The organism is Streptomyces sp. NPDC058157, from assembly GCF_042884105.1.
In the GTDB taxonomy this organism is placed as follows: Bacteria; Actinomycetota; Actinomycetes; order Streptomycetales; family Streptomycetaceae; genus Streptomyces.
Map to the genome: position 1 here is coordinate 56,440 of NZ_JBHVUQ010000002.1, position 57,159 is coordinate 113,598.

Below are 57,159 nucleotides of genomic sequence, written 5' to 3' on the forward strand. Positions count from 1 at the left end.
AGGATTCCGCCGATCCGAGAATGGCGGGCGCCAGGAACACAGGGGGAGCGCGCGCATATATGCGCGCGCCGGTGGCCCGCGCCGTGGCGCGCGTCCCTCGTGCAGGTGAGTTGCGACCGGTCCGGGGCCGCCGCGTTTTGGCATGCTCGTACCCGCCGACAAGCCCCACCCTTGGTTCAAATCACCAAATACCTTCAATTCCAAGGTCATTGGGGGTGGCGAACCAAGCAGAATCGTGCCTGTCAACCCGTGCATATGCACCTGAACCGCCCACCCCTCCGAGCCCTACTATCGGCTCGCCATGACAGCAGCAGGGAAGCATCACGTGAGCCGGGCCGAGACCACCCGGCGGGTCGGCGGGCGACAGGGCCGCGCCGGCATCAGGGACGTGGCCGCCGCGGCGGGCGTGTCCATCACAACCGTCTCCGACGCGCTCAATGGCAAGGGGCGGCTGCCGGACGCCACCCGCCGCCACGTCCGCGAGGTGGCCGACCGGCTGGGCTACCGGCCCTCCGCCGCCGCCCGAACCCTCCGTACCGGAAAGTCGGGCCTCATCGGCCTGACCGTGACGACGTACGGGGATGAACCTTTCACCTTCACCGAATTCGCCTACTTCGCCGAGATGGCGCGGGCCGCGACCTCCGCCGCCCTCGCCCGCGGCTACGCCCTCGTCATCCTCCCGGCCACCTCCCGGCACGACGTCTGGTCCAACGTGGCCCTCGACGGCACCGTCGTCATCGACCCCTCGGACCACGATCCGGTGGTCAGCGAGCTCGTCCGCCAGGGCCTGCCCGTGGTCTCCGACGGCCGGCCCGCCGGAACCCTCCCCGTGACCGCCTGGGTCGACAACGACCACGAGGCCGCCGTGCTGGGCCTGCTCGACCACCTCGCCGCCGCCGGGGCCCGCCGCATCGGGCTGCTGACCGGCACCACCACGGACACCTACACCCGCCTCTCCACGACCGCCTACCTCAGCTGGTGCGAACGCGTCGGCCAGGACCCGGTGTACGAGTCCTACCCCGCACACGACCCCTGCGCCGGCGCCGTCGCCGCCGACCGGCTCCTGGCCCGGCCCGACCGTCCCGACGCCGTCTACGGCCTCTTCGACCCGAACGGCACCGACCTCCTCGCCGCCGCCCGCCGCTACGGGCTGCGGGTCCCCGAGGACCTGCTCCTGGTCTGCTGCAGCGAGTCCACCGTCTACGCGAACACCGAGCCGCCCATCACCACCCTCTCCCTCAAGCCGCGCCGCATCGGGACGGCCGTCGTCCAGCTGCTGATCGACGCGATCGAGGGGGTCGACACGGGACGTCCCGTCGAACAGGTCGTCCCGACCGAGCTGATCATCCGCACGTCCTCACAGCGCAGAACCCCCCGGACCACCGTCAGCCCACCGCGCTCGCCCTCCCAGGACTGACCACCTGACCGCCAGATCGGCGGGGCCAACGGCCCCGCCGACGATTTCAACAACCCCTATATCGGGCGAAAACGGCAGGAAGGTTTGGTTCCGCCCAGGATTCACCACCCCTGGTGCGTCACAGAGCGCGAGCCGCATTCCTATGATGGGCGCACGACATCACGGACCCTCCGCCCCAGAGGTGCGCAGGGTCCGCAGGTGTACGGCAGCGCGACGGTGGTGGAGGGGTCGATGACTCAGGGGGCCGGTCAGGGACCCGCGATGCGGACGGACACGCTGCGGGACTTCCGGGTGCCCGTCAACGAACCCGCGCCGTACGCCGTGTCCGCCGGCCTGCCCGGGGAGACGCCCGTGTACGGCGAGTACCCCGCGTACTACACCCCGGAGACCGTTCCGCAGCAGCGCACGGGCGAGGCCGCGCATCCGGAGTTCCCCGCCGCCGGGCCCGAGGACGGCCTCGACGGCTACACCCCGACCCAGCGCGACCTGCCCGTCATCGGGCGCGGCGCGATGGGCGGGCCCGGTGACACCGTCCAGGTCCAGTACGTCCCGCAGGAGGCCCCGGGCGCCGGTCCCGGCCCTCTCTACGTCGTGGGCGACGTCCACGGGTACCTCGACGAGCTCATCCACGAGCTCCAGGCGCAGAACCTGATCGACGCCGACTGCCACTGGTCCGCCGGCAACGCCCGGATCTGGTTCCTCGGCGACTTCACCGACCGTGGCCCCGACGGCATCGGCGTCATCGACCTCGTCATGCGCCTGTCCGCGGAGGCCGCCGCGGCCGGGGGCTACTGCAAGGCCCTGATGGGCAATCACGAGCTGCTGCTCATCGGCGCGAAGCGGTTCGGCGACACGCCCGTGAACTCCGGCGCCGGCACGGCCACCTTCCAGGCCGCCTGGCTGCTCAACGGCGGTCAGCGCGCCGACATGGAGCGCCTCGAGGACGTCCACCTGCAGTGGATGTCCCGGCTGGACGCGGCCACACTGGCGGACGGGCACCTGCTGCTGCACTCCGACACCACCGCCTACCTGGACTACGGCGACTCCATCGAGGACGTCAACGACACCATCCACGAACTGCTCAACCGGCACGACGCCGACATCACGTGGGACCTGTTCCGGAAGTTCACCAAGCGCTTCGCCTTCCGCGACGAGGAGATGGGCCCGCAGGCCGTGCGCCAGCTGCTGGGCACCTACGGCGGCAGCCGCGTCGTCCACGGCCACAGCCCCATCCCGTACCTGCTCGGCGAGGTGGGCACCGAGGACGGCGACGAGGCGCACGGGCCGGAGGCCGTTGACGGACCGCACGTGTACGCGGACGGACTGGCCATCGCGATGGACGGCGGCGTGACGATGGCGGGCAAACTGCTGGTCCAACAACTGCCGCTGCGCGACTGAGCGTTCACTGAGCGGGGTATTTCCCGAAAGTCCCTGTCACCCCATGGCCGGGGCGCTCTACCATCGCCCTGTCCGTAGCAGGCTCTCCTCCGTTTCGGGCCGGCGCCCGGTTCTACGCGGGCAAACCGGCTCGTACGGAGCATCGGGGGATGCACATGACCAGCGGTCCGCACCTGCTCACCGAAGACCGACCCGAGTTCGACCGCCTCCTCGACGAGGCACTGCGCACGGCGGACGAACGGCCCGAACTCGCCGCCCTCGGCGAACGGCTGAACGCCGAACAGCTGCGCACGATGGCCCTGAGCGCCATCGCACTCCTGACCGCCGCCGCGGCCGCCGAGTACGCCCACTACGTGAAGGTCCGGGAGGAACTGCGCGACGAGGTCCTGTCGGGCCGCGCGAACACCGACGAATACACCGCCGATGGCGGCGACGGGCAGGGCGACGGCGGGGGCGCGGGCGTGAGCGCCGTGGTGGCCGTCCTCGCCCCGGTACTGGCGGGCACCGCCATGCTGATTTTCCTGCTGGTGGGCTACTGCCTGAAGGCCATCGACCCCGAACCCGCCTTCGCACGGACGATGCTGACGGCCGGCTGGCTGTTCGGCGGGCTCACCGTGGTCGCGCTCGTCTTCGCGGTGGTCTCGCTCCTGGTGGCGGCGCTCCGCAACAGCTCCACGGAAGTGGCCGCGGAGGAGAGCGTGCCGATACCGGACGATCTCGCGCGGGCCCGGGAGGCCTGGCGCAACGCGCTGCTGGAGCGGGGCATCATGCCGTTCCTGCGTGACGCGCTGGCCGACCCCACCGCCGGGACGGGCTACCCCGTGCCCCGGACGCCGGGGGCCGGGCGCATCCCCCAGCTGGGATACACCCGGCCCGACTTCAGCAGCCCGTCCGACGGCGCACCGGGCGCGCGGCCCGGCTACTCCAGCCCGGACTTCACCAGCCCGGACTTCGGCGGTCCGGAGCAGCGTCCGGACTGAGGGGTCGGACGGTCACCTCTGCGGCGCGGCCGCGCGGGCCGGCCTGTCCTCGTGCTCCGGTCGGAGCGTGTTGACCGGGTGGCCCGGGGAGGCCGCGAGGGCCGGCTTGTTCTTGAAGTTCCGCTGCATGAGGGTCGGCGGGTACGACATGTTCTGCGTCCAGGCGTTGGGACACACCAGGGTGCGGTTGCCCATGTTGTTCTGCCTGGAGCAGGTGATCTCCCACAACTGGTTCGTCGTGGTCAGCACCTCGACCGAGACCGAACCGCCCGAGTTCGACTGGTCGGCGACGGAGATGGCGCAGGCGGTGACCGGGAAGTTCGTGGTCGATGTGGTCAGGTTCACCCAGGCGTAGTCGCTGATGGTGGGGCTCAGACGGCGAATGCCGACGAACGCGGTCCCGTTGCTCAGGATCGCCTTGACCTCTTCGGAGTTGTCCGGGTTGTAGGCGTCGACGTCGCTACAGGGGCCGGGTGCGCCGGTCGCACCCGTAGCGCCGGTGGCCCCCGTCGCACCCGTGGCGCCGGTCGCACCGGTGGCACCGGTGGCGCCGGTCGCACCGGTCGCACCGGTCGCGCCCGTAGCGCCCGTAGCGCCCGTTGGCCCAGTAGGTCCGGTGGGGCCCGTAGCGCCGGTGGCCCCCGTCGCACCGGTCGCACCTGTGGCGCCGGTCGCACCCGTCGCGCCAGTCGCACCGGTCGCGCCCGTAGGCCCTGTAGGTCCGGTGGGGCCCGTAGCGCCGGTGGCCCCCGTCGCACCCGTGGCCCCCGTCGCACCTGTGGGGCCGGTGGGCCCGGAAGTCCCAGTAGAACCCGTCGCACCCGTCGCGCCCGTCGCGCCCGTCGCGCCCGTCGCGCCCGTCGCGCCAGTGGCACCCGTGGGCCCGGAAGGCCCGGTAGAACCCGTGGCGCCGGTCGCACCAGTCGCGCCGGTCGCCCCGGTCGCGCCCGTGGCGCCGCTCGCACCGGTCGCGCCCGTGGCACCCGTCGCACCTGTGGCACCCGTCGCGCCCGTGGCACCGGTCGCCCCGGTCGCACCCGTGGCACCCGTCGCGCCCGTGGGACCCGTAGCGCCCGTGGGACCGGTCGGGCCGGTCGGGCCCGTGTCGCCCTTCGGGCCCCGGGGGCCGCGCGGGCCCCGGGGGCCTCGGCACTTGTCGTCGTCCCGGTCGCCGCCGTTGCGGGAAGCGGTGGCCGACCGGCCCTCCGGGCGGCCCTCGTCGTCGCCGTGGTGGTTCGGCTTCTCCTTGCAGTGGTCCTCGCCGCCACCGCCGCCCGCCGCCTGGCGGACCGTGGCCACCGCCGGACCGGCCTGCCGCGTCATGGCGGCCGCCGGGCTGACGACACCGGCCAGGACGAGGGAGAGCGAGGCCAGGGCCCCTCCCGCCAGCCAGGCCCGGCTCCTTGGCAGGGGACCGAGAAGCACGGCCTTGGCCCGGTGCTCACGACTCATAGAGCGCTCCTTCAGCAGAGTGACTCGCACCCGAGCCGTCCGTCGGCTCCGGTCGCGGGTCGAGCCTCCCTCCGGGGGCGCTGATCTCCACGTGACGCCCCCGACGCCACCCCTGCTGTCAGCGCCTCGGCTGAGCTAATGCCGCCAATCGGGCCAACTGGGACTTTCCCGGCGCGCCACCCTCCGACACCGCGGCCCCGCTCCCTAAAGTCCCCGACGATCCAGCCGACCCGGCCGGCCGCGAGACCGTACGGCCCACACCAGCGGACGGGACCCATGAGACCAAAAGTCTGCCTGAACATGATCGTCAAGGACGAAGCCCCCACCATCCGGAAGTGCCTCGATTCGGTACGCCCACTGATCGACACCTGGGTGATCGTGGACACCGGCTCGACCGACGGTACCCAGGACGTCATCCGGGACTGCTTCGGAGACCTCCCGGGCGCCCTCTACGAACGCCCCTGGAAGGGGTTCGACGGCAGCCGCACCGAGGCCATCGAACTCGCCCGCGACCGTGCCGACTACCTGCTGTTCATCGACGCCGACGACACGATGGAGACGGAGCCCGGGTTCCGGATGCCCGAGCTGACCCTCGACGCGTACCGGATCGCCCTGCACGACGGCCCGATCGTCCACTACCGGGCGGCACTCGTCTCCACCCGGCGGCCCTGGCGATACGTCGGCGTGCTCCACGAGTACATCGACTGCGGCGGCGAGTACAGCCTCGGAACGCTCGGGGGCGCCCACATCCTCAGCATCGGCGGAGGCGCCCGGCTCCGCGAGGGCGGCCAGCGGCAGAAGTACCTGCGCGACGCCGCGGTGCTCGAACAGGGGCTGGTCAAAGAGCCCGAGAACGCCCGCTACATGTTCTACCTCGGACAGAGCTGGCGCGACGCGGGCGAGCCGGAGAAGTCCCTCTCCGCCTACGACCGCCGGGCGGCCATGGTCGGCTTCTACGAGGAGACCTACCTCGCGCGGGTCTACGCCGCACGAGCTGCCGCTAGCCTGGGCCGGCCCGCTGCCGAGGTGATGGACCGCTACCTGCGGGCATTCGAGAGCCGCCCCTCGCGCGCCGAGGCGATCGGGGACCTCGCCGGCCTCTGCCGCGTGGAGGAGCGGTGGCCGCTGGCCTACATGTTCGCCAAGCAGGCCGAACGGATCCCCTACCCGAAGGACGTCCTGTTCGTGGAGTACGCCTGGCACGAATGGCGCGCCCTCGACGAACTCGCCATCGCCGCCTACTGGGTCGGCGAGTACCAGGAGTCCCTGGAGTGCTGCGAGCGTCTGCTGAGCGAGGGCAAGCTGCCCGACGAGCACCGCGAGCGCGTCTCCGGAAACCTGGACTTCGCCCGGAAGAAGCTGGGCCCGGCAGTGTTTCACGTGAAACCAACCGTTTCACGTGAAACATCACCGGCATCGGCCTGACCCACGACCCGCCCGATCAGCGGGCGCGTCCCGCGACTCCCCCCATGATGTCGCGGGACGGCCCGTCCGGCCGGGTCAGTCCGCCAGCGGCAGGTAGACGCGGTTGCCCGAGGCGGCGAATTCGGCGGACTTCTCCGCCATGCCGGCCTCGATCTCCTCGGCCTTCAGGTCACCGCCGTGCTCACGACGGATGTCCTGCGAGATCTTCATCGAGCAGAACTTCGGACCGCACATGGAGCAGAAGTGCGCGGTCTTGGCCGGCTCGGCCGGGAGGGTCTCGTCGTGGAACTCACGGGCCGTGTCCGGGTCGAGGGCCAGGTTGAACTGGTCCTCCCAGCGGAACTCGAACCGCGCGTCCGAGAGGGCGTCGTCCCACTCCTGGGCACCGGGGTGGCCCTTGGCCAGGTCCGCCGCGTGCGCCGCGATCTTGTACGTGATGACGCCGGTCTTCACGTCGTCACGGTTGGGCAGGCCCAGGTGCTCCTTGGGCGTCACGTAGCAGAGCATCGCGGTGCCCCACCAGGCGATCATCGCGGCACCGATGCCGGAGGTGATGTGGTCGTACGCGGGCGCGACGTCCGTGGTGAGCGGGCCGAGCGTGTAGAACGGCGCCTCCTCGCAGATCTCCTGCTGGAGGTCGATGTTCTCCTTGATCTTGTGCATCGGGACGTGGCCCGGGCCCTCGATCATCGTCTGGACGTTGTGGCGCTTGGCGATCGTGTTGAGCTCGCCCAGCGTCTTCAGCTCCGCGAACTGGGCCGCGTCGTTGGCGTCCGCGATGGAGCCGGGGCGCAGGCCGTCGCCCAGCGAGTACGTGACGTCGTACGTCGCGAGGATCTCGCAGAGCTCCTCGAAGTTCGTGTAGAGGAAGTTCTCCTTGTGGTGCGCCAGGCACCAGGCGGCCATGATCGAGCCGCCGCGCGAGACGATGCCGGTCTTGCGGCGGGCCGTCAGCGGCACGTACGGCAGCAGCACGCCGGCGTGGACCGTCATGTAGTCGACGCCCTGCTCGGCCTGCTCGATGACCGTGTCCTTGTAGATCTCCCAGGTGAGGTCCTCGGCCCGGCCGTCGACCTTCTCCAGCGCCTGGTAGAGCGGCACGGTGCCGATCGGGACGGGGGAGTTGCGCAGGACCCACTCGCGGGTGGTGTGGATGTTGCGGCCGGTCGAGAGGTCCATGACCGTGTCCGCGCCCCACTTGGTGGCCCAGGTCATCTTGTCGACCTCCTCCTCGATGGAGGAGGTGACGGCCGAGTTGCCGATGTTGGCGTTGACCTTCACCAGGAACCGCTTGCCGATGATCATCGGCTCGATCTCCGGGTGGTTCACGTTGGCCGGGAGCACCGCACGACCTGCGGCGATCTCCTCGCGCACGACCTCCGGGGAGACGTTCTCGCGGATCGCGACGTACTCCATCTCCGGGGTGATCTCGCCCCGCCGGGCGTACGCGAGCTGCGTGACGGCCTGGCCGCCGCGGCCGCGGCGCGGCAGGCGCGGGCGGCCGGGGAAGACCGCGTCGAGGTTCTTGAGGCCCCCGCGAGGCGAGGTGTGCTTGATCCCGTCGTCCTCGGGGCGCACGGGCCGGCCCGCGTACTCCTCGGTGTCACCGCGCCCGATGATCCAGTTCTCGCGCAGCGGCGGCAGGCCCCGGCGGACGTCCGTCTCGATCTGCGGATCGGTGTACGGACCGGACGTGTCGTAGAGCGTGACGTCCTTGCCGTTGGTGAGGTGGACCTGGCGGACCGGCACCCGGATGTCGGGGCGGGAACCCGCCAGGTATCCCTTGTGCCAGCCGGGCTGGCGCTCGGTCTGGCCGTCGGCGTTCTCGCCGGCGGCAGGCGTGCGTGCGTCCTGAATGGTCATGAGACCTGATCTCCCTACGCCGGCATTACCCGGTAACAGGTTCGGCGGTCGACGCAGCCTCCTCCCGTACGCAATCTGCTGCGCGTACGGTGATCAGCGCCCTCTCAGCCCGGTGCTCCGAGCTCCCGCGTTGTGCAAAGTAGCCCCCACGCTAGCGTCATCTGTGGCGTGCTGAACAGTGGGCCCCCTCATCTCTTGCGATGATCGGCCGGTGACGACCTCGCCACCGCCCCCCACCGAGCCCACAGAGCCCCCTGACCACTCCGGTCACGAGCACGCGTCCCACGGGCACGCGGCCGGGGGCCCACCCGGGCATGCGCACGGCCACGGACATTCCCACGGGCACGGTCACGGCCCCGCCGCCCCGGTGTCCAAGCACCTGCGCCGGGTGATCTCCGCCGTACTGATCCCCTTCGCCGCCGCCGTCTTCGTCGGTCTGGTGGTCCTGTGGCCCGGCGGAGCCCCCGCCCACGAGCGCACCGGGGTGGGCTTCGACCGCCAGACGCAGCAGGGCAAGGTGGTCGCGCTCGCCGGCATCGACTGCAAGTCGGTGAACGCCGCGCAGGTCCCCGCTTCCGGCAACCCCACCGCCCCCGGAGGCGCGGCGCAGGCGGCGCCGGGCGGTGCGTGCAAGCGGGCGACCGTCGAGGTGGGCACCGGGCCGGACAAGGGCCGCGTCTTCTTCGAGATCGTCCAGCCCGGCGCGCCGCGGCAGTTGGCGAAGGGCCAGGAGGTGGTGGTCGCCTATGCACCGGATGCGCCGCGCGAGCTCCAGTACTCCGTGATCGACCTGAACCGGAAGTTCCCGATGGCCCTGCTCGCGGGCATCTTCGCGGTCGCGGTGGTGGTCGTCGGCCGGATGCGCGGGCTGTTCGCGCTCATCGCGCTCGTGGTCAGCTTCGGGGTGCTGACCCTGTTCATCCTCCCGGCGATCCTCCAGGGCTCGAACCCCTTGGTCGTCGCGGTCGTCGGGGCCAGCGCGATCATGCTGATCGCCCTCTACATGTGCCACGGCCTGACCGCCCGCACCTCGGTCGCCGTCCTCGGCACGCTGGTCTCGCTGCTGCTGATCGGCCTGCTGGGCTCGCTGTTCATCGACTGGGCGTTCCTGAGCGGGAACACGGACGACAACACCGGGCTGATCCACGGGCTCTACCCGGACATCGACATGAGCGGCTTGCTGCTCGCAGGCGTGATCATCGGATCGCTCGGCGTCCTCGACGACGTGACGGTCACCCAGACCTCGGCCGTCTGGGAACTCCACCAGGCGGACCCGAAGATGGGCCCGCGCGCCCTGTACCGGGCGGCCATCCGGATCGGGCGCGACCACATCGCGTCCGTGGTCAACACGCTCGTACTGGCCTACGCGGGTGCGGCGTTGCCCCTGCTGCTGCTGTTCTCCATCGCGAACAGCAGCATGGGAACCGTGGCCAACAGCGAGCTGGTGGCGGAGGAGATCGTACGCACCCTGGTGGGTTCGATCGGGCTCGTCGCCTCCGTCCCCGTGACCACGGCGCTGGCCGCGCTCGTGGTGTCCGCGGACCGGCCCGGCCCCGCCGCGGCCGCTCCCGTACCGGGCGCGCCGCCGGCCCGCGGAGGCCGGGGGCGGCGGCGCAAGCGCTGAGGGCCGGCGAGCGGACCCCGCGGGCGGGTACTTCAGCCCGCGTTCTGTTCGTTCTGCTGCTGCGCCTCGGCGAGGATCCTGCCGAGCTCCTCGTCGAGGGTCTCCTCGAAGTCGCCGAGGCTGCGCTCCTGACCGAGGGGAACGATCCGGTCGGTCCGGTCGAGGAAGGCCACGAGCGGAGCCGCGCCGGCCCGGAACAGGGCCCGGTCGCCGCCCACCTGGAGGCGGATGTGGACGTCCGAGAGCTCGCCCGGTTCGGTGGGGGCGATGTGCACGTCGCCGTCACCGCACGGCCTGTTGATCCCGTCGAGTAGCAGCTCCCGGCCGAACGCCCAGGTCACGGGGGCGTCTCCGGGAAGGTGGAAGGTCAGGCGTACGGCGTAGGGGTCCTTGGCGTCGTACCGGAGTTCCACCGGGATCCGGAACGCGAGCTCCTCGGAAACGAGGAAGCTCATCATGACCTCTGCCTGTACCGACTCGCGCATTGCCTACCCCGCTGTAGTGGAAGTGGCCAGGAATGAACCCCCAGGGCCCTCTTGACAAGGGTGGTGGAAGCGCAAGCAGATCACAAGGAGTGAGTTTTCAGATACTGATAGAGAAGGAGAGGGTGCTCAACAGCGCGCCTACTTCACTCCGTAGTCGATCGACTACATAGAGCAAGCGGGATTCCTGGTGCACAGGTAGAGAAATGGCCATGGTCGCGGCAGCGTCGCCGGCCGTGATCGGGATGGCCGCGCACACGGTGCCCAGGGCGTACTCCTGACGCTCGGTCACCGGCTGCATCCGCTCCAGGGAGCCGATCCGCTCCTCCAGCGTGCGCATGTCCCGCACGGTGTACGGCGTGATGCCCTCGACCGGGTGACGGTCGTAGTAGTCCCTGCGCGTCTTCTCGTCCAACTGCCCCAGCAGGCACTGCCCGATGGCGTGCGCGTGCGCGGTGGCGCGGAAGTCGGCCCATTCCTCGCAGGCCGGGTTCGCCGGGGTGTCCGAGACACCCACGACCTCGATCTCCCCCTCGCGGTAGACCGCGAAGTAGACCGGGGCCCCGACCACGTCGCGGAAGTGCGCGAGCGAGTCGAGGATCATGCTGCGACGTTTCTGCTGAAGTCCCCCGTGCCCCAGCCTGGCGGCCGCCTCGCCGAGGACGAAGACCCCGCCCTCCCGGCGCAGATAGCCCTCGTGCGTCAGGGTGCGCAGCAGGTGGTACGCGGTGGGGAGCGGGAGCCCGGCCTCGCGCGCCAGCTGTTTCGCCGGGGCTCCCCCACTATGGGAGCCCGCCGCTTCCAGTAGCCGCAGCGCCCTCTGCACCGAGCCGATCAGCGTCGGCACACCGGCATTGTGGACCGGAGACACACTCACCCCCAGGCGTGGCGGCGGGCCCGGGGGCCCGCCGGCGCCCAGGAACGGCACGGATTGCCAGCCTATCCACCGATTGCCACGGGATGAGAGGTTTGGCGGGTCAGGTTCGCCCGCCTGGCGCAATGCCCGTACGGGCACGGCGCGGCCTACCAGTCGCTGGAGGAGCTCTTCGCGCCGCTGCCGGTGAACTTCTTGACCACGAAGATCAGGCCGCCGACCAGGGCCGCGAACAGCAGCACCTTGAAGGCGAAGCCGATCAGCGTGCCGATGATCGTGGTGATGACGCCGCCGAAGACGAAGAGCGCCAGCAGCGGAACGGCGACCCACTTGACCCACCACGGCATGCCCGCGAACATCGCTCGGATCCCGTCCATGTCCTTACCTCTTCCTCGTCCTCACCGGCGCCCCAGGCGGTGTCCCTGGCGTCTTCCTTGGTCTCGAGCTTAGGAGCCGCGAAGACGGGACGGGGGCCCGTGAGCCCCCGGAACCCCCTGACCCGACCCCTAGGGGGATCAGGGGGACGACCCTCAGTACGACGGCGGTCAGCCCTCCGGCGGGGAGAAGACCACCAGCACCTTCAGCGGTTCGGTGATGTGGTGGAACTTGTGCGGCACACCGGCCGGTACGTAGACGACGCTGCCGTTCGCCACCGTCGTCGTCTCCTCCCCGACCGTGATCGAGGCGCGGCCGCTCACCACGAAGTACACCTCGTCCTGACGGTGCGGCTGCTGCGGGTCGCTCTGTCCCGCGTCCAGCGAATAGAGCCCGACCGACATGTTCCGCTCACGCAGGAACTGCAGGTAGGCGCCGTCGTTGGCAGCTCGTTCCGCTTCGAGCTCGTCCAGCCGGAAGGCCTTCATGTCCGTTGTGCCCCTTGCCCTTGCCCAGTGGTGCCGCGGGATCCGCTGATCTGCCGATGCCCGGCCCGGATGTTCTCTGCCACGATCAGACACATGACGAATTTCGTAGTCAAGACGCTCGCCAACGCGGGGGCCCTGGCCGTCGCCATCTGGCTGCTCGAGGGCATCACCCTCGACGACGGCAGCAGCCTGGGCCGCCGCACGCTGACGCTGATCCTGGTCGCCCTCGTCTTCGGCCTGGTCAACCTCATCGTCAAGCCCGTGGTGAAGCTGCTCTCCATCCCGCTGTTCATCCTCACCCTGGGTCTGTTCACCCTCGTGGTGAACGCCCTCATGCTGCTGCTGACCTCCTGGGTGGCCAAGCAGCTCCACCTCAGCTTCCACGTCGACGGCTTCTGGACCGCCGTCCTCGGCGGCCTGATCATCTCCGTCGTCTCCTGGGCCCTGAACCTGGCCCTGCCCGACAAGGACTAGACGTGAGCGCACACCCCGCCGACGACGCGGCCCAGGCGGCCCCGTACGGCGACGGCACCCGGGCGGTGCGCGCCGGGCTGCCCGAACCCGTCAAGAACGAACCCCCGCTGCCCGGTCCCGTCTTCGCCGCCCACTTCCACCTCCCCGGCGAGGTGACGGGCCCGTACACCTACGGCCGCGACACCAACCCCACCTGGACCCTGCTGGAACGCGCGATCGGCGAACTGGAGGCGCCCGGCCACGAGGACGTGGACACGGTCGCCTTCGCCTCCGGCATGGCCGCCGTCTCCGCCGTCCTCCTCTCCCAGGCCCGCGCCGGCGACACCGTCGTCCTGCCCGACGACGGCTACCAGGCGCTGCCCCTGGTCCGGGAGCAGCTGGAGGCGTACGGGGTCCGCGTGCGCACCGCGCCCACCGGCGGGGATGCCCAGCTCACGGCCCTCGACGGGGCCCGGCTGCTGTGGATCGAGACCCCCTCCAACCCGGGGCTCGACGTGTGCGACGTGCGGCGCCTGGTGGACGCCGCGCACGGCGCGGGCACGCTCGTCGCCGTCGACAACACCCTCGCCACCCCGCTCGGGCAGCGGCCGCTGGAGCTGGGCGCGGACTTCTCCGTCGCCAGCGGCACCAAGGGGCTCACCGGCCACGGTGACCTGCTGCTCGGTTACGTCGCCTGCCGCGACCCCGGGCTCGCCGCGGGCATCCGCCGCTGGCGCAAGATCGTCGGTGCCGTGCCGGGGCCCATGGAGGCCTGGCTCGCCCACCGCTCCCTGGCCACCATCCAGCTGCGGAGCGAACGCCAGTGGGCCAACGCCCTCGCCGTCGCCGAGGCCCTGGCCGGCCGTACCGAGGTGTCCGGGCTGCGTTACCCGGGGCTCACCTCGGACCCCTCCCACAAGACGGCGGCCCGGCAGATGAGCGGCTTCGGGTCGGTGGTCTCCTTCACCCTCCCCGACCGCGCCCACGCGGAACGCTTCATGTCCGCCCTGCACCTGGTCGAGGACGCCACGAGCTTTGGTGGGGTGCGGTCCACCGCCGAACGGCGCGGACGCTGGGGCGGCGACGCCGTGCCGGAGGGGTTCATCCGCTTCTCCGCCGGCGCCGAGGACCCCCACGACCTGGTCGCCGACGTGCTCCGGGCCTTGGACCAGGCCGGTTCCGGGGCCTGAGACCACGGGGAAGCGGTCCGAGCCTCCCCCCTGGTGGCTCGGACCGCGCCGGGTTCCCTGCCCGCAAGAACCACGTCGACAAGGCTAGTTGACTCAGCGTCAGAGTCCAATCACGGTAACGACAGGAACCTATCGGCATATTTATAGTTGAAGGCCCCCACCGAGAGGGGCCGCCATGGACCTGGCCCTGCTGCGCACGTTCGTCGCCGTGCATCGGGCCGGCTCGTTCACCCGGGCCGCCGCGCTCCTCGGGCTGTCCCAGCCCGCGGTCACCTCCCAGATCCGCACCCTGGAGCGGCAGCTCGGCCGCCCCCTGTTCCACCGCCGCGCCCGCGGCGTCACGCCGACCGCCGTCGGCGACGAACTGGCCCACAAGGCCGCCCCGCACCTGGACGCCCTGCTGCGGATCGCCGAGACCGAACGGCAGACCGCCGGAACGGTGCGCACCCTGCACCTCGCCGGACCGCCCGAGTTCCTGACCCTGCGGGTGCTCCCCGCCCTCGCGCCCCTCGTCGGCCACGGCCAGACGCTGCGCACGGTCTTCGCGGCCGACTCCGAGGAGAACCTCGCCGGGCTCGCCGCCGGACAGCACGACCTGGTCGTCACCACCGCACGCCCCCGGGGCGGGCCCTTCTCCGCCGGCGCCCTCTGCGACGAGGAACAGGTGCTGGTCGCCGCACCCTACTGGGCCGCGCTCGCCGACCCGGGCGAACTGCTCGCCAAGGGCCCCGAGGCCCTGGACGGGATCCCCGTCGTCGAGGTCCACGAGAGCCTGCCGCTGGTCACCCGCTACTGGGCCGCCGTGTTCGACTCCGCGCCCGGCTCCGCCCCGGACACCGCCGCCACCGTCGTGGCACCCGACCTGCGGGCCGTGCTGGAGTGCGTCAGGGCCGGCGCCGGACTCGCCGTCCTGCCCCGCTACCTGTGCCAGGACGCCCTCGACCACGGTCAGGTCGTCGCCCTGCTGGAGCCCCCCGTCCCCCCGCTGCGGACCTGGTTCCTGGTCGTACGGACCGGCAGTCTGGCCCTCGCCCACCTGGCCCGCGCCCACGACCGCCTGCTGCGCGCCGCCGCGCACTGGTGAGCCCCTCGTGTTTCGGACGATGGCGCGTTTCAGAAGCCCGGGCGTGGGCCACTCTTCTCCCATGACCGAACGTCCCGTGGTCAAACGCACCGCCCGAGCGATCCTGCTCGACGGTGACGACCTGATCCTCATCAAGCGCACCAAGCCCGGCGTCGACCCTTATTGGCTCACCCCGGGCGGCGGTGTGGAACCCTCCGACGCCACCGTCGTGGACGCCCTCCACAGAGAACTCGACGAGGAACTCGGCGCCAAGATCACCGATGTGGTGCCCTGTTTCGTCGACACCGTCGAGCACATCGCCTCGGGGGGAGTGACCGGGGTCAAGGTGCAGCACTTCTTCGTCTGCCACCTGGAATCGATGGACCCCGGACGGCGGCACGGCCCCGAAGTGGACGAGCCGCAGGGCGAGTACGAGATCGTCCGCGTGCCCTTCAGCCGCGTCGGCATCGCCGCGGTCCACCTCGTCCCGCTCTCGCTGCGCCACTACCTCGACGGCAACATCGAGGGGGTGCGCGCCATGCACGCCCCCGACCTGGGCTGAGCGGCCGGGGGAGCGGGCGGGTCCGTGCCGGCCTCAGCCGGCGACGCCCGCCAGCTCCTCGAGCGCGTCGTAGCGGATGCGCTCGCCCGGGATCCCGATCCGCTTGAGCGCGTCCACACCGCTGCGGATCATCGCGGGCGGCCCTGAGATGAAGGCGTCGTACGAGCTCCAGGGGCCGTTCTCGCCGACCGCGTGCGGCAGCTGGCCCGCCATCCCCTCCCCGATCACCGGGCGCACCGACAACCAGGGGTGGGAGCGCTGCAACCCCAGCAGCGTGTCCTTGTCGTACAGGTCGTCATCGCTGCGCGCGCCGAAGAAGACCTCCACCGGCCGGCGTTCGCCGTGCTCGGCCACGTCCTCGATCAGTGCCTTGATCGGAGCGATGCCGGTCCCCCCGCCCAGGCACAGCATCCCGTTGTCGGTGCTGTGGTCCACCACCATCGACCCGGCGGGCGGACCCAGCCGCAGCACGTCGCCCGGGCGGGCGCGGCGTACCAGGGCGTTGGAGACCCAGCCGGCCGGCACGGCCTTGACGTGGAAGGACAGCAGCCCGTCGGCGCGCGGCGCCGAGGCGAAGGAGTAGTGCCGCCAGACCCTCGGCCACCACGGGGTCTCCAGACTGGTGTACTGCCCGGCGAGGAACGGGTACGGCTGGTCGGGCCGGACCGTCAGAACGGCGATGTCCGAGGTGCGCAGGTCGTGGGAGACCACCTCGGCGTGCCACCAGGCCGGCGCCCGCGCCTCGTCCTCCGCCGCGGCGTCGATCATGATCTGGGAGATGGCGGTGTACGCGCGCACCCACGCGGCTTCCGCCTCCGGGCCCCAGGTCAGCTCCGCGTACCGGGCCAGCGCCCCGATCAGCGCCTCCCCCACGGCCGGATAGTGACCGGCCACGGTGCCGTACTTGCGGTGGCCGGTGCCGAGCCGACGCAGGTAGGGGGTGAGCACCGCCGGGTCGTCGATGTGCTCCGCGGCGGTCAGCAGAGCCTTCAGCAGCCGGTCCCGCTGGACGTCCATGGCCGCGGGAAACAGCTCCCGCAGTTCGGGATGGCCCGTGAAGACCAGGGCGTAGAAGTACGAGGTGACCTTGTCGGCGACGGGAGCGACCTCGGCGAGGGTCTGACGGATGAGGACGGCGTCCGGGGAGGGTTCGGTCGCACCGCCCCCGGAAGGTATCCAGCCCGTCGGTCTCGCCGATCTGGTGGGCGGAAGGTCCATGCGGTGCCTCGCTTCGAGCATCTCGGTCGGGTCTCACACGCCACGGCCTCGAATCCGTGGTTCCGGGTTTCACAGCGTGCCAGCCGACCGAGGGCCCTGCGGGGGAATGGGGAAAAACCGCGTTTCGAACCCCCGATCCCCTTAAGATGCTGCGACTCCCGGGCGCGTCCCACCCACGAGCTGGTATGCCTCCCGCAGGTCACGTCCCTCGTAGACATGGGTGGCCCGCTCCGCCAGGTGCGGCCGCGCGTTCACCGCCACCGACCGCGGGAGGGCCGCGAACAGCACCGCGTCGGTCATCGAGTCCCCGTACGCCACGCAGTCGGCGCGGGTCACGCCGAACCGCTCGCACAGCCGGTCCGCGACCGTCAGCTTCCCCTCGGGCGTCATGGCCCCCGTCACGTCGACGGGCCGGGTGAAGGGCACCTCGGGGAAGACCGAGCCGTGCGCGGCGTGCGCGCCCCACTCCAGCAGCAGTTCGACGAAGAACGACGGGGACAGGGAGACCACCGCGCAGTAGTCGCCGCGCCCCCGGATCTCCTGCCAGACGTCCCGGATGCCGGCCAGCCACGGGGCCCCGTCGAAGGCCGCCCGGACGTGCAGGGGCGTCAGATCGGACCACAGCTCGCGCGCCGCCCGCGCGAAGTCCTGCGGGCCGATCTCGCGGGCTCCGAAGGCCCGTTCAATCTCAGCGATCTCGCGCTCCAGACCGAGCTGGCGGGAGATCTCGACGGGCGCGGCGGAGCCGTACATCAGGGTCCCGTCGAGATCGAACAGGTGCAGGAGTGTCATAGCCGAGGAGGCTACCGACGCCGTGTTTCACGTGAAACATCGGCTGACTCCACCGGCCGGATCCCGGAATCCCCTGGACGCCCCACGAGGGGATGATCCACTCTGGGCCGGTGACACCACCACTGCTCACCGATCTGCCGATCCGCGCACTGACCCCGGACGATCTCCGCCACTGCGCCGACCTGTCCCAGGACCGCGGCTGGCCGCGCGAGGACCACAAGTGGGGGCTGCTCCTCACCGCAGGCACCGGGTACGGCGTCGACGCGCCCGACGGAAGGGGCCTGGCCGCGGCCTGCGTCGTGACCGCGTACGGGGACACCCGGGCCAAGCCGGACCTCGCGGCCATCGGGATGGTCCTGGTCGCCGACCGGTTCGCCCGCCAGGGCCTGGGCCGGCGCCTCATGCAGTACGTGTGCGACGACGTCCTGGCGGGCGTACCGCTCACCCTGCACGCCACCCCCTACGGCCGCCCCCTCTACGAAGAACTCGGCTTCGACACCACGGGCCGGGCGGAGATGCTCCGCGGCGCCTTCCTCCCCCATCCCGAGCGAACCGGTTCCGGCGACGTCCCGGTCCGGCCGGCCACCGCCGAGGACCTCATCCAGATCATCCGGTTGGACACGGAGGTGTTCGGCACCGACCGGACCCACATGATCACGCGGCTGCCCGCCTTCACCGACCGGCTGCTCGTGGCCGAGGACGGCTCCGGCGCGCTCATCGGTTACGCCGCCATCTGGCCCAACATGGAGACCCATGTCATCGGCCCCCTGATCGCCCGGGACACCGCCACCGCGCAGGCGCTGGTGACGGCCCTGGCCGCGAGCACCGACCGTCCCCTGCGCACCGACATCGACGTGCGCCACGAGGAACTGGTGGCCTGGCTCAAGGAACGCGGGCTGGAGTCCCTCGCCTTCAACGCGGTCATGACCAGGGAGATCCCCGGCCTGCCCGGTGACTGGACCCGGCGCTGGGCTCCCCTCACCGTCGCCGCCGGCTGAGCGAAGGAGGTCCGACCATGACCCAGCTCGCCGGCCTGACCATCCGCCCTGCCACCGCGGCGGACCTGCCCGCCATCGTGGCCATGCTCGCCGACGATCCGCTGGGCGCCACCCGCGAGTCCCCGGACGACCTGGCCCCGTACGCCGTGGCGCTCAAGCGGCTGACCGACGACCCGAACCAGCACGTCATGGTCGCGGTGCGCGGCGAGCGCGTCGTGGGCACCCTCCAGCTGACGATCGTGCCAGGCCTGTCCCGCAGGGGGTCCACCCGCTCGATCATCGAAGGGGTCCGCGTCCACGCCGACGAACGCGGGAGCGGACTGGGCACCCGCTTCATCGAGTGGGCCGTCGACCGTTCCCGCGAGGAGAACTGCCGACTGGTGCAGCTCACCTCGGACGTGACCCGCACCGACGCCCACCGGTTCTACGAGCGGCTCGGCTTCACGCCCTCCCACGTGGGGTTCAAGCTCCAGCTCTGAAACGGGCCGTCAGCCGATGCCGCGCCAGCCCTGCGGGTCCACCCCGCCGGGCACCGGGGCCTGGGGGTCGTAGGGCTCGCGCGTGAAGACGAACGAGCCCAGGTCGAGGTGGCTCACGGAGCCGTCCTCCCGTCGTACCGCCCGCAGGGTCTCGCCCGCGTAGTAGCCGGACAGTCCCGTCCACGTGCCGTCGGACTCGGCGCGGAACCGGGCCGACCGGCCCGGTACGCCCACCGGGCCCAGTTCCAGCGACCCGTCCGACTTCAGCCGCAGCCCCTGGGGCGCGGTGCCCCAGTACCAGACGCCGCAGAGGTCCAGCGGCACCCGGTCGGCCTCCGTGAAGGGCTTCCAGGGCGCGGGGAACCGGGGTTCCGCGTCCGCCACGATCGCCAGCAGGTCCGTGGCCACCGCCGAGGCCGGCAGGCCGGAGGTGCAGTTCGACAGCACCACGGCCGCGACGTCGTCCGCCTCGCTCAGCCAGAGTCCGGCGACGAACCCGGGCAGCGAACCGCTGTGCCCGAACAGCCGTCGCCCGCGGTGCTCCGTCAGCTGGAGCCCCAGCCCGTAGCCGAGGTCGGCGAAGCCGGGCTCCGGGGGCGCCACCGAGGTGCGCATCTCCCGTGCGCTCTCCGCGCTCAGCACCCGCTCGTCGCCACGGGTCAGCAGGACCGCGAACCGCGCCAGGTCACGGGTCGTGGACCACAGCTGACCGGCCGGAGCCATCAGCCCCAGGTCCTCCGCCGGCTCGGGCAGTATCACGTCCGCCCACGGGTGCACCGCCCAGCCGCCCGCGTGCGGGGCCTGCGGCTGCGCGCTCGTGCGGTCCAGCCCCAGCGGCTCCAGCACCTCGGTCCGCAGGACGTCCTCCCAGGGCTTCCCGCGCAGCGCCTCGACGAGCGAACCCAGCAGGGTGTAACCCGGGTTGGAGTAGTGGTGCCGCGTCCCCGGCGCGTGCTTGAACGGAGCCTCGCCGAGCACGTCGGCGAGCGCGGGCCGCCGGGTGCCCGGGGTGCGCTCCCACCATTCACCAGGCGTCTCCGCCGCCAGCCCGCCGGTGTGGGCCAGCAGCTGGGCGATGGTCACCTCGTCGGCGCCCGTCCCGGGCAGGTGCTTGCCCAGCGGGTCCGAGAGCGCCAGCAGGCCCTCGTCCCGCATCCGCAGCACGAGGACGGCCGTGAAGGTCTTCGTGATCGAGCCGATCCGGTACTGCACGTCCCCGTCGGGTCCGTGCCCCTCGACCGAGGTCCGCGAGCCCTCCCAGACCACCTCCCCGCCGCGCACGACGGCGGCCACCACGGACGGGGCCCGGCCCTCGCTCTGCGCGACGGCGAGCCGGTGGCTCAACGCCCGCCGGGTGGAGGGCAGGAGTTCCAGGTCTTCAGAGAGCGCGTCCATGATCGGATGCTACGTGTTGGCCATGTCCACGAACCGCGAATAATGACCCTGGAAGGCCACGGTGATGGTGGCCGTGGGGCCGTTACGGTGCTTGGCGACGATCAGGTCCGCCTCACCCGCGCGGGGGGACTCCTTCTCGTACGCGTCCTCGCGGTGCAGCAGGATCACCATGTCGGCGTCCTGCTCGATGGAGCCGGACTCACGCAGGTCGGAGACCATCGGCTTCTTGTCGGTGCGCTGCTCGGGACCACGGTTCAGCTGGGAGAGCGCGATCACCGGCACCTCGAGCTCCTTGGCCAGCAGCTTGAGGTTTCGGGACATGTCCGAGACCTCCTGCTGGCGGCTCTCGGGACGGCGGGAGCCGCCCGACTGCATCAGCTGGAGGTAGTCGATGACCACGAGCGAGAGGTCGTTGCGCTGCTTGAGCCGGCGACACTTCGCCCGGATCTCCATCATCGACAGGTTCGGGGAGTCGTCGATGTAGAGCGGGGCCGCCGAGACGTCGGGCATCCGGCGGGCGAGCCGGGTCCAGTCGTCGTCGGTCATGGTGCCGGAGCGCATGTGGTGCAGCGCCACCCGGGCCTCCGCCGAGAGCAGACGCATCGCGATCTCGTTGCGGCCCATTTCGAGGGAGAAGATGACGCTCGGCAGGTTGCTCTTGATGGAGCAGGCGCGGGCGAAGTCCAGCGCGAGCGTCGACTTGCCCATGGCGGGACGGGCGGCGATGACGATCATCTGGCCCGGGTGCAGGCCGTTGGTCAGGGAGTCCAGGTCGGTGAAGCCGGTCGGCACGCCCGACATCTGGCCGGAGCGCGAACCGATGGCCTCGATCTCGTCGAGGGCGCCCTCCATGATGTCGCCGAGGGGCAGGTAGTCCTCGGAGGTGCGCTGCTCGGTGACGGCGTAGATCTCGGCCTGGGCGCTGTTGACGATCTCGTCGACGTCGCCGTCCGCCGCGTATCCCATCTGCGTGATCTTCGTACCGGCCGCGACGAGGCGGCGCAGGACGGCCCGCTCGTGGACGATCTCCGCGTAGTACTCGGCATTCGCCGCGGTCGGGACGGACTGCACCAGGGTGTGCAGGTAGGAGGCCCCGCCCACCTTGCTGATCTCGCCGCGCCGGGTCAGCTCCGCGCCGACGGTGATGGGGTCGGCGGGCTCGCCCTTGGCGTACAGGTCGAGGATGGCCTGGTAGATCGTCTCGTGCGACGGGCGGTAGAAGTCGTGGCCCTTGAGGACCTCGACCACGTCGGCGATGGCGTCCTTGGACAGCAGCATGCCGCCCAGCACGGACTGCTCGGCGTCGAGGTCCTGGGGCGGGACGCGTTCGAAGCCGCCGCCCCCGCCGTCCCAGGAACCGCCTTCGCGGCCCCGGTCGCGGTCCTCGTCCCCGCCGCGGCCGCGGCCCTCGCCGCCCCGGCGCGGACGGGCGGGCAGACGGTCGCTGGGACCGCTGTCGGCCCAGGGGTCGTCCATGGGCTCGGGCATGCTCACCGGGCCGCCTCCTCCCGTCCGCAACGCGGACCTCGCCGTGTCACTCTTTCTACGACACGGCTCTGACATTTGGGACACCCGGATCGGCTCTCGGCGCGTCGGGTAACGCACAACGGTAGGGCCGCGGGCGACGTCAGCCAATCTTGTTATCCACAGGCTGTGTGGATGACATGTGGACGACGGACCCAATGCTGTGGGTAAGTCGCTCGAAGCTGTGCACAGACCGGGGGACGACGCTGTGGACAAAATCACCCGACCCACCTCGACACCGGCACTGACCTGCGGTTTCCTCTTCCACTGGCGACTGCACAGAAAATTCTTGGCCACTGTCCCAAGATCGTCCGCAGCCGCACCCCAAGAACGCCCAAGTCAGCGCAGCGGTAAGGATCCAGAGACCCTTGCGTCTATTACCTGTGGAAGATTAGATTGAGCACATGACACAGGCCCCCACAGCTGAGAAGGCCGCCCCGAGACGGCACGACCGCGAGATCCTCGCCCTCGCCCTGCCCGCCTTCGGCGCCCTCGTAGCCGAGCCCCTCTTCGTGATGGCCGACAGCGCCATCGTGGGCCACCTCGGCACCCCCCAGCTGGCCGGCCTCGGCGTCGCCGCCGCTCTGCTCACCACCGCCGTGAGCGTCTTCGTCTTCCTCGCCTACGCCACCACCGCGGCCGTCGCCCGCCGGGTGGGCGCGGGCGACCTCCGCGCCGCCATCCGGCAGGGCATGGACGGCATCTGGCTGGCACTCCTCCTCGGCGCGGCGGTCGTCGCCGTCGTCCTGCCCACCGCGCCCTCGCTGATCTCCCTCTTCGGCGCCTCCGACACCGTCGCCCCGTACGCCGTCACCTATCTGCGCATCTCCGCACTGGGCATCCCGGCCATGCTGGTGGTCCTGGCGGCCACCGGGGTCATCCGAGGTCTCCAGGACACCCGGACCCCGCTCTACGTGGCCATCGGCGGCTTCGCCCTCAACGGCGCCCTGAACGTGGCCCTGGTCTACGGGGCCGGGCTGGGCATCGCGGGATCGGCCTGGGGCACGGTCATCGCCCAGTGCGCCATGGCGGGCGCCTACCTCTGGGTGGTGGTCCGGGGCGCCCGCCGGCACGGGGCCTCCCTGCGGCCCGACGCGGCCGGCATCCGGGCATGCGCCCAGGCCGGCGTTCCGCTGCTGGTCCGTACCCTGTCCCTGCGCGCCATCCTGATGATCGCCACCGCGGTGGCGGCCCGGCTGGGCGACGCCGACATCGCCGCCCACCAGATCGCGCTGTCCCTGTGGAGCCTGCTCGCCTTCGCCCTGGACGCCATCGCCATCGCCGGACAGGCCATCATCGGCCGCTACCTCGGCGCCGGGGACACGGAGGGCGCGCGGGCCGTCTGCCACCGCATGGTGCGCTGGGGCGTCGGCTCGGGCGTGGTGCTGGGGCTGCTGGTCGTCCTGGCCCGCCCGGTCTTCATCCCGCTGTTCACCGCCGACCCCGTGGTCGAGGACGCCCTGCTCCCCGCGCTGCTGGTGGTGGCCCTGGCACAGCCGGTCTGCGGGGTCGTGTTCGTCCTCGACGGGGTGCTCATGGGCGCCGGGGACGGCCCCTACCTCGCCCGGGCCATGCTGCTGACCCTCGCGGTGTTCGCCCCGGCCGCCCTGCTCGTCCCCGTCCTCGGCGGCGGCCTGACGGCCCTCTGGTGGGCCATGACGCTGATGATGGTGGTCCGGATGGCCACCCTCCAGCTGCGCGCCCGCTCGGGCCGCTGGCTGGTGGCGGGCGCCACCCGTTGACCCCGCTCGTGTTTCACGTGAAACACGAGCCCGGAAACGACGAAGGGCCGCACCCCCGGAGGGGTGCGGCCCTTCATGCGCTGCCCTTAGGCGGCGACGACCTCGATGCCCACGTTCGCGGCGACCTCGGCGTGCAGACGCACGGAGACCTGGTACGAACCGAGGGTCTTGATCGGGGAGCCCAGCTCCACGCGGCGCTTGTCGACCTTCGGGCCACCGGAAGCCTCGATCGCCGTGGCGATGTCGGCCGGGGTGACGGAACCGAAGAGACGACCGGCGTCACCCGCGCGGGTGGCCAGACGGACCTTCACGCCCTCGAGCTGGGCCTTGACCTCGTTGGCCTGCTCGATGGTCGCGATCTCGTGGATCTTGCGGGCGCGGCGGATCTGCGCCACGTCCTTCTCGCCACCCTTGGTCCAGCGGATCGCGAAACCACGCGGGACCAGGTAGTTGCGAGCGTAACCGTCCTTCACGTCGACGACATCGCCGGCGGTACCGAGGCCAGAGACCTCGTGGGTCAGGATGATCTTCATTAGTCGGTCACCCTTTCCTTAGCGCGCGGTGGACGTGTAGGGCAGCAGCGCCATCTCACGGCTGTTCTTCACGGCCGTGGCGACGTCACGCTGGTGCTGCGTGCAGTTGCCGGTAACGCGGCGGGCACGGATCTTGCCGCGGTCGGAAATGAACTTCCGCAGCATGTTCGTGTCCTTGTAGTCCACGTACGCGGTCTTGTCCTTGCAGAACGCGCAGACCTTCTTCTTAGGCTTGCGCACAGGCGGCTTCGCCATTGTGTCTCTCCTGTGTGATCAAGAAGTGGGGATGGAGCTGCCCTTAGAAGGGCGGCTCGTCCGAGTAGCCACCGCCGGAGCCGCCGGAGCTTCCGCCCCAGCCGCCCCCGCCGCCGCCCTGCTGCTGGCCACCGGCCGGCGCGCTGGACGCCCACGGGTCGTCGGAGGGAGCTCCGCCGCCCTGCTGGCCGCCGCTGGGGGCTCCGCCCCAGCCACCGCCGCCGCCCTGCTGCTGACCGCCGCCGCCGTACCCACCCTGGCCACCGCGACCGGTGGTCTTGGCGACCTTGGCCGTGGCGTTCTTCAGGCTGGGGCCGACTTCCTCGACGTCCAGCTCGTAGACCGTGCGCTTGACACCCTCACGGTCCTCGTACGACCGCTGCCTCAGCCGGCCCTGCACGATGACGCGCATGCCCCGCTGGAGGGACTCGGCGACGTTCTCGGCCGCCTGCCGCCACACCGAGCAGGTCAGGAACAGGCTCTCGCCGTCCTTCCACTCGTTGGTCTGACGGTCGAAGGTGCGGGGGGTGGACGCGACACGGAACTTCGCGACCGCCGCACCCGAGGGGGTGAAGCGCAGCTCGGGGTCGTCGACGAGATTGCCGACGACCGTGATGACGGTCTCGCCTGCCATGGATGAACCTCTCGGCGGGGATTGCTGCTGGGCTGCTGTGCTACTCGGTCCCGATTACCGCTGAACCGGAGTTCAGTGGGTCTCGGGGCGAAGGACCTTGGTCCGGAGAACCGACTCGTTCAGGTTCATCTGGCGGTCGAGCTCCTTGACGACCGCAGGCTCGGCCTGCAGGTCGAGGACCGAGTAGATGCCCTCGGGCTTCTTCTTGATCTCGTAAGCGAGACGACGACGGCCCCAGGTGTCGACCTTCTCGACCTTTCCGTTGCCCTCGCGGACGACGGAGAGGAAGTTCTCGATCAGGGGGGCGACAGCGCGCTCCTCGAGATCGGGGTCGAGGATGACCATCACTTCGTAGTGACGCATGTGGAACCCACCTCCTTTGGACTCAGCGGCCACGGTCGTTCCGTGGCAGGAGGGTCGTGATGCGTGCCGCACGGTGCCTGAGAGCAGACACCGCGCAGACCGTACAGACTACCTGCTCGACTCCTTCCGGTTGAAATCCGGCGGGAGGGGGCCACAATCTGTAGGCATCGGGTGTGCTCGGTGCTATGCCCCCGGCCCCGGCCGGAGGCGGCGTCGAAGCACCGCTCTGCTTCAGCCAGGAGGTGCCTTCCGATGGCACAGGCAATGGATCGTCCGCCCATCTCCCTGCTCGCGACCGACGGCAAGCCCCACCCGCTCCAGGACACCCTGGTGGCGGTCACCCTGATCCTCGGCGCCGTGGCGTTCGTCACTGCGTTCTTCCACAATCTGCACCTGCTCAGCTCCTGGACGGGGCTGATCGGAATCGCGACCGGCGCTTACGGCCAGTTCATCTCCGAGACGACACGCGAGCGCTTCGCACTGATCATCGGCCTTGGCGCGGCTGGGATCGGCTTCTTCCTCGGCATGGCGCACGGCGGCCTCTTCGGCGGCTGGGTGGGCTGACCGGGGGATCTCCTCGGCGGGGCGCCGGCCGGACACCGGCCCGGGCTACGGCCCGTCCCCCAGATGGGTGGCGCCCCCGTCGCAGTAGGCTTCGCGCCATAGCAGCGAAGCCGCCCGAGGAGACAACCCGCATGAGCCTGTCCCTGCGCACCATCAGCCGAGAGCAGCATCTGGCGTACCTCCAGAGCCTGCCCTCGGCTAGCCACTGCCAGGTCCCGGCGTGGGCCGACGTCAAGAACGAGTGGCGCTCGGAGAACCTGGGATGGTTCGACAAGTCCGGTGAACTCGTCGGTGCCGCCCTCGTCCTGTACCGCCAGCTGCCCAAGGTGAAGCGGTACCTCGCGTACCTCCCCGAGGGCCCGGTCATCAACTGGTACGCCCCCAATCTGGAGGAGTGGCTCCAGCCGATGCTGGCGCACCTCAAGCAGCAGGGCGCCTTCACGGTGAAGATGGGCCCGCCCGTCGTCATCCGCCGCTGGAACTCCGCCGCCATCAAGGCCGGTATCCAGGACCCCGAGGTCAAGCGCCTGCGCGACGTGGAGGCTTCGTACATCGAGCCCCGCGCCTTCGAGGTGTCCGACAAGCTGCGCCGCATGGGCTGGCAGCAGGGCGAGGACGGCGGCGCCGGCTTCGGCGACGTCCAGCCCCGCTACGTCTTCCAGGTGCCGCTGGCGAACCGTTCGCTGGACGACGTCCTCAAGGGCTTCAACCAGCTGTGGCGCCGCAACATCAAGAAGGCCGAGAAGGCCGGCGTCGAGGTCGTCCAGGGCGGCTACGAGGACCTGCCGACCTGGCAGTACCTCTACGAGATCACCGCCGAGCGCGACAAGTTCCGCCCGCGCCCGCTCAGCTACTTCCAGCGCCAGTGGACGGCCCTCAACTCCGAGGACCCCAATCGCATGCGGCTGTACATCGCCAAGCACGAGGGCGAACCGCTCGCTGCCGCCACGATGCTGACGGTCGGCCAGCACGTCTGGTACTCCTACGGCGCCTCCGCCAACCACAAGCGCGAGGTCCGGCCCTCGAACGCCATGCAGTGGCGCATGCTGCGCGACTCGTACGCGCTCGGCGCCAGCGTCTACGACCTGCGCGGCATCAGTGACACCCTGGACGAGAACGACCACCTGTTCGGCCTGATCCAGTTCAAGGTCGGTACGGGCGGCGAGGCCGTCGAGTACGTCGGCGAGTGGGACTTCCCGCTCAACAAGATGCTGCACAAGGCGCTCGACATCTACATGTCGCGCCGCTGACCCCCACCCCGCCCCTTCCACACACACCGCACCGCTGCACCACGCAGCTATCCGAGAGAGGCTCCGGACGGGCATGGCGCTCACGCTCTACGTCGACACCGCGCGCTGGCGTGCGCACCAGAAGACGATCATCGACCAGTTCCCCGGTCTGATCCCCGTCTGCAAGGGCAACGGATACGGCTTCGGCCACGAGCGGCTGTGCGAGGAGGCGACCCGGATGGGCACCGACATCCTGGCCGTCGGCACGACGTACGAGGCCGCGAGCATCAAGGACCGGTTCGGCGGCGACCTGCTCGTCCTCACCCCGTTCCGGCGGGGCGAGGACCCGGTGCCGCTGCCGGACCGGGTGATCCGTTCGGTGGCCTCCGTGGACGGGGTCCGCGGTCTGGTCGGTGCCCGCGTGGTCATCGAGTGCATGAGCTCGATGCGCCGCCACGGCATCTCCGAGCAGGACCTGGGGATGCTCCAGTCGGCGATCGAGGACGTCCGGCTGGAGGGCTTCGCCCTGCACCTGCCGCTGGACCGCCCCGACGGCTCGGACGCCGTCGAGGAGGTCATCGCCTGGATGGACCGGCTGCGCGCGGCCCGGCTGCCGCTGCACACCATGTTCGTCAGCCACCTGCGGGCCGAGGAGCTGGCCCGGCTCCAGCAGCAGTTCCCGCAGACCCGCTTCCGCGCCCGTATCGGCACCCGGCTGTGGCTGGGAGACCACGACGCCACCCAGTACCGCGGCGCGGTCCTGGACGTCACGCGCGTGGCCAAGGGCGACCGGTTCGGCTACCGGCAGCAGAAGGCCGCCTCCGACGGCTGGCTGGTCGTCGTCGCCGGCGGCACCTCGCACGGCGTGGGCCTGGAGGCCCCCAAGGCCCTCCACGGGATGATGCCGCGCGCCAAGGGCGTCGCCCGGGCGGGCCTGGCCACCGTCAACCGCAACCTGTCGCCCTTCGTCTGGGCCGGCAAGCAGCGCTGGTTCGCCGAGCCCCCGCACATGCAGGTGTCGATCCTGTTCGTGCCCTCGGACGCGACCGAGCCGAAGGTGGGCGACGAGCTGGTGGCCCACCTGCGCCACACCACGACGCAGTTCGACCGGGTGCTGGACGCCTGATCCGCACCCCCGTGGGCCCGGGGCCGGGCCCGTCCGGCCCGGCCGCCGGGTCAGTCCCTGGGGTCCACGCCCCAGGCGACCCGCTGTCCCTCCGAAGGCGCCGCGTACTGCGGCGCCTTCGTCTTGTCCCCGAACACGAACACGTCCTCGGCCCCGTCCAGGACGCCCCCGGACGGGTCGTCCGAGCCGTCGCGCCGGACGACGTCGCGCTCGGGCAGCAGGATGTCCCGCACGACGACCGCGCACAGGTAGAGCGTGGCCAGCAGGTGGAGGGCGATGGCGAGCTGGTAGCCCTCCAGGGGCAGCCCCTGGTGCTTGTCCCCGCTGGTGGTGTAGGCCAGGTAGAACCAGATCCCCAGGAAGTAGGCGACCTCGCCGGCCTGCCAGATCAGGAAGTCGCGCCAGCGCGGGCGGGCCAGCGCGGCGAGCGGGACGAGCCACAGCACGTACTGCGGCGAGTAGACCTTGTTGGCCAGGATGAACGCGGCGACGACCAGGAAGGCCAGCTGGGCGAAGCGGGGCCGCCGCGGGGCCGTCAGCGTGAGCACGCCGATGCCCAGGCAGAGCAGCACGGTCAGCCCGGTGGCGTAGGTGTTGGCCCCCTCCAGGGGGTTGCCGCTGCGCTGGGAGATCAGCAGCCAGATCGAGCCGAAGTCGATCGGACGCTCCTGGCTGAACACGTAGAACCGCTTCCAGCCGTCCCAGGCGTAGAACATGACCGGCAGGTTGACCACGAGCCATGAGACGACCGCACCGCCGAGGGCGGCGCCGAACGCCCGCCACTTCCCGGCCCGCCAGCACAGGACGAACAGCGCGCCGAGCAGCAGCACGGGGTAGAGCTTGGCCGCGGTGGCCAGGCCGATGAGCACCCCGCTGAGCAGCGGCCGGCTGCGCGACCACATCAGCATCGCGGCGGCGGCGAGGGCGACGGCCGGCAGGTCCCAGTTGATGGTCGCGTTCAGGGCGAACGCGGGGGCCAGCGCGAGGAGCAGGGCGTCCCAGGGGCGACGGCGGTGGGTCCGCGTGACGCAGACGGCGATGACCGCGGCGCAGGCCATCAGCATGCCCGCGTTGACCATCCAGTACATCTGCTCGCGGTGCTGGATCGCCCCGGACGAGGGGGTGAGCCAGGAGGCCACCTCCATGAAGGCCCCGGTGAGCACCGGGTACTCCAGGTACTGCATGCCGCCGTACTTCGGGTCGACCGCGACGTCCGGGAACCTGTCGAGGTAGGGCACGAGGCCGTCGGCGAAGCCGCGGGCGGAGTACAGGTGCGGGATGTCGGAGTAGCAGGCGTGGGTGTACTGCGAGCCCGCTCCCTGGAACCAGGCCCAGTCGTAGCAGGGCAGCTTCTGCACCATGCCGAGCGCGAACATGCCGAGGGCCACGAGGACCACGACGCGGACGGGGGACAGCCAGTGGGCTCCCGGCCGGAGGTGGCGGCCGACCGGCCCGCCGATGAGCTCGCTGCCGGCGGCGGCGACCTCGTCCTGCTGCGTGGGCAGTACGGGGGGCGGATCCTCGTGCACCTGGGTCATGGGCTCATCCTGCCGTACCGGCCCGGACACGGGGGAGGGCCGCCGCACGGTGTGCGACGGCCCTCCGGTGGTGCGGGTGGGGCGGGGTCAGCCCTGGGTGCCCATGATGCTGCCCCAGTTGCTCCCGCCGCCGGGGCGCCCCGGCCTGGTCGGGGGCGTGGTGGCCGGGTCGGTGTTCCCGCCGGTCGTGTTGCCGCCCGCTCCGGAACTCGTGCCGGCCGCGGTCTGCGGGTCGCAGTTCAGGTTCCAGGGCTTGGGCTTGCACGGCTTGCCCCCCTCGGACGGGGAGGGCGACACGGACGTGGACGGCGAGGGCGACACGGACGTGGACGGGGAGGTGGAGGGGGACACGGACACCGACGGGCTGGGCGACGGGGCCCCGGCGGCGTCGGCGACGACGCCGCTGTCCTCGGCCTCCGGGAAGTCCTTGACCGGGGTGCCCTTGAGGGCCTCGCGCATGTACTCGGTCCAGATCACCGCGGGGATGTCACCACCGTGGATGGAGTCGACACCGCCCACGTGGTTCATGGACATGAGCTTCTTGTCCTTGGAGTTCGGGTCGTTGCGGAAGAGGGTGACCGAGGTGGACAGCTCCGGGGTGTAGCCGACGAACCAGGCGGACTTGTTCTGGTCGGTGGTACCGGTCTTGCCGGCGGCGGGCCGGCCCAGCTTCTTGGCCTTGGTGCCGGTGCCGTTCTCCACGACGTTGCGCAGGACCTTGGTGATGTTGTCCGCGATGGAGTTGTCCATGGCCCGGGATTCCTTGGGGGTCTGGAAGCCGGGGAGCTTGGTGCCGTCCTTGGTGACCTCCAGTACCGAGAAGGGCTCGTGGTGCGTCCCGGAGGCGGCGAAGGTGGCGTAGGAGTCGGCCATGCGGATGGCGCTGGGGGTCGAGGTGCCGAGGGCGAAGGAGGCGTTGTTGTTCTCGTCCATCGACTCCTCGAGGATGCCGGTCGCCTTGGCGACCTGGCGGACCTTGCTGTGGCCGACGTCGAAGACCAGCTGGGCGAACGGGACGTTGATGGACTTCTCCATCGCCTCGTTCAGGGTCACGTAGCCGTACGGGTACTCGCTCTCGTTCTTCTGCTTGAACGGCTGGCCGTCGGGGCCCAGCAGCGGCTTGCCCGAGCGGTCGTTGATCACCGTGAGGTCGTTGGCGTTGTACTTGCTGGCGGCCGAGATGCCCGAGCCCTTGGAGTTCTGCGTCCCGTACTCCATGGCCGCGGCCAGCACGTACGGCTTCCAGGTCGAGCCGACCGGGACACCGGAGGTGTTGGCGTTGTTGGCGAAGTACTTGTGGTCCCAGCCGGGACCGCCGTACAGGGCGACGATCGCGCCGGTCTTCACGTCGACGGAGGCGGCGCCGAACTGGACGAAGGTGTCGTACTCGGGGCGCTTCTTCTCGTCGAGGAAGTCGTTGCGGGTGTCCTCGACCGCCTTGGAGAGGGCCTCCACCTTGGGCTTCTGGAAGGTGGTGCGGATGGTGTAGCCACCGAGGGCCATCTTCTCGGCGCTGATGTCGGCCGTCTTCATGACGTACGACTTGGCCACCTCGACCAGGTAGCCGGTCTGGCCGGACATGCCGCTCGCCTGGGCGAGGTCGACCCGGGCCGGGAACTCCTTGTACTTGTCGCGCTCCGACTGCTCCATGCGGTGGACGGCGACCTCGCGGTCGAGGACCCACTGCCAGCGGGCCCGGGCGCGCTTCTCGTTGGCCTCGGGGGTGGCCGCCGAGCCGATGCCGCCGTCCGGGTTGTAGAGGTTGGGGCCCTTGAGCAGGGAGGCGAGGAAGGCGCTCTCGGACGGGTCGAGGTTCTTGGCGTCCTTGCCGAAGTAGGCGCGGGCGGCGGCCTGGATGCCGTAGGCGTCGCGGCCGTAGTAGGCGGTGTTCAGGTAGCCGGCGAGGACCGTGTCCTTCGACTCGGTGGCACCCAGCTTGATCGCGATGAAGAGTTCGGTGACCTTGCGCTTGAGCGTCTGCTCGGAGTCGAGGTAGGAGTTCTTGACGTACTGCTGGGTGATGGTGGAGCCACCCTGGGTCGACCCGCCCGTGGCCATGTTCACCACGGCACGGGCGATACCCATGGGGTCGACGCCTTTGTCCGTCTCGAAGGACTCGTTCTCCGCCGCGATCACGGCGTTCCGCATGGAGACCGGAATCTGGTCGATCGGGATGATCTGGCGGTTCGTGGACCCGCCGGTGGCGACCATCTGGGTGCCGTCGGCCCACTGGAAGACGTTGTTCTGCGCCTTGGCCGCCTTGTTCATGTCCGGGGTGCCGACCATGGCGATGCCGACGCCGGCCCCGGCGATGATGAAGGCGAAAAACCCCAGGACACTGCCGCAGACCAGCTTCCAGGAAGGCACGAAGCGCTTCCAGCCGGCCTTCCCGGCACGGGGGTAGTCGATGAGCCGCTTTCGGCCTCCACCCCCCTTCCCACCTGGGCGTCCTCGCCCGGCGGGGGGTCGCTGACCACCCCGGCGGGAGTCGGCGCGGCCACCTTGGGCGCTCGGGTCCGCATAGGGCCCGCCGGGCGGTGCGGAGGGGACTCCCCGTCCGGGGCCGGCGCCCCTTCCGGGGTGCTGCTGGGCAGCCCGGCGCGACGCGGCGCGGCCGCCGCCCTGGGGCTGCGGCGGTTTGCGGCGGTGCTCGCTCATCGAACGACTACTCCTCGGGCAGGCGAGTGGCCTGGAAGCGGCAGGTGATTCCGGTTCCCCCCGGTGGTCCTGCAGCACAGCCTACGCACGACCAAAACCCAACCAGTGCCGAAGTTCACCCCAAATCAGGCAACTTGCGTCGTACGAATTGGTGATGTGACGCCGGTCACCATGTCTCGGCTTGTCGGCGGAAGCGCCCCGATCTATGGTCTGGATGTATCGAGCCGATACATCAGCTCGACATAAACTCAGAGGCAGAGAGGGGCAGGCGGATGAGCAGGCGCTCAGGCATCCTCGAGTTCGCCGTCCTCGGCCTGCTTCGCGAATCCCCCATGCACGGGTACGAACTGCGCAAGCGGCTCAACACCTCGCTGGGGGTATTCAGGGCGTTCAGCTACGGGACTCTCTATCCCTGCCTCAAGACGCTGGTCGCCAACGGCTGGTTGATCGAAGAACCGGGGAACGCCCCGGAAGACGCTCTCGCCGCTTCACTCGCAGGGCGCCGCGCCAAGATCGTCTACCGGTTGACGGCAGCAGGTAAGGAGCACTTCGAAGAGCTCCTCTCCCACACCGGCCCCGACACCTGGGAGGACGAGTCCTTCGCCGCCCGCTTCGCCTTCTTCGGTCAGACCGAACGAGAAGTGCGGATGCGGGTACTGGAGGGCCGCCGCAGCAGGCTGGAGGAGCGCCTGGAGAAGATGCGCGCCTCGCTCGCCCGCACACGGGAGCGCCTGGACGACTACACGCTCGAGCTGCAGCGGCACGGAATGGAATCCGTCGAGCGTGAAGTGCGCTGGCTGAACGAGCTCATCGAGAGCGAGAGGGCGGGACGGGACCAGAGACGACCCGGTCCGCCCGACGAAACAGCAAAGTGAGACCTGCATCTCGCAGGCCTCGTTCCGAGAACAGACAGGGAGCAACCGGAATGGGTTCGGTTCGCGTAGCCATCGTCGGCGTGGGCAACTGCGCCGCCTCGCTGGTGCAGGGCGTCGAGTACTACAAGGACGCCGACCCGGCCACCAAGGTCCCGGGTCTGATGCACGTCCAGTTCGGCGACTACCACGTCCGTGACGTCGAGTTCGTCGCCGCGTTCGACGTCGACGCCAAGAAGGTCGGCCTGGACCTCTCGGACGCCATCGGCGCCAGCGAGAACAACACCATCAAGATCTGCGACGTCCCGAACAAGGGCGTCACGGTCCAGCGCGGCCACACCCTCGACGGTCTCGGCAAGTACTACCGCATGACCATCGAGGAGTCCTCCGAGGCCCCGGTCGACGTCGTCCAGATCCTCAAGGACCGTCAGGTCGACGTCCTGGTCTGCTACCTCCCGGTCGGTTCCGAGGACGCGGCGAAGTTCTACGCCCAGTGCGCCATCGACGCCAAGGTCGCCTTCGTCAACGCCCTCCCGGTCTTCATCGCCGGCACCAAGGAGTGGGCCGACAAGTTCACCGAGGCCGGTGTCCCGATCGTCGGCGACGACATCAAGTCCCAGGTCGGCGCGACCATCACGCACCGCGTGATGGCGAAGCTCTTCGAAGACCGCGGCGTCCGCCTCGAGCGCACCATGCAGCTCAACGTCGGCGGCAACATGGACTTCAAGAACATGCTCGAGCGCGACCGCCTCGAGTCGAAGAAGATCTCCAAGACGCAGGCCGTCACCTCGCAGATCCCCGACCGTGAGCTCGGCGAGAAGAACGTCCACATCGGCCCGTCCGACTACGTCGCGTGGCTCGACGACCGCAAGTGGGCCTACGTCCGCCTCGAGGGCCGCGCCTTCGGCGACGTCCCGCTGAACCTCGAGTACAAGCTCGAGGTGTGGGACTCCCCGAACTCCGCCGGTGTCATCATCGACGCCCTGCGCGCCGCGAAGATCGCCAAGGACCGCGGCATCGGCGGCCCGATCCTGTCGGCCTCCAGCTACTTCATGAAGTCCCCGCCGGTCCAGTACTTCGACGACGAGGCCCTGGCCAACGTCGAGAAGTTCATCAAGGGCGAGGTCGAGCGCTAGTCACGGCTCCGATCGGGTCCAGGGTCCCCAGGGACGCCTGTTCTTCGACGCTCCTTCCACCGAGGGTCTCCGGACTGTGTGTCCGGAGACCCTCGGTGTATGTGACCCTTGCCCACATGCCTGTCGTACGTGATCTGCGCGTACTCCTGCGCCGGAGGGACTTCCGCAACCTGCTCGCCGTACGGCTGCTGTGCCAGGCGGCCGACGGGACGTACCAGGTCGCCCTGGCGACCTTCGTGGTCTTTTCGCCGGAGAAGCAGACCTCGCCCGCCGCCATCGCCTCGGCGATGGCCGTGCTGCTGCTGCCCTACTCCGCGATCGGCCCCTTCGCCGGAGTGCTGCTCGACCGCTGGCGCCGCCGCCAGGTGTTCCTCTACGGCAACCTCCTGCGGGCCCTGCTCGCCTGCGTCACCGCCGTACTGATCGTCGCGCACGTCCCCGACTGGCTGTTCTACGCCTCGGCCCTGTCCGTGACCGCCGTCAACCGCTTCGTCCTGGCCGGGCTCGCGGCCGCCCTGCCGCACGTCGTCGAAGCCGACGAACTGGTCACCGCGAACGCCCTCTCACCCACCGCCGGGACGCTCGCCGCTGTGGCCGGCGGCGGCCTGGCCTTCCTCGTCCGCATCCTGGCCTCGGGGTCCAACGCGCTCGTCGTCCTGGTCGGCGCCGCGCTGTACCTGTGCGCGGGACTCGTGGCCCTCCGGCTGGCCGTCGACCTCCTCGGGCCCGACCATCCTCCCGGCCGGACGCACCCGTCCGTCCTCGAGGGGATCACCCTCACCGTCCGGGGCATGGCCGAGGGGCTGAGGCACCTGGCCGGCCGGCGGGAGGCGGCCCGGGCCCTCACCGCCATGACGCTGATGCGCTTCGCCTACGGGGCGCTGACCGTGATGCTGCTGATGCTCTGCCGCTACGCCTGGTCGGACAACGAGGCGGACGGCCTGGCCCTGCTGGGGATCGCCGTCGGGGTCTCGGGGGCCGGGTTCTTCGCGGCCGCCGTGGTGACGCCCTGGCTGGTGGGCCGACTCGGCCCACTGGGCTGGATCACCGCCTGCGCGGCCGGATCGGCCCTCCTCGTACCGGCCCTCGGCCTCTTCTTCGCCCCCGGACCGATGCTCGTCGCCGCCTTCGCCCTGGGGGTCGCCACCCAGGGGGCCAAGATCTGCACCGACACCGTGGTGCAGTTCCGGGTGGACGACGACTACCGGGGACGGGTCTTCTCCGTCTACGACGTGCTGTTCAACGTGGCCTTCGTCGGAGCGGCCGCGGTCTCCTCGCTGATGCTCCCCGCCGACGGCCGCTCGGTGGCCCTGCTCCTGGCCACGGCCCTGATCTACGCCGGCACGGCGGTGTTCCTGCACCGGCGGCGCGACCGCGTCGATGTTTCACGTGAAACGTAGGCACTGTTTCACGTGAAACACCCTCCCGCGGTCTCCGTCAGGCCTGGGGAGCCTGCTCGGCCCACCACTGCTTGAGGGCGGCCACCGCCGCCTCGTGCTCCATCGGGCCGTTCTCCAGCCGCAGGTCCAGCAGGAAGGCGTAGGCCTTGCCCACCGCGGGCCCCGGGCCGATCTCCAGGATCTGCTGGATCTCGTTGCCGTCCAGGTCGGGGCGGATCGCGTCCAGCTCCTCCTGTTCCTGGAGCTGCGCGATCCGCTCCTCCAGGCCGTCATAGGTGCGGGACAGCGCGTTGGCCTTGCGCTTGTTGCGGGTGGTGCAGTCGGAGCGGGTCAGCTTGTGCAGCCGGTCCAGGAGCGGGCCCGCGTCGCGGACGTAGCGCCGCACCGCCGAGTCGGTCCACTCGCCGTCCCCGTAACCGTGGAAGCGCAGGTGCAGCTCCACCAGCCGGGACACGTCCTTGACCATGTCGTTCGAGTACTTCAGCGCCGTCATGCGCTTCTTGGTCATCTTCGCGCCCACCACCTCGTGGTGGTGGAAGGAGACCCGGCCGTCGCTCTCGAAGCGGCGCGTGCGGGGCTTGCCGATGTCGTGCAGCAGGGCCGCGAGCCGCAGCACCAGGTCCGGACCGTCCTCCTCCAGCGCGATCGCCTGCTCCAGGACGATCAGCGAGTGGTCGTAGACGTCCTTGTGCCGGTGGTGCTCGTCACTCTCCAGCCGCAGCGCCGGCAGCTCCGGCAGGACGCGGTCGGCGAGGCCGGTGTCCACCAGGAGCGCCAGGCCCTTGCGCGGGTGGGCGGAGAGCAGCAGCTTGTTCAGCTCGGCCTGCACCCGCTCAGCCGAGACGATCTCGATCCGGTCGGCCATGGCCTTCATCGCCGCCACGACCTCGGGGGCGACCTCGAAGTCCAGCTGTGCGGCGAACCGGGCCGCGCGCAGCATCCGCAGCGGGTCGTCGGAGAAGGAGTCCTCCGGGGTGCCGGGGGTCCGCAGCACCCCGGCGGCCAGGTCCTCCAGGCCGCCGTGCGGGTCGACGAACTCCTGCTCGGGCAGGGCCAGGGCCATGGCGTTGACGGTGAAGTCCCGGCGGACCAGGTCCTCCTCGATCGAGTCGCCGTAGGAGACCTCGGGCTTGCGGGAGGTGCGGTCGTACGCCTCGCAGCGGTACGTCGTCACCTCGATCTGGAAGCCCTCCTTCTGGGCGCCGACCGTGCCGAAGGCGATGCCGACGTCCCACACCGAGTCGGCCCACGGCCGCACGATCTTCAGTACGTCCTGGGGACGCGCGTCGGTGGTGAAGTCGAGGTCGTTGCCGAGACGCCCGAGCAGCGCGTCGCGTACGGACCCGCCGACCAGGGCGAGGCGGAAGCCCGCCTCCTGGAAACGGCGGCCGAGCTCGTCGGCGACGGGCGCGACCCGCAGCAGTTCACTGACCGCGCGGCGCTGCACCTGACTCAGGGCACTGGGGTTGTCTTCATTGGCGTTCGGCACAACAGAAAAGGGTACGTGGCCCGCCCGGCCGGGGCCGCCCGGTTTCTCCTGGCGCAGCGCCGCGCGGGCCGCGCCCCGGGCCCGGGAACCGGAACGGACCCGGAACGGATCTTGTGGAGCAAGGCGCGGCACTCGCGCACAGCGCGTCTCGTTACCATGCGTGGACGCAGAACCGACGACCACTGACACTTCGAGGGACTGGTGAGCGCGTGGCCGAGGCGGCAGAAAACCAGGGGGCGGCCTCCGCCCCTGCCCGGCGCCGATGGCTGCGGCGGGCGGTCGTCCTGCTGAGCGGGACCCCGGTGCTGGCCGCCCTCGTCTATGCCCCCGCCCCGGTGGCCCAGGCCGCCGAATCCTCCGTCGACGTCCAGCTGACCGAGGTGTCACCCAACGCTCCGGTCAAGAGCGACACGCTGACCATCCAGGGCACCGTGGTCAACAACGGCCGCGAAACGATCAAGGGAGCCCACGTCGGACTGCGGGTCGGCCCCATGGTGGGCGACCGGTCGGCCATCGACGAGGTGGCGGAGCGCAAGGGCTTCCGGCCCGGCGTGGACCCGGGGGAGATCGACCAGGCCTTCGCCGCGAAGATCGACTCCCTTCCCTCGAAGGTGAGCCAGCCCTTCACGATCAAGGTGCCGGTCAACAAGCTCGACCTGGGCGCCGACGGCGTCTACCAGCTGGGCGTCTCCGTCTCGGGGACGACCGACAGCCGCCCGTCCGAGCAGGTGCTCGGCATCCAGCGGACCCTGCTGCCCTGGCAGCCGGACCCGGCCGCCAAGCGCTCCTCCCTCACCTATGTGTGGCCGCTGATCTCCACGACCCGCGTCACCGCCGAGACGGGCTCGGACGAGGTCCAGACCCCGGTGTTCATGGACGACACCCTCGCCGACGAGCTGCGGCCGGGCGGCCGGCTGGAGCGGATGGTCTCGCTCGGCAAGGACCTGCCCGTCACCTGGGTCATCGACCCCGACCTGCTCGCCACCGTCGACGCCATGACCAAGGGCTACCGGGTCCGCAGCCCCGACCCGGGCGGAAAGCCCGTCCAGGGCCGGAACAAGGCCGTCGCCGAGCAGTGGCTGGGGGCCCTGGAGAACGCCGTACAGGGCAAGAAGGTCGTCGCCCTGCCGTTCGCCGACCCCGACATCGCCTCCCTCGCCCACCACGGCAAGGACGTCTCCGGCACCCTGGGCCAGCTGCGGCCCGCCACCGACAAGGCGAAGCAGGCCGTCGAGACGGTGCTGCACGTCACCGCCTCCTCCGACTTCTCCTGGCCCGTGGACGGCGCGATCGACCCGTCGATCGTGAACGTCGCCACCTCGGCCGGCGCCCACAACGTCCTGACCCGCAGCGACAGCCTCCAGGAGACGGGCGCCCTCGGCTACACCCCGAGCGCCGCCCGCCCCATCGGCGCGGGGACCACCGCCGTGGTCGCCGACGCCGATCTGTCCACCGCCTTCGAGGGCGACATGGCCGGCGCCGGGAACTCCACGCTCGCGGTGCAGCGCTTCCTCGCCCACAGCCTGGCGCTCAACCTCCAGGGCGGCGACGAGCCGCGGAGCTACGTGGTCGCGCCCCAGCGCCGGCCCTCCGCCAGCCAGGCCGACTCCATGGCCCTCGCCCTGCGGGGGCTCCAGGCCGCGCGCTGGACCCAGCCCTCCGACCTGGAGGCGGCGGCCGCCGCCAAGCCCGACCCCGGCGCCGCGACCCAGGTGCCCGGCGCGGGCCAGTACCCGGAGGCCCTGAGCAAGCAGGAGCTCCCGGTGTCGGCGTTCGAGAAGATCCGCACCACCCAGAACACCCTCGACCACTTCAAGGTCATCCTCACGGCCCCGGACCGCGTCGAGATCCCCTTCGGCAACACCACCAACCGGGAGATGTCCACCTCGTGGCGCGGCCGCCCCGAGGAGGGCGACCGCTACCGCGACGAGGTCCAGTCCTACCTGGTCGGACTGACCGACAAGGTGACGGTCGTCCCCAAGTCGGACGCCACCTTGTCCGGACATAGCGCCACGATCCCGGTCAGCGTCCAGAACAGCCTCGTCCAGGACGTGCACAACCTGGTGCTGAGGGTGAAGTCCGACAACCCGACCCGCCTGATGTTCAGCGAATCGGAACAGGAAGTCACCGTTCAGGGCGGCCACAGCCAGACGGTAAAGTTCACCGCCAACGCCACCGCGAGTGGTCCGGTCCAGGTCACCGCACGCCTCTTCACCAAGGACGGCGTGCCGTACGGCAAGGAACGCAAGTTCACCGTCGAGGCCACCGAGATCACCCCCACCGTCATGCTCGTCATCGCCGGCGGTGTGCTCCTCCTGGTCCTGGCCGGCATCAAGATGTACGCCAGCCGCAAGCGGGTCGCCGCGCGGGCGGCCGCCGAGGAGAGCACGCAGCCGAGTGACGAGACCACGGACACCGGACCGCAAAGCACAGAGGGGTCCGGAACGGGTGAGACAGTGGACCGTTGAGCGATGCCGTGGCCGGTCGGCCTGGGGACGATGAGGTGGGGTTGCGATGAACGCGCCGTACGACGGTGACCGCGCGCAGGGCGCCGGCGGGCCTGGGCCCTCCCAGGGCACTGCCCCCGGCACTCCGGTGCCCGGGCAGGTTCCGCCGCCCGCGCCCGCACCGGACCACGACCCCTACGTCCAGGACGCCTACGACTTCGACCCCTACCGGTCGCAGGACCTGTCGGCCCAGGACCCGGTGACCGAGGCCCTCTACGACCGGGCCTCGCACCCGCCGCCGCCGCCGGGCACCTACCAGGAGCCCGGTCCGCTCTACGCCGCTCCCCAGGCCCCCTCGCACGGTCCTGACCCTCGCGTGTGGGCCCAGACCCCGCCGCCGGAGCCGGACGGCCCGTCCCGCCACCTGCCCTACGGCGACCACGCGGCGCGGACGCAGTTCGTCGGGGTGGACTCGCTCGTGACCAACGCCGCGGACGAGCAGCCCGAGCCCGACGCCTTCACCCACCTCTACCGCGACCAGCAGGCGGCCCCCGGTACCCCGGCCGAGGAACCCCCCGTCGCGGCCCCGGCCCCGAGCAAGCCCGCCGGCAAGGCGGCCAGCCTGCTCAAGTCCAGCGCCGTGATGGCGGCCGGCACGATCGTCTCCCGCATCACCGGCTTCGCCCGCACCCTGGTCATCGCCGGCGCCATCGGCGTCGCCACCCTCAACGACTCCTACCAGGTCGCCAACACCCTGCCGACGATGATCTACGTCCTCGTCGGCGGCGGCGCCCTCAACGCGGTCTTCATCCCGCAGCTCGTGCGCGCCATGAAGAACGACGACGACGGCGGCGAGGCCTACGCCAACCGCCTGCTCACCCTCGTCGTCACCCTCCTCGGCGCGGTCACCACCATCTGCGTGCTCGCCGCCCCGCTGTTCATCCGCATGATGTCGCCGACCATCGCGGGCGACCCGAAGCGCCTCGACGTCGCCGTGGCCTTCGCCCACTACTGCCTGCCCACGATGTTCTTCATGGGCGTGCACGTGGTGCTCGGTCAGATCCTCAACGCCCGCGGCCGGTTCGGCGCGATGATGTGGACCCCGGTCCTCAACAACATCGTCGTCATCGCCACCTTCGGCGCCTTCATCTGGGCCTTCGGCGGGTTCACGGCCTCCGGCGTCTCCGAGGCGACCATCACCCCCGAGGGCGTCCGCCTCCTGGGCATCGGCACCCTGCTCGGCCTCGCCGTCCAGTCCCTCGCCATGCTCCCCTACCTGCGCGACGCCGGCTTCAAGCCCCGCCTGCGCTTCGACTGGAAGGGTCACGGCCTCGGCAAGGCGGCCGGCCTGGCGAAGTGGACGTTCTTCTTCGTCCTCGCGAACCAGGTGGGCCTCGTCGTCGTCACCCAGCTCGCCACCGCGGCCGGCACGGCCGCGGAGAAGCTGGGCCACGGCGGTACCGGCATCACCGCCTACAACTACGCGCTGCTGCTGTGGCAGATGCCGCAGGCCATCATCACCGTGTCCGTCATGACCGCGGTCCTGCCCCGGATCTCCCGGTCCGCGCACGACGGTGACGCGGCCGCGGTCCGCGACGACATCTCCTACGGCCTGCGCACCTCGGCCGTCGCCATCGTGCCCTGCGCCTTCGCCTTCCTCGCGCTCGGCGTCCCGATGGCCACCCTGCTCTACGCCAGCGCCGGCAAGGACGCCGTGAACATCGGCTACGTCCTGATGGCCTTCGGCCTCGGTCTGATCCCGTACTCGGTGCAGTACGTGGTGCTGCGCGGGTTCTACGCCTACGAGGACACCCGGACCCCCTTCTACAACACCGTCATCGTCGCCGCGGTCAACGCCGGTGTCTCGGCCCTCGCCTACTTCGTCCTGCCGGCGCGCTGGGCCGTCGTGGGCATGGCCGCCGCGTACGGCCTCGGCTACGTGGTCGGCGTCGGCGTGGCGTGGCGCCGGCTCAAGACCCGTCTCGGCGGGGACCTCGACGGTGCACACGTCATGCGCACCTACACCCGTCTGATCGGCGCGTGCGTCCCGGCCGCCGTGGTGGCGGGCGCCGCCGCCTACGGGGTCATGCACGTCCTGGGCAGCGGAGCCCTCGGCTCCCTCGCCGCCCTGGTCGCCGGCGGCATCGCCCTGGGCGGCGTCTTCCTCCTCGCGGCCAAGCGCATGCGCATCGAGGAGCTCAACTCCATGGTCGGAATGGTCCGCGGCCGACTGGGACGCTGATGCGCACAACCGTCGGGCCCCATCGCGTGTCGTGCATAGCGCCGGACTGTGGGCACAATTGGCATGGCTTCGCAGACTGGCCGACAGCGCGCAACGGATGGGGAGGCAGGGACGACGGTGGCGGAACGTAGCACAGCTGCCGTCGACGTGGCCGACAACAGCGGCGACCAGCCGCTGGCCGCAGATGCGGCCAAGGCCACGGCCGACGGGGTGGACACCCAGAACGGACGAGCCGCGGACGAGCCCATGCCCGAGAAGGACGGCGAACGCAGAAGCGCGGCGACCGCGGCCGCGCCCGAACTCCACAGCGGCCACAAGCTCGCGCGGCGCTACCGCCTCGAGGAGTGCGTCACCCGTCTGGACGGATTCAGCAGCTGGCGCGCCATGGACGAGAAGCTGCGGCGTGCCGTCGGGGTCCACCTGCTGCCCGCCGACCACCCCCGGGCCCGCACCGTCCTGGCCGCGGCCCGCTCCTCCGCCCTGCTCGGCGACCCCCGGTTCGTCCAGGTCCTCGACGCCGTCGAGGAGAACGACCTCGTCTACGTCGTGCACGAGTGGCTGCCCGACGCCACCGAGCTGACCGCTGTCCTCGCCGCGAACACGCTGGAACCCCACGAGGCCTACCAGCTGGTGAGCCAGGTCTCCCAGGCCATGGCCGCTGCCCACCGCGAGGGCCTGGCCCACCTGCGCCTGACGCCCAGCGCGATACTCCGTACCTCCACCGGCCAGTACCGCATCCGCGGCCTCGCCGTGAACGCCGCCCTGCGCGGCATCACCAGCGACACCCCGCAGCGGGCGGACACCGAGGCGATCGGCGCGCTGCTGTACGCCGCCCTCACCCAGCGCTGGCCGTACGAGAACGACGCCTACGGTCTGCGCGGCCTGCCCAAGGGCGTCGGCCTGCTCGCCCCCGACCAGGTCCGCGCCGGCGTCCACCGGGGTCTGGGCGAGCTCGCCATGCGGGCCCTCGCCAACGACGGGGCCACCGCCTCCCGCCAGGAGCCGGCCTGCACCACCCCGGAGGAGCTGGCCAAGGCGGTCGCGGCGATGCCGCGCATCAAGCCGCCGGAGCCCGCCTTCACGGCGCCCCCGGAGTACCAGCACACCACCTACCAGCAGGGCAGCTACGGTCGTCCGGCGCCCGTCGGCATGACCACGGCCCCGATCAACGTCCCCATGCCCCCGCCGCCCCCGCTCCAGAGCCGGACGGGCCGCGCCCTCAAGTGGGGCGTCGCCGCCCTCCTGATCGCCGCCCTGGGCCTGGGCAGCTGGCAGCTCGCCGACGCCCTCCTGGACCGCAACAAGCAGAGCGGCACCGAGAACACCCAGCCCCAGCAGCAGGGCCCCGCGCCGGAGAAGAAGGAACCCGCTCCCCTCGCCATCAAGGACGCGAAGGAGTACTTCCCCGACGGCAACCCGCAGAACGCACCTGACGTCGGCAAGACGTACGACGGAAGCCCCACCAGCTACTGGCGCACCAAGAGCTTCGACGAAGGCCCGGCCCTCCAGATCAAGGATGGAGTCGGCATCGTCTACGACCTCGGCTCCGCGCACGAGGTCAGTGCGGCCTCGATAGCGCTGAAGTACGGCGGCGACCACACCACCCTGGCGCTGTACGCGGTCGATTCGCTGCAGCCGAAGGGCAAGGTCGAGTCGATGAAGAAGATCGCGGGCACGACGGCCAAGGACACCACCGTGAACCTGACGGCCGAGACGCCGGTCAAGACGCGGTACGTGCTGCTGTGGCTCACCGCCCTGCCGTCCGCGCCCTATGACGACTTCAGCAAGGCCGGCTACAAGCAGGGCATCACGGACGTGAAGTTCAAGGGCTGACACACGGCAGGGGAGGGGGCTCACCTTGGACGAAGCCGCGAGCGGCGGGCACAGCGACCAGGATCTCCTTTCCCTGCACGTCGCCGGGGATCCCGACGCCTTCGGGGAACTGGTGCGGCGGCACCGGGACCGGCTGTGGGCCGTCGCGCTGCGGACGCTGGGGGACCGGGAGGAGGCGGCCGACGCCGTCCAGGACGCCCTGGTCTCCGCCTACCGGGCGGCACACACCTTCCGCGGGGACTCCGCGGTGACCACCTGGCTGCACCGGATCACCGTCAACGCCTGCCTGGACCGTGCCCGCAAGGCCGCCTCGCGGCGGACCGCCCCCCTGGACGACACGGAGCGCCTGGAGCGGCTCCTGGAACCCCACGAGTCCGCCGAGGCTCCCGCGGAGCGCCAGGACCTCCACCGCCAGCTCCTGGCCGCCCTCGCCACCCTCCCCGCCGACCAGCGGGCCGCCCTCGTCCTCGTCGACATGCAGGGATACCCCGTCGCCGAAGCCGCCGCCGTCCTCGGCGTCCCCGTCGGAACGGTCAAGAGCCGGTGTGCGCGCGGCCGGGCGAAACTCCTCCCACTCCTCACTCATCTGCGCACGAATGCCGGGGATAACACCGCCACCGAGCGGGGAAGGAACCGGACGCCGGGGGCACCCGTCCCATCTGCGGCAGACCCCAGGCAGCCAGAACCGGACCCAGACCCTGTGAAGGGCGGAGGTGGACGACCGTGACCCCCACGACCGGCAGCGCCGGCACGATCCGGCACCCGGAGGTCTCGGAGATCTCCGACCTGACCGAAGGGCTGCTCTCCCCTTCCCGTACCACCGAAGTCCGCCGCCACCTCGCCGACTGCGCCCTGTGCGCCGACGTCCTCGCCTCCCTGGAGGAGATCCGGTCCCTGCTGGGCACCCTTCCCGGGCCGCCGCGGATGCCCTCCGACATCGCCGGGCGCATCGACGCGGCGCTCGCCGCCGAAGCGCTCCTGGACTCCACCGCTTCCCGGGCCGAGGCGGTGACCGCTCCCCCACAGGAATCCTCGGCCGATGTTTCACGTGAAACGCAGGCTCCCGATCCCGGCCGGACCGGAGCCCGCCGGCCCTCCGGTCACCCGTCCGGCGCAACGGGGCCCGGCCGTCGCCGCGCCCGCCGTCGGATCGCCGTCCTGACCGGTCTGGCCGGGGCGGCCGCCTGTGTGCTCGGCGTCCTCCTCTTCAACGGGCTGACCGGGACCGGCGCCCACGACACCAGCACGAGCAACAACACGGTCCGGGTCGCCGGCTCGCCTGCCCCCGGGGAGTACACCGCTCAGGGACTTCAGCAGAACGTCCACCGGCTGCTGGCCGCGGCTCCCTCCGCGAACGCCCTCAAGACCGCCCCTGGGGACTCGAACCGGACCATGGAGCTGGGCGACGCCTCTCCCGGGCTGGCCCCCGCCGAGCGGCCGGGCTCGCCGGAGCCGGCCCCGGCCGCGGTGCCCCCCTGCGTGCAGCGGGCCACCGGCCGCACCGAGACCCCGCTCGCCGCCGAACCGGGCCGCTACCAGGACGCCCCGGTCTACCTCGTCGTCCTGCCGCATCCGCAGGACCCCGCCCAGGTGGACGCCTACCTCGTGGCCGCGGGCTGTGCCGACAACCCCTCCGGGTCCCCCGAAAAGCCCCTCCTCACCCGGACGTACCCCCGTAACTGAAGGGCTCCGCGGGCGGCGCCCGGCGCATCCGGAGGCAGAGGGTGCCGGCCGGGGAATGCGCGCGCCGTAGGATCCGTTGGGTGGGGTGAGAGTCCGCACCGGCCCCCGGTAGGCACCACGAAGTCCGCAGAGACGAGGAAAGAACCCGTGAGCGACGTACGAAACGTGATCATCATCGGCTCCGGGCCGGCCGGTTACACGGCCGCCCTGTACACCGCACGCGCTTCGCTCAACCCGCTGGTCTTCGAGGGTGCCGTGACCGCCGGCGGCGCGCTGATGAACACCACCGAGGTCGAGAACTTCCCGGGCTTCCGGGACGGCATCATGGGCCCGGACCTCATGGACAACATGCGTGCGCAGGCCGAGCGCTTCGGCGCGGAGCTCGTCCCCGACGACATCGTCTCCGTGGACCTCACCGGTGAGATCAAGACCGTCACCGACACCGCCGGCACCGTGCACCGCGCCAAGGCCGTCATCGTCACCACCGGCTCCCAGCACCGCAAGCTCGGCCTCCCGAACGAGGACGCCCTCTCCGGACGCGGCGTCTCCTGGTGCGCGACCTGTGACGGGTTCTTCTTCAAGGACCAGGACATCGCCGTCGTCGGCGGCGGCGACACCGCGATGGAGGAGGCGACCTTCCTCTCCCGCTTCGCCAAGTCCGTCACGATCGTCCACCGCCGTGACACCCTGCGCGCCTCCAAGGCCATGCAGGACCGCGCCTTCGCCGACCCGAAGATCAGCTTCGCCTGGGACAGCGAGGTCGCCGGCATCCACGGCGAGCAGAAGCTCTCCGGCCTGACGCTGCGCAACACCAAGACCGGTGCGACCTCCGAGCTGCCCGTGACCGGCCTGTTCATCGCCGTCGGCCACGACCCGCGCACCGAACTGTTCACCGGCCAGCTCGACCTGGACGACGAGGGCTACCTCAAGGTCGACGCGCCTTCCACGCGCACCAACCTCCCCGGTGTCTTCGGCGCCGGCGACGTCGTGGACCACACCTACCGTCAGGCGATCACCGCCGCCGGCACCGGCTGCTCCGCCGCACTCGACGCGGAGCGCTTCCTCGCGGCGCTCTCGGACGCCGAGCCCGCCGCCGCGACCGTCTGATCCCGCACCACCCCCCTACACCCCACCCCGCAGGAAAAAGGAGGCCGCTGTGGCCGGCACCCTCAAGAACGTGACTGACGCCGACTTCGATTCCGAGGTCCTTCGCAGCGACAAGCCCGTGCTCGTGGACTTCTGGGCCGAGTGGTGCGGTCCGTGCCGCCAGATCGCCCCGTCCCTGGAGGCGATCGCGGCCGAGTACGGCGACCAGATCGAGATCGTCAAGCTCAACATCGACCAGAACCCGGGCACGGCCGCCAAGTACGGCGTCATGTCCATCCCGACCCTGAACGTCTACCAGGGCGGCGAGGTCGTCAAGACCATCGTGGGTGCCAAGCCGAAGGCCGCCATCCTGCGCGACCTGGACGGCTTCATCGAGGCCAAGACCGCCTGACGCAGTCTCCTGTGAAACGGGGCCGCCCCTTCGAGGGGTGGCCCCGTTCCGCATGCCCGGCGTCCGTCACAGCGGCCGCAGCGCCGGTTCCTTGCGGGCCCTCGCCCCGCCCAGCAGCCGGTCCAGGGCCAGTTCCACGTCTTCCTTCCACGACAGCGTCGTCCGCAGCTCCAGCCTCAGCCTCGGATGAGCCGGATGGGGCCTTACGGTCTTGAAGCCCACGGACAGCAGGTGGTCGGCCGGCAGCAGGCAGGCGGGCCGCTCCCAGCGGGCGTCACCGAAGGCCTCGATCGCCTTGAAGCCCCGCCGCAGCAGGTCCTTGGCGACCGTCTGCACCATGACCCGCCCCAGGCCCTGACCCTGATAGCCCGGCATGATCCAGGCCGTGATCAGCTGCACCGCGTCCGGGGAGACCGGGCTGGTCGGGAAGGACGCGGCGCGCGGTACGTAAGCGGGCGGCGCGTAGAGGACGAATCCCACCGGAACCTCGTCCACGTAGACCACACGGCCACAGGATCCCCAGTCCAGGAGGACAGCCGAGATCCAGGCTTCCTTCTCCAGGTCCGCGGTGCCCGCTTTGACCGCGGCCTCACCGGTGACGGGATCCAGTTCCCAGAACACACAGCTGCGGCAACGCCTGGGCAGGTCCTGGAGGTTGTCCAGCGTGAGCGGTACGAGCCGACGACCCATAACCGCATCGTAGCCACTGCCCCCTGCTTCTTCGAGGGTGGACATCTCGGAGAAGCAGGGGGCAGTGGGGAAAACGGGAGGGGAAGGGCTACTCCCCGGACAAGCCCTGTTCGAGCACCCGGCCCTCGCCCGGCGCCAGGGTGCCCAGGATCCGCTCCAGGTCCTCCATCGACGCGAACTCGACGGTGATCTTGCCCTTCTTCTGGCCCAGATCCACCTTCACCCGCGTCTCGAACCGGTCCGACAGACGCGTCGCCAGCTCGCTGAGCGCCGGAGAGACCCGGCCCCCGGCCCGAGGGCCCTTGGGCTTCACGGTGCTCGACGGCTCGGAGCCCATCAGCTGGATGATCTCCTCGACCGAGCGCACCGACAGCCCCTCGGCCACGATCCGCTGAGCCAGAGCGAGCTGCTCCTCGGCGTCCTCCACCGCCACCAGGGCTCGCGCGTGACCGGCCAGCAGCACGCCGGCGGCCACCTTCTTCTGCACCTCCGGCGTGAGCCGCAGCAGCCGCAGGGTGTTCGTGACCTGCGGACGGGAGCGCCCGATCCGGTCCGCCAGCTGGTCGTGGGTGCAGTTGAACTCCCGGAGGAGCTGGTCGTAGGCGGCAGCCTCCTCCAGCGGGTTCAGCTGCGCCCGGTGCAGGTTCTCCAGGAGCGCGTCGAGGAGGAGCTTCTCGTCCTCCGTCGCCCGGATGATCGCGGGGATGGTCTCCAGACCCGCCTCACGGCAGGCGCGCCAGCGCCGCTCGCCCATGACCAGTTCATAGCGCCCCGGGTCGGCCGCCTGCCGGACGACCACCGGCTGGAGCAGGCCCACCGTCTGGATCGAGGTCACCAGCTCCGCGAGGGCGTCCTCGTCGAACACCTCGCGCGGCTGCTTCGGGTTCGGCGTGATGGCGTCCAGCGGAAGCTCCGCGAACGTCGCCCCCGCGATGTCCGGCTCCGCGGCCACCGTCTCCACCGGCGGCAATGTTTCACGTGAAACTCCCCCAGCTACCGCTGGGGGAGCCCCCATGCCCTGGCTCAGAGCGGCGAGCTTCGCGGCCGCGATGCCCCGCTCCGACGTCAGTACCGGTACCGCCGACGGAGACGTGGACCCGGCACCCATCACCGGCGTCTTCTCCTGGGGAGCGGCCGGGATCAGCGCGCCGAGCCCCCGCCCCAGACCCCTACGTCGCTCACTCACTGGATCCCCTCCGCCATGCTCTGCGTGCCGTTCATGCCCGCGCCCAGGTGGGCGTTCTGGGTGTCGTAATGGATTCCGGCTCCCCGGAGCGCGATCTCACGCGCCGCCTCCATGTAGGAGAGTGCTCCGCTGGAACCCGGGTCGTAGGTGAGGACCGTCTGCCCGTAGCTCGGGGCCTCCGAGATGCGCACCGACCGCGGGATGCTGGTGCGCAGCACCTCCTTGCCGAAGTGGGTGCGCACCTCCTCCGCCACCTGCGAGGCCAGCCTGGTCCTGCCGTCGTACATGGTCAGCAGGATGGTGGACACGTGCAGGGTCGGGTTCAGGTGGGCGCGCACCAGGTCGACGTTGCGCAGGAGCTGGCCCAGCCCCTCCAGCGCGTAGTACTCGCACTGGATCGGGATCAGTACCTCCGCGCCCGCCACGAGGGCGTTCACGGTCAGCAGGCCCAGGGAGGGCGGGCAGTCGATCAGGATGTAGTCGAGCGGCTGCTCGTACGCCTGGATCGCGCGCTGGAGCCGGCTCTCTCGGGCCACCAGGGAGACCAGCTCGATCTCCGCACCCGCGAGGTCGATGGTGGCCGGGGCGCAGAAGAGGCCCTCCACGTCCACCACCGGCTGGACGACCTCCAGCAGCGGTCGGCTGTCGACGAGCACGTCGTAGATGGAGGGCACGTCCGCGTGGTGGTCGATGCCGAGCGCCGTGGAGGCGTTGCCCTGCGGGTCCAGGTCGATCACCAGGACGCGCGCGCCGTGCTGTGCCAGGGAGGCCGCCAGGTTGACGGTCGTCGTGGTCTTGCCGACGCCGCCCTTCTGGTTGGCGACCACCATGATCCGGGTCTCCGCCGGCCGGGGCAGGGGGACGCCGGAGCGGCCGATGGGCTCCACCGCCTGCTGCGCGGCCCGCTCGATCGGGGTGTCGTCGTCGTTGTCCACGAGGGGCGCGGGCGCCTCCGTCCCGGCCGCTGCCGGGGGCGCGCCCAGGGAAATGTCGTCGCCTGGGGGTTCAGAGCGGGGACCGGGGACCGGATCGGTCATCGGCCCCGCGAGGTTGGCGTCGGACCGCACGGTGTCACTCTCCTCGGCAGCGGGCTCGCGATGAACAGAGCCTGCCATGCCACCCGGGTCGCGAACCAGCGGGGCCCGTGCTCCTGTGGATGAATCCACCGTTGTGGACAACTCCGTCACCCCCCTCTCCTGGCGGGGACGGGGGGCCGCAGCAGCCCGGCCGCGGCTGATGATTCCGTGCAGCAGAGAGCGACGTTTCACGTGAAACACGATGCCGGGACGGAGTCTTCAGCCCGCTACGACACTCCGAAATCCATACCTATAGGGCGCAACCCGCCCCGGATCGCCTCCACGACGCCGGCGTCAGCGGCGCCGGCGCGTCCGGCTCACCCGGGCGGCCTTGGCCCGCTTGGCCGCGAAGCGCACCCCGCCGGGGCTCTCCCCGACCTCCACGCGGACCACCGTGGACAGGGGGTCGACCACACCTTCGCCGACCTGGAGCACTGAGGTCTTCACCACACCGAGCTTGCTGAGCGCGGTCTTCGCGGAGACCAGCTCCTCCTCGGCCGTGTCGCCCTTGAGCGCCAGCATCTCGCCGTAGGGACGCAGCAGCGGCACGCCCCAGCCCGCCAGCCGGTCCAGCGGGGCGACCGCCCGCGCCGTGACCACGTGGACCGGCTGGACCTTGCCCAGCACCTCCTCGGCCCGGCCGCGCACGACCGTGACGTGGTCCAGCCCCAGCAGCTCGACGGCTTCCTGGAGGAAGGTCGTGCGGCGCAGCAGCGGCTCCAGCAGGGTGATCTTGAGGTCCCGCCGGACCAGGGCGAGCGGGATCCCGGGCAGACCGGCCCCGGAACCCACGTCGCACACGGTGACGCCGGCGGGCACCACCTCGGAGAGCACCGCGCAGTTCAGCAGGTGCCGCTCCCACAACCGGGGAACCTCACGAGGGCCGATGAGCCCTCGTTTGACGCCCGCGTCAGCGAGCAGCTCCGCATACCGCACAGCTTCCGGGAAAAATTCACCGAACACCGCGCGCGCCTCTTCGGGCGCCGGGGGAAGCTCCGCTGCCTCCGTCACGGGGACCGTCCTTCCGTACAGAACCGCTCACGCCAAAACCGTGGTCGTTCAACTGCCAGGCTTACAAACATCGGCCCCGCCTGCGACACAGGCGGGGCCGACTCACAGCATTCCGGATCAGGCCGGAAGCACAACGACGAAGCGCTGCGGCTCCTCGCCCTCGGACTCGCTCTTGAGGCCCGCGGCCGCCACGGCGTCGTGGACGACCTTGCGCTCGAACGGGGTCATCGGGGCCAGCTTCAGCGGCTCGCCCGAGGCCTTCACGTCCGCGGCGGCCTGGGCGCCCAGGGCAGCCAGCTCCTCGCGCTTCTTCGCCCGGAAGCCCGCGATGTCCAGCATCAGCCGGCTGCGGTCCCCGGTCTCCCGGTGCACCGCGAGGCGGGTCAGCTCCTGGAGGGCCTCCAGGACCTCACCGTCACGGCCGACGAGCTTCTGCAGCTCGCGGCCGCCCGAGTCGCTGACGATCGACACCGAGGCGCGGTCCGCCTCGACGTCCATGTCGATGTCGCCGTCCAGGTCGGCGATGTCCAGCAGACCCTCAAGGTAGTCGGCCGCGATCTCGCCCTCCTGCTCGAGGCGGGTGAGGGTGTCGCCACTCTCAGCGGCGGCGGTGGTGGTGCCTTCCGTCACGGGAGGGACTCCTTCTACTTCTTGGAGGGCTTGCTGGGGGGCGTCTGGCGCTTCGACTTCGACTGCCGCTTGGGCTGCTGCCGCTTCGTCGCGACACCGCCACTCGCCGCGTCGGCGTCCGCGGTGGCCTCGGAGCTCCTGGTCACGGAGCCGTCGGCCTGGGCGGCCATGCCCTGCTTCGACAGCGCGGTGATGAACTTGCGCTCGTTGTCGTTACGGTCCGGGCCCTTGGCCACGATGGCCGCGACGATCTTCTTCTTGCCCCGGCCCTTGACGTTCCCGTGGGTGGAGACGTGCTTCAGGAGACGGGTCAGGTACTGGTCCTGCGCCTTGCTGCCCGGCGTCGGGTTCTGGTTGATCACGTACATCTGCTGGCCCATGGTCCACACGTTGGTGGTCAGCCAGTAGACGAGGACACCGACGGGGAAGTTGATGCCCATGAAGGCGAAGATCAGCGGGAAGATGTACATCAGCATCTTCTGCTGCTGCATGAACGGCGTCTTGACCGAGAGGTCGACGTTCTTCTGCATCAGCTGACGCTGGGTGTAGAACTGCGACAGCGACATCATGACGATCATGACGGCGGTCACGATGCGCACGTCGGTGATCGAGGCGTTGAGGCTCGCGACCTTCTCGCTGCTGTCCATGAACTTGGCGGCCAGCGGGGCGCCGAAGATGTGCGCCTGGCGGGCGCTCTCCAGCAGCGACTGGTTGATCACGCCGATGGTCTTGCCGTTGGCGATGGCCGCGAGCACGTGGTAGAGCGCGAAGAAGAACGGGGACTGCGCCAGGATGGGGAGGCACGAGGAGAGCGGGTTGGTGCCCGTCTCCTTGTACAGCTTCATCATCTCTTCGGACTGACGCTGCTTGTCGTTCTTGTAGCGCTCCTGGATCGCCTTCATCTTCGGCTGGAGCGCCTGCATGCCGCGCGTGGCCTTGATCTGCTTGACGAAGAGCGGGATCAGGCAGATACGGATCAGGACCACCAGGGACACGATGGACAGGCCCCAGGCCCATCCACTGTCCGCACCGAAGATCGCCCCGTACAGCTTGTGGAACTGGACGATGATCCACGACACGGGTGTGGTGATAAAGCTGAACAGACTGGCAATCGTGTCCACTAATCAGGCTCCTTGAGCATTGCGAGATCTACGCAACGCACTGCGCAGCTGCTCGTGCCAACGCGGGCGTTTACGGGGTGGGACGTAGTCGACACCACCCGGGGACCACGGGTTGCACCGCAGGATCCGCCAGGCGGTCAGAAACGTCCCCTTCACCGCACCATGCCGGTCGATGGCCGTGAACCCGTAGCGCGAGCACGACGGGTAATAGCGGCACACCGGCCCGAGCAGCGGACTGATCGTCCACTGGTACAGCTTGATCAAAGCGAGCAGCGGGTACTTCATCGAGCCACGCCTCCCAGCAGCCGCCCGAGGGCGGCGTCCAGGTCGCGGGCCAGCTCGTCCACGCCGGCGTCGGCAGCTCCGGGCAGGGCCCGCACCACCACCAGGCTACCGGCGGGCAGCCGGGCCAGCCGGTCGCGGACGAGGTGCCGCAGGCGGCGCTTCACCCGGTTCCGGACGACTGCGACGCCGACGGCCTTGCTGACGACGAAACCCGCACGCGGCGAGGGAACAGTCTCCCCCGGCTCGTGCGGGTCCGTGGCACCGCTGGTACGTAGGTGGACGACGAGGAGCGGGCGACCTGCCCGGCGACCTCGGCGCACCGCGCTCGCGAAGTCCTCGCGCCGCCTCAGCCGATTCTCGGGAGACAGCACGACGTCACGACCTGCGCGTTGTTACGCGGAGAGGGCGGAACGGCCCTTGCTGCGGCGGTTCGCCAGGATGGCGCGGCCGGCGCGGGTACGCATACGCAGACGGAAGCCGTGGGTCTTGGCACGACGGCGGTTGTTCGGCTGGAAGGTGCGCTTGCTCACTCGGGGGCTCCAGAGAATGAATCGTTGTGGCGGTACATCGCCTGGCTGTCACCGTGCGCCCACGAGGAACTCGCGTGTTCGCCCGAGTGGACACCGCTAAATGATCACAATCAGTGATCTTCGCCCATCGGTAGGCAGGCGGCAGCAGCCATCGACAACTCGACCTCGCTACGGTACGCGGGGCTACGCCATCCGGTCAAACCGAGCGCCCCCTGCCCCACACTGTGCACAGGCTGTGGACAACGACTTGAACCGCACCCACCGGCCTGACTACCGTTGCCTGATCCCTGTTTTTTGTCCCGACCGTCCCAAAGAACCACACATTCGTGGGACGAGGGACCTGTGAGAGAGCGTGCTCTGTGGCTGACGTACCTGCCGATCTTGCCGCAGTGTGGCCACGCGTGCTCGAGAAGCTGCTCGGGGAGGGTCAGCAGGGGATCGAGCCGAAGGACAAGCAGTGGGTGGAACGCTGCCAGCCACTGGCCCTCGTCGCCGACACCGCCCTGCTCGCCGTCCCCAACGAATGGGGCAAGCGGGTGCTCGAAGGCCGCCTCGCCCCGCTGATCAGCGACGCCCTCAGCCGCGAGTGCGGCCGCCCGATCCGGATCGCCATCACCGTGGACGACTCCGCCGGCGAGCCCGCACCCCCCGCCGCGCCCACCTCCTCCTCCCGCGAGGCCTACGAGCCGTACGGCGGCCCGCGTCCCGGCCCCGGCCCCGGCGAGGAGCAGCTGCCCACCGCCCGCCCCGCGTACCCGGAGTACCAGCAGCCGCGCCCCGAGCCCGGCGCGTGGCCCCGCGGCGGCCAGGACGACTACGGCTGGCAGCAGCAGCGCTTCCCCGAGCGCGACCCCTACGCCTCCCCCCAGCCCGGCTACCTCCAGCAGCCGGAGACCGGCGGCTACGAGCAGGGCGGCTACGAGCCGCAGAAGTACGAACAGCAGACGTACGAGCAGCAGAAGTACGAGTCCCCCCAGTACGAGCAGCAGAAGTACGAACCCCAGCAGTACGAGCAGCAGTCCTACGACCAGTCCTCGTACGAGCCGTCCCCGCCGCGCCCGGCCCCCGGCCGGCCCACGCCCGCGCCGCCGCCGTCGGCCCCGTCCGGCGGCTCGACCTCGGGACCGCTGGAGCCGACCGCACGGCTGAACCCCAAGTACCTCTTCGACACCTTCGTCATCGGTGCCTCCAACCGCTTCGCGCACGCCGCGGCGGTGGCCGTGGCCGAGGCGCCGGCGAAGGCGTACAACCCGCTGTTCATCTACGGGGAGTCGGGACTCGGCAAGACGCACCTGCTGCACGCCATCGGGCACTACGCGCGGAGCCTCTACCCCGGCACCCGGGTGCGGTACGTGAGCTCGGAGGAGTTCACCAACGAGTTCATCAACTCCATCCGCGACGGCAAGGGCGACGCCTTCCGCAAGCGCTACCGCGAGATGGACATCCTGCTCGTCGACGACATCCAGTTCCTGGCGAGCAAGGAGTCGACGCAGGAGGAGTTCTTCCACACCTTCAACACGCTCCACAACGCCAACAAGCAGATCGTGCTCTCCTCCGACCGGCCGCCCAAGCAGCTGGTGACCCTGGAGGACCGGCTCCGCAACCGCTTCGAGTGGGGTCTGATCACCGACGTCCAGCCGCCCGAGCTGGAGACCCGGATCGCGATCCTGCGCAAGAAGGCCGTGCAGGAGCAGCTCAACGCCCCGCCGGAGGTGCTGGAGTTCATCGCCTCCCGGATCTCGCGCAACATCCGCGAGCTGGAGGGGGCGCTGATCCGGGTCACGGCGTTCGCGAGCCTCAACCGGCAGCCGGTGGACCTGGGCCTGGCCGAGGACGTCCTCAAGAACCTGATCCCGGGCGGCGAGGACAGCGCGCCGGAGCTCACCGCCGCCGACATCATGGCGGCCACCGCGGACTACTTCGGTCTGACCGTGGACGACCTGTGCGGATCCTCGCGCAGCCGGGTGCTGGTGACGGCGCGGCAGATCGCCATGTACCTGTGCCGGGAGCTGACGGACCTGTCGCTGCCGAAGATCGGGGCCCAGTTCGGCGGCCGCGACCACACCACCGTCATGCACGCGGACCGCAAGATCCGCGCCCTGATGGCGGAGCGGCGCTCCATCTACAACCAGGTCACGGAGCTCACCAACCGCATCAAGAACGGCTGAGGACGGCCCCCGGCCGGCGCGTCAGGGGCCTCTCGACCCCAGCACAGGGCGCTCCCGGATCCCACCGGGGGCGCCCTTCGTCGTTCGTGCGCCCCAGCTCTGTTCGAATACGCCCCCGGGAGCGGCAGTTGTCCACAGATTCCGCAACTTTCTTCCGTCCACAGCCTGAGGACAGTGATCCTCACCCACAATCTGTCCACAGGGGTGCAGGTTGAGGCCCCATCAGCCCAGGTCAGACAGCTGTGGAATTGTGCGCAAGCGCCATCCACAGCCTGTGGACAGAAAAATCATCCACAGGCTCATCCACTTCTCTGTCCACCGCTGACTCACAGGCTGGCGCATCCTGTGCACAGGTTCCCGACGGTTCTCCACACGGTTGTCCACTGTTCGGCAACCGGCCCCCTCCGATCACCGTCGCGAGTGAAAGCCGTCACACGGATGTCGACGTTTGGGCTGTGGACTTCTGGGGAAAAACTGGGGACACACCTGTGGAGTAGTGAGGGTCCCCTGGGGACGGCCTGTGCAGAACTTTGCTTTCTCCACAGAGACACCGTGTTGTCCACCGGTGCCACCCACAGGGTGTGGGGATAAAAAACCGGGGCTGACCTGCGAAAACGAGCTTTTCCACCGTTTCCACAGGCCCTACTACTACCCCCATAGACAGTTAGCGTGGATTCGGTTTTCAAGCAGGTCCTGTGCACAACTCGTCGGACGGCCGCCCCGACGCCTCGCTCCCGACTTGACCGCCAGCCGCAACGACTGTCGGCGCCGTACGTCAGACTGGTCCCCGGCATCGGTCGAGGCATCGACGACCGACGACGAAGGCCGGCAGACGAGCGAGCAACAGCAGGAGGCGGTTCCGGTGAAGATCCGGGTGGAGCGCGACGTACTCGCGGAGGCGGTGGCCTGGGCCGCACGCAGCCTCCCGGCCCGGCCGCCGGTCCCCGTCCTCGCGGGCCTGCTGCTCAAGGCCGAGGAGGGCACCCTGTCCCTCTCCGGCTTCGACTACGAGGTCTCGGCCCGCGTCTCGGTCGAGGCGGACGTGGAGGAGGACGGCACCGTCCTCGTCTCCGGCCGGCTCCTCGCCGACATCTGCCGCGCCCTCCCCAACCGCCCGGTGGAGATTTCCACAGACGGTGTACGGGCGACCGTGGTCTGCGGCTCCTCA

The 57,159-nt window shown here is 70.5% G+C and carries 53 protein-coding genes and 1 riboswitch (1 of these 54 only partly in view); of the genes, 27 read left to right on the top strand and 26 right to left on the bottom strand.

The annotated features are described in order from the left end of the window. Positions 1-301: 301 nt before the first annotated feature. The 3 genes from ACFVXK_RS01000 to ACFVXK_RS01010 all read left to right on the top strand — a co-directional run bounded on the left by ACFVXK_RS01000 (position 302) and on the right by ACFVXK_RS01010 (position 3,795). Complete coding sequence (locus ACFVXK_RS01000; protein ID WP_389609115.1) at positions 302-1,417, top strand: LacI family DNA-binding transcriptional regulator; 1,116 nt, start codon at positions 302-304, stop codon at positions 1,415-1,417. 216 nt (positions 1,418-1,633) lie between these two features. Then, on the top strand, positions 1,634-2,815 hold the full coding sequence (locus tag ACFVXK_RS01005) for a metallophosphoesterase (protein WP_389609193.1): 1,182 nt from the start codon (positions 1,634-1,636) through the stop codon (positions 2,813-2,815). A 149-nt stretch (positions 2,816-2,964) separates the two neighbouring features. Further along, positions 2,965-3,795 (top strand): hypothetical protein, encoded by an 831-nt coding sequence (locus ACFVXK_RS01010; RefSeq protein ID WP_389609117.1) that lies wholly within the window; start codon positions 2,965-2,967, stop codon positions 3,793-3,795. 12 nt (positions 3,796-3,807) lie between these two features. Here the strand turns inward: ACFVXK_RS01010 and ACFVXK_RS01015 are convergent, their stop codons facing one another. Beyond that, a complete protein-coding gene (locus ACFVXK_RS01015) occupies positions 3,808-4,140 on the bottom strand; it encodes a hypothetical protein (protein ID WP_389609119.1) in 333 nt (110 codons plus the stop codon). Between the two features lie 1,383 nt (positions 4,141-5,523). Between ACFVXK_RS01015 and ACFVXK_RS01020 the strand changes: the two genes are divergently transcribed. After that, positions 5,524-6,672 (top strand): glycosyltransferase, encoded by a 1,149-nt coding sequence (locus ACFVXK_RS01020; protein WP_389609121.1) that lies wholly within the window; start codon positions 5,524-5,526, stop codon positions 6,670-6,672. Positions 6,673-6,747: 75 nt separating this feature from the next. On the opposite strand, the gene thiC is transcribed toward ACFVXK_RS01020, so the two are convergent. Then, positions 6,748-8,535 (bottom strand): phosphomethylpyrimidine synthase ThiC, encoded by a 1,788-nt coding sequence (gene thiC / locus ACFVXK_RS01025; protein ID WP_389609122.1) that lies wholly within the window; start codon positions 8,533-8,535, stop codon positions 6,748-6,750. Beyond that, a riboswitch (TPP riboswitch) is annotated at positions 8,530-8,674 on the bottom strand. It overlaps the preceding gene by 6 nt. Before the next feature lie 39 nt (positions 8,675-8,713). On the opposite strand from thiC, the gene ACFVXK_RS01030 reads away from it, so the two are divergent. Beyond that, complete coding sequence (locus tag ACFVXK_RS01030) at positions 8,714-10,159, top strand: YibE/F family protein (protein WP_389609124.1); 1,446 nt, start codon at positions 8,714-8,716, stop codon at positions 10,157-10,159. Between the two features lie 32 nt (positions 10,160-10,191). On the opposite strand, the gene ACFVXK_RS01035 is transcribed toward ACFVXK_RS01030, so the two are convergent. The 4 genes from ACFVXK_RS01035 to ACFVXK_RS01050 all read right to left on the bottom strand — a co-directional run bounded on the left by ACFVXK_RS01035 (position 10,192) and on the right by ACFVXK_RS01050 (position 12,378). Then, the gene (locus tag ACFVXK_RS01035) at positions 10,192-10,644 is read right to left on the bottom strand and encodes an SsgA family sporulation/cell division regulator (RefSeq protein ID WP_389609126.1); all 453 of its coding nucleotides are present in this window, start codon (positions 10,642-10,644) and stop codon (positions 10,192-10,194) included. A 97-nt stretch (positions 10,645-10,741) separates the two neighbouring features. Next, on the bottom strand, positions 10,742-11,512 hold the full coding sequence (locus ACFVXK_RS01040) for an IclR family transcriptional regulator (protein WP_389609128.1): 771 nt from the start codon (positions 11,510-11,512) through the stop codon (positions 10,742-10,744). A 152-nt stretch (positions 11,513-11,664) separates the two neighbouring features. Beyond that, positions 11,665-11,883: a DUF5326 family protein gene (locus ACFVXK_RS01045; RefSeq protein ID WP_358891674.1), complete on the bottom strand. Its 219-nt coding sequence runs from the start codon at positions 11,881-11,883 to the stop codon at positions 11,665-11,667. A gap of 177 nt (positions 11,884-12,060) precedes the next feature. Beyond that, entirely contained in the window at positions 12,061-12,378 is a 318-nt protein-coding gene (locus tag ACFVXK_RS01050; protein WP_045945408.1) for a cupin domain-containing protein, read from the bottom strand. Positions 12,379-12,471: 93 nt separating this feature from the next. Here ACFVXK_RS01050 and ACFVXK_RS01055 point away from each other — a divergent pair, with 93 nt between their 5' ends. The 4 genes from ACFVXK_RS01055 (at position 12,472) to ACFVXK_RS01070 (ending at position 15,646) form a co-directional block, all read left to right on the top strand. After that, positions 12,472-12,852, top strand: a complete 381-nt coding sequence (locus ACFVXK_RS01055) for a phage holin family protein (protein ID WP_389609130.1) — start codon at positions 12,472-12,474, stop codon at positions 12,850-12,852. A gap of 2 nt (positions 12,853-12,854) precedes the next feature. Beyond that, positions 12,855-14,021, top strand: a complete 1,167-nt coding sequence (locus ACFVXK_RS01060; RefSeq protein ID WP_389609132.1) for a cystathionine gamma-lyase — start codon at positions 12,855-12,857, stop codon at positions 14,019-14,021. Positions 14,022-14,196: 175 nt separating this feature from the next. Continuing rightward, positions 14,197-15,105: a LysR family transcriptional regulator gene (locus ACFVXK_RS01065; RefSeq protein ID WP_389609134.1), complete on the top strand. Its 909-nt coding sequence runs from the start codon at positions 14,197-14,199 to the stop codon at positions 15,103-15,105. Positions 15,106-15,166: 61 nt separating this feature from the next. Next, positions 15,167-15,646 carry an NUDIX domain-containing protein gene (locus ACFVXK_RS01070; protein ID WP_079428669.1) on the top strand — a complete coding sequence of 160 codons (480 nt, stop codon included), beginning with the start codon at positions 15,167-15,169 and terminating at the stop codon, positions 15,644-15,646. A 33-nt stretch (positions 15,647-15,679) separates the two neighbouring features. On the opposite strand, the gene ACFVXK_RS01075 is transcribed toward ACFVXK_RS01070, so the two are convergent. After that, entirely contained in the window at positions 15,680-16,864 is a 1,185-nt protein-coding gene (locus ACFVXK_RS01075) for a globin domain-containing protein (RefSeq protein WP_389609136.1), read from the bottom strand. 141 nt (positions 16,865-17,005) lie between these two features. Next, on the bottom strand, positions 17,006-17,656 hold the full coding sequence (locus ACFVXK_RS01080) for an HAD family hydrolase (RefSeq protein ID WP_389609138.1): 651 nt from the start codon (positions 17,654-17,656) through the stop codon (positions 17,006-17,008). Between the two features lie 92 nt (positions 17,657-17,748). Between ACFVXK_RS01080 and ACFVXK_RS01085 the strand changes: the two genes are divergently transcribed. Together ACFVXK_RS01085 and ACFVXK_RS01090 are read left to right on the top strand one after the other, a co-directional pair. Next, the gene (locus ACFVXK_RS01085) at positions 17,749-18,654 is read left to right on the top strand and encodes a GNAT family N-acetyltransferase (protein ID WP_389609140.1); all 906 of its coding nucleotides are present in this window, start codon (positions 17,749-17,751) and stop codon (positions 18,652-18,654) included. 17 nt (positions 18,655-18,671) lie between these two features. Continuing rightward, positions 18,672-19,133 carry a GNAT family N-acetyltransferase gene (locus ACFVXK_RS01090; RefSeq protein ID WP_389609142.1) on the top strand — a complete coding sequence of 154 codons (462 nt, stop codon included), beginning with the start codon at positions 18,672-18,674 and terminating at the stop codon, positions 19,131-19,133. Between the two features lie 9 nt (positions 19,134-19,142). On the opposite strand, the gene ACFVXK_RS01095 is transcribed toward ACFVXK_RS01090, so the two are convergent. After that, positions 19,143-20,528, bottom strand: a complete 1,386-nt coding sequence (locus ACFVXK_RS01095; protein WP_389609144.1) for a serine hydrolase domain-containing protein — start codon at positions 20,526-20,528, stop codon at positions 19,143-19,145. A 9-nt stretch (positions 20,529-20,537) separates the two neighbouring features. After that, complete coding sequence (gene dnaB / locus ACFVXK_RS01100; RefSeq protein ID WP_389609195.1) at positions 20,538-22,004, bottom strand: replicative DNA helicase; 1,467 nt, start codon at positions 22,002-22,004, stop codon at positions 20,538-20,540. 452 nt (positions 22,005-22,456) lie between these two features. Between dnaB and ACFVXK_RS01105 the strand changes: the two genes are divergently transcribed. Then, positions 22,457-23,794 carry an MATE family efflux transporter gene (locus ACFVXK_RS01105; RefSeq protein WP_389609145.1) on the top strand — a complete coding sequence of 446 codons (1,338 nt, stop codon included), beginning with the start codon at positions 22,457-22,459 and terminating at the stop codon, positions 23,792-23,794. An 86-nt stretch (positions 23,795-23,880) separates the two neighbouring features. Here ACFVXK_RS01105 and rplI read toward each other — a convergent pair whose 3' ends face one another. From rplI to rpsF, 4 genes are all read right to left on the bottom strand, one after another. Further along, positions 23,881-24,327 carry a 50S ribosomal protein L9 gene (rplI, locus tag ACFVXK_RS01110; protein WP_045945398.1) on the bottom strand — a complete coding sequence of 149 codons (447 nt, stop codon included), beginning with the start codon at positions 24,325-24,327 and terminating at the stop codon, positions 23,881-23,883. An 18-nt stretch (positions 24,328-24,345) separates the two neighbouring features. After that, entirely contained in the window at positions 24,346-24,582 is a 237-nt protein-coding gene (rpsR, locus tag ACFVXK_RS01115; protein WP_005315025.1) for a 30S ribosomal protein S18, read from the bottom strand. A gap of 43 nt (positions 24,583-24,625) precedes the next feature. Beyond that, entirely contained in the window at positions 24,626-25,216 is a 591-nt protein-coding gene (locus tag ACFVXK_RS01120) for a single-stranded DNA-binding protein (protein WP_060177162.1), read from the bottom strand. 72 nt (positions 25,217-25,288) lie between these two features. Then, positions 25,289-25,579 carry a 30S ribosomal protein S6 gene (rpsF, locus tag ACFVXK_RS01125; protein ID WP_007265254.1) on the bottom strand — a complete coding sequence of 97 codons (291 nt, stop codon included), beginning with the start codon at positions 25,577-25,579 and terminating at the stop codon, positions 25,289-25,291. 252 nt (positions 25,580-25,831) lie between these two features. On the opposite strand from rpsF, the gene ACFVXK_RS01130 reads away from it, so the two are divergent. The 3 genes from ACFVXK_RS01130 (at position 25,832) to ACFVXK_RS01140 (ending at position 28,498) form a co-directional block, all read left to right on the top strand. After that, the gene (locus ACFVXK_RS01130; RefSeq protein ID WP_389609147.1) at positions 25,832-26,143 is read left to right on the top strand and encodes a hypothetical protein; all 312 of its coding nucleotides are present in this window, start codon (positions 25,832-25,834) and stop codon (positions 26,141-26,143) included. A gap of 131 nt (positions 26,144-26,274) precedes the next feature. Then, positions 26,275-27,393: a peptidoglycan bridge formation glycyltransferase FemA/FemB family protein gene (locus ACFVXK_RS01135; RefSeq protein ID WP_045945395.1), complete on the top strand. Its 1,119-nt coding sequence runs from the start codon at positions 26,275-26,277 to the stop codon at positions 27,391-27,393. Between the two features lie 73 nt (positions 27,394-27,466). Then, the gene (locus ACFVXK_RS01140) at positions 27,467-28,498 is read left to right on the top strand and encodes an alanine racemase (protein ID WP_389609149.1); all 1,032 of its coding nucleotides are present in this window, start codon (positions 27,467-27,469) and stop codon (positions 28,496-28,498) included. A 50-nt stretch (positions 28,499-28,548) separates the two neighbouring features. Here ACFVXK_RS01140 and ACFVXK_RS01145 read toward each other — a convergent pair whose 3' ends face one another. After that, positions 28,549-30,036: a glycosyltransferase family 87 protein gene (locus tag ACFVXK_RS01145; RefSeq protein ID WP_389609151.1), complete on the bottom strand. Its 1,488-nt coding sequence runs from the start codon at positions 30,034-30,036 to the stop codon at positions 28,549-28,551. Positions 30,037-30,123: 87 nt separating this feature from the next. Beyond that, positions 30,124-32,694 (bottom strand): transglycosylase domain-containing protein, encoded by a 2,571-nt coding sequence (locus ACFVXK_RS01150; protein WP_389609153.1) that lies wholly within the window; start codon positions 32,692-32,694, stop codon positions 30,124-30,126. Between the two features lie 272 nt (positions 32,695-32,966). Between ACFVXK_RS01150 and ACFVXK_RS01155 the strand changes: the two genes are divergently transcribed. The 3 genes from ACFVXK_RS01155 (at position 32,967) to ACFVXK_RS01165 (ending at position 36,102) form a co-directional block, all read left to right on the top strand. Next, the gene (locus ACFVXK_RS01155) at positions 32,967-33,569 is read left to right on the top strand and encodes a helix-turn-helix transcriptional regulator (RefSeq protein WP_358891489.1); all 603 of its coding nucleotides are present in this window, start codon (positions 32,967-32,969) and stop codon (positions 33,567-33,569) included. Between the two features lie 50 nt (positions 33,570-33,619). Next, the gene (locus ACFVXK_RS01160; RefSeq protein WP_358891488.1) at positions 33,620-34,702 is read left to right on the top strand and encodes an inositol-3-phosphate synthase; all 1,083 of its coding nucleotides are present in this window, start codon (positions 33,620-33,622) and stop codon (positions 34,700-34,702) included. A 116-nt stretch (positions 34,703-34,818) separates the two neighbouring features. Next, positions 34,819-36,102 carry an MFS transporter gene (locus tag ACFVXK_RS01165; protein WP_389609155.1) on the top strand — a complete coding sequence of 428 codons (1,284 nt, stop codon included), beginning with the start codon at positions 34,819-34,821 and terminating at the stop codon, positions 36,100-36,102. Between the two features lie 37 nt (positions 36,103-36,139). On the opposite strand, the gene ACFVXK_RS01170 is transcribed toward ACFVXK_RS01165, so the two are convergent. After that, entirely contained in the window at positions 36,140-37,591 is a 1,452-nt protein-coding gene (locus ACFVXK_RS01170) for a CCA tRNA nucleotidyltransferase (protein ID WP_389609157.1), read from the bottom strand. A 209-nt stretch (positions 37,592-37,800) separates the two neighbouring features. Here ACFVXK_RS01170 and ACFVXK_RS01175 point away from each other — a divergent pair, with 209 nt between their 5' ends. The 7 genes from ACFVXK_RS01175 to trxA all read left to right on the top strand — a co-directional run bounded on the left by ACFVXK_RS01175 (position 37,801) and on the right by trxA (position 47,294). Next, a complete protein-coding gene (locus ACFVXK_RS01175) occupies positions 37,801-40,059 on the top strand; it encodes a DUF6049 family protein (protein WP_389609158.1) in 2,259 nt (752 codons plus the stop codon). Between the two features lie 46 nt (positions 40,060-40,105). Continuing rightward, positions 40,106-42,280: a murein biosynthesis integral membrane protein MurJ gene (murJ, locus tag ACFVXK_RS01180; RefSeq protein WP_389609160.1), complete on the top strand. Its 2,175-nt coding sequence runs from the start codon at positions 40,106-40,108 to the stop codon at positions 42,278-42,280. 117 nt (positions 42,281-42,397) lie between these two features. Continuing rightward, positions 42,398-44,113 carry a protein kinase family protein gene (locus ACFVXK_RS01185; protein WP_389609161.1) on the top strand — a complete coding sequence of 572 codons (1,716 nt, stop codon included), beginning with the start codon at positions 42,398-42,400 and terminating at the stop codon, positions 44,111-44,113. 25 nt (positions 44,114-44,138) lie between these two features. Then, a complete protein-coding gene (gene sigM, locus ACFVXK_RS01190; protein WP_389609163.1) occupies positions 44,139-44,840 on the top strand; it encodes an RNA polymerase sigma factor SigM in 702 nt (233 codons plus the stop codon). Further along, complete coding sequence (locus ACFVXK_RS01195) at positions 44,837-45,796, top strand: anti-sigma factor family protein (protein ID WP_389609164.1); 960 nt, start codon at positions 44,837-44,839, stop codon at positions 45,794-45,796. The genes sigM and ACFVXK_RS01195 overlap by 4 nt, the downstream gene beginning before the upstream one ends. Before the next feature lie 147 nt (positions 45,797-45,943). Then, positions 45,944-46,903, top strand: a complete 960-nt coding sequence (gene trxB / locus ACFVXK_RS01200; protein ID WP_389609166.1) for a thioredoxin-disulfide reductase — start codon at positions 45,944-45,946, stop codon at positions 46,901-46,903. 49 nt (positions 46,904-46,952) lie between these two features. After that, positions 46,953-47,294 (top strand): thioredoxin, encoded by a 342-nt coding sequence (trxA, locus tag ACFVXK_RS01205; RefSeq protein WP_389609168.1) that lies wholly within the window; start codon positions 46,953-46,955, stop codon positions 47,292-47,294. A gap of 66 nt (positions 47,295-47,360) precedes the next feature. On the opposite strand, the gene ACFVXK_RS01210 is transcribed toward trxA, so the two are convergent. The 9 genes from ACFVXK_RS01210 to rpmH form a co-directional block, all read right to left on the bottom strand. Then, a complete protein-coding gene (locus tag ACFVXK_RS01210; protein WP_389609170.1) occupies positions 47,361-47,984 on the bottom strand; it encodes a GNAT family N-acetyltransferase in 624 nt (207 codons plus the stop codon). Positions 47,985-48,072: 88 nt separating this feature from the next. Continuing rightward, positions 48,073-49,170, bottom strand: a complete 1,098-nt coding sequence (locus tag ACFVXK_RS01215; protein WP_389609172.1) for a ParB/RepB/Spo0J family partition protein — start codon at positions 49,168-49,170, stop codon at positions 48,073-48,075. Next, entirely contained in the window at positions 49,167-50,285 is a 1,119-nt protein-coding gene (locus tag ACFVXK_RS01220) for a ParA family protein (protein ID WP_389609174.1), read from the bottom strand. Before ACFVXK_RS01220 ends, ACFVXK_RS01215 begins: the two co-directional genes overlap by 4 nt. Positions 50,286-50,540: 255 nt before the next feature. After that, complete coding sequence (gene rsmG, locus ACFVXK_RS01225) at positions 50,541-51,257, bottom strand: 16S rRNA (guanine(527)-N(7))-methyltransferase RsmG (protein ID WP_389609176.1); 717 nt, start codon at positions 51,255-51,257, stop codon at positions 50,541-50,543. A gap of 117 nt (positions 51,258-51,374) precedes the next feature. Further along, positions 51,375-51,887, bottom strand: a complete 513-nt coding sequence (locus ACFVXK_RS01230; RefSeq protein ID WP_389609178.1) for a protein jag — start codon at positions 51,885-51,887, stop codon at positions 51,375-51,377. Between the two features lie 14 nt (positions 51,888-51,901). Beyond that, positions 51,902-53,008, bottom strand: a complete 1,107-nt coding sequence (gene yidC / locus ACFVXK_RS01235) for a membrane protein insertase YidC (protein WP_389609179.1) — start codon at positions 53,006-53,008, stop codon at positions 51,902-51,904. A 3-nt stretch (positions 53,009-53,011) separates the two neighbouring features. Then, positions 53,012-53,293 carry a membrane protein insertion efficiency factor YidD gene (yidD, locus tag ACFVXK_RS01240; protein ID WP_388942595.1) on the bottom strand — a complete coding sequence of 94 codons (282 nt, stop codon included), beginning with the start codon at positions 53,291-53,293 and terminating at the stop codon, positions 53,012-53,014. Continuing rightward, complete coding sequence (gene rnpA / locus ACFVXK_RS01245) at positions 53,290-53,664, bottom strand: ribonuclease P protein component (RefSeq protein ID WP_389609180.1); 375 nt, start codon at positions 53,662-53,664, stop codon at positions 53,290-53,292. Before rnpA ends, yidD begins: the two co-directional genes overlap by 4 nt. Positions 53,665-53,685: 21 nt before the next feature. Continuing rightward, on the bottom strand, positions 53,686-53,823 hold the full coding sequence (rpmH, locus tag ACFVXK_RS01250; protein WP_007265229.1) for a 50S ribosomal protein L34: 138 nt from the start codon (positions 53,821-53,823) through the stop codon (positions 53,686-53,688). 401 nt (positions 53,824-54,224) lie between these two features. On the opposite strand from rpmH, the gene dnaA reads away from it, so the two are divergent. Continuing rightward, entirely contained in the window at positions 54,225-55,991 is a 1,767-nt protein-coding gene (gene dnaA, locus ACFVXK_RS01255) for a chromosomal replication initiator protein DnaA (RefSeq protein ID WP_389609181.1), read from the top strand. Between the two features lie 862 nt (positions 55,992-56,853). Continuing rightward, positions 56,854-57,159 carry the 5' portion of a DNA polymerase III subunit beta gene (dnaN, locus tag ACFVXK_RS01260; protein WP_358891470.1) on the top strand. 825 nt of this gene lie beyond the right edge of the window, so 306 of the gene's 1,131 nt are visible here — the first part of the coding sequence; the start codon lies at positions 56,854-56,856; its stop codon lies off the right edge, out of view.

Coding starts and splice junctions, on each gene's coding strand:
- ACFVXK_RS01000 (WP_389609115.1), top strand. CDS start 302: ATGACAGCAGCAGGGAAGCATCACGTGAGCCGGGCCGAGACCACCCGG.
- ACFVXK_RS01010 (WP_389609117.1), top strand. CDS start 2,965: ATGCACATGACCAGCGGTCCGCACCTGCTCACCGAAGACCGACCCGAG.
- ACFVXK_RS01020 (WP_389609121.1), top strand. CDS start 5,524: ATGAGACCAAAAGTCTGCCTGAACATGATCGTCAAGGACGAAGCCCCC.
- thiC (WP_389609122.1), bottom strand. CDS start 8,535: ATGACCATTCAGGACGCACGCACGCCTGCCGCCGGCGAGAACGCCGAC.
- ACFVXK_RS01035 (WP_389609126.1), bottom strand. CDS start 10,644: ATGCGCGAGTCGGTACAGGCAGAGGTCATGATGAGCTTCCTCGTTTCC.
- ACFVXK_RS01050 (WP_045945408.1), bottom strand. CDS start 12,378: ATGAAGGCCTTCCGGCTGGACGAGCTCGAAGCGGAACGAGCTGCCAAC.
- ACFVXK_RS01055 (WP_389609130.1), top strand. CDS start 12,472: ATGACGAATTTCGTAGTCAAGACGCTCGCCAACGCGGGGGCCCTGGCC.
- ACFVXK_RS01065 (WP_389609134.1), top strand. CDS start 14,197: ATGGACCTGGCCCTGCTGCGCACGTTCGTCGCCGTGCATCGGGCCGGC.
- ACFVXK_RS01070 (WP_079428669.1), top strand. CDS start 15,167: ATGACCGAACGTCCCGTGGTCAAACGCACCGCCCGAGCGATCCTGCTC.
- ACFVXK_RS01075 (WP_389609136.1), bottom strand. CDS start 16,864: ATGGACCTTCCGCCCACCAGATCGGCGAGACCGACGGGCTGGATACCT.
- ACFVXK_RS01080 (WP_389609138.1), bottom strand. CDS start 17,656: ATGACACTCCTGCACCTGTTCGATCTCGACGGGACCCTGATGTACGGC.
- ACFVXK_RS01085 (WP_389609140.1), top strand. CDS start 17,749: ATGATCCACTCTGGGCCGGTGACACCACCACTGCTCACCGATCTGCCG.
- ACFVXK_RS01090 (WP_389609142.1), top strand. CDS start 18,672: ATGACCCAGCTCGCCGGCCTGACCATCCGCCCTGCCACCGCGGCGGAC.
- ACFVXK_RS01095 (WP_389609144.1), bottom strand. CDS start 20,528: ATGGACGCGCTCTCTGAAGACCTGGAACTCCTGCCCTCCACCCGGCGG.
- dnaB (WP_389609195.1), bottom strand. CDS start 22,004: ATGGACGACCCCTGGGCCGACAGCGGTCCCAGCGACCGTCTGCCCGCC.
- ACFVXK_RS01105 (WP_389609145.1), top strand. CDS start 22,457: ATGACACAGGCCCCCACAGCTGAGAAGGCCGCCCCGAGACGGCACGAC.
- rplI (WP_045945398.1), bottom strand. CDS start 24,327: ATGAAGATCATCCTGACCCACGAGGTCTCTGGCCTCGGTACCGCCGGC.
- rpsR (WP_005315025.1), bottom strand. CDS start 24,582: ATGGCGAAGCCGCCTGTGCGCAAGCCTAAGAAGAAGGTCTGCGCGTTC.
- ACFVXK_RS01120 (WP_060177162.1), bottom strand. CDS start 25,216: ATGGCAGGCGAGACCGTCATCACGGTCGTCGGCAATCTCGTCGACGAC.
- rpsF (WP_007265254.1), bottom strand. CDS start 25,579: ATGCGTCACTACGAAGTGATGGTCATCCTCGACCCCGATCTCGAGGAG.
- ACFVXK_RS01130 (WP_389609147.1), top strand. CDS start 25,832: ATGGCACAGGCAATGGATCGTCCGCCCATCTCCCTGCTCGCGACCGAC.
- ACFVXK_RS01135 (WP_045945395.1), top strand. CDS start 26,275: ATGAGCCTGTCCCTGCGCACCATCAGCCGAGAGCAGCATCTGGCGTAC.
- ACFVXK_RS01140 (WP_389609149.1), top strand. CDS start 27,467: ATGGCGCTCACGCTCTACGTCGACACCGCGCGCTGGCGTGCGCACCAG.
- ACFVXK_RS01145 (WP_389609151.1), bottom strand. CDS start 30,036: ATGACCCAGGTGCACGAGGATCCGCCCCCCGTACTGCCCACGCAGCAG.
- ACFVXK_RS01150 (WP_389609153.1), bottom strand. CDS start 32,694: ATGAGCGAGCACCGCCGCAAACCGCCGCAGCCCCAGGGCGGCGGCCGC.
- ACFVXK_RS01155 (WP_358891489.1), top strand. CDS start 32,967: ATGAGCAGGCGCTCAGGCATCCTCGAGTTCGCCGTCCTCGGCCTGCTT.
- ACFVXK_RS01160 (WP_358891488.1), top strand. CDS start 33,620: ATGGGTTCGGTTCGCGTAGCCATCGTCGGCGTGGGCAACTGCGCCGCC.
- ACFVXK_RS01165 (WP_389609155.1), top strand. CDS start 34,819: ATGCCTGTCGTACGTGATCTGCGCGTACTCCTGCGCCGGAGGGACTTC.
- murJ (WP_389609160.1), top strand. CDS start 40,106: ATGAACGCGCCGTACGACGGTGACCGCGCGCAGGGCGCCGGCGGGCCT.
- ACFVXK_RS01210 (WP_389609170.1), bottom strand. CDS start 47,984: ATGGGTCGTCGGCTCGTACCGCTCACGCTGGACAACCTCCAGGACCTG.
- ACFVXK_RS01220 (WP_389609174.1), bottom strand. CDS start 50,285: ATGGCAGGCTCTGTTCATCGCGAGCCCGCTGCCGAGGAGAGTGACACC.
- yidD (WP_388942595.1), bottom strand. CDS start 53,293: ATGAAGTACCCGCTGCTCGCTTTGATCAAGCTGTACCAGTGGACGATC.